This is a genomic window from Microbacterium sp. lyk4-40-TSB-66, from assembly GCF_030209475.1.
In the GTDB taxonomy this organism is placed as follows: domain Bacteria; phylum Actinomycetota; class Actinomycetes; order Actinomycetales; family Microbacteriaceae; genus Microbacterium.
The window spans coordinates 112,684-170,354 of the sequence record NZ_JARVRW010000004.1 but is presented as its reverse complement, the minus strand read 5'-3'; the positions used below and the strand labels follow the sequence as shown (position 1 = coordinate 170,354).

General features: G+C 70.1%; 51 protein-coding genes and 1 tRNA gene (2 of these 52 only partly in view). 34 read left to right on the top strand and 18 right to left on the bottom strand.

The features are described 5' to 3' along the window. On the top strand, positions 1-745 hold the 3' portion of the coding sequence (locus QRO03_RS08360) for a maltokinase N-terminal cap-like domain-containing protein (RefSeq protein ID WP_285137062.1). It extends 596 nt beyond the left edge of the window; 745 of the gene's 1,341 nt are visible here — the last part of the coding sequence; its start codon lies beyond the left edge, outside the window; it ends in the stop codon at positions 743-745. Positions 746-979: 234 nt separating this feature from the next. On the opposite strand, the gene QRO03_RS08355 is transcribed toward QRO03_RS08360, so the two are convergent. Next, positions 980-2,524, bottom strand: a complete 1,545-nt coding sequence (locus QRO03_RS08355) for a S1C family serine protease (protein WP_285137061.1) — start codon at positions 2,522-2,524, stop codon at positions 980-982. 148 nt (positions 2,525-2,672) lie between these two features. Between QRO03_RS08355 and QRO03_RS08350 the strand changes: the two genes are divergently transcribed. Both QRO03_RS08350 and QRO03_RS08345 read left to right on the top strand, forming a co-directional pair. Beyond that, on the top strand, positions 2,673-3,878 hold the full coding sequence (locus QRO03_RS08350; protein WP_285137060.1) for an aminotransferase class I/II-fold pyridoxal phosphate-dependent enzyme: 1,206 nt from the start codon (positions 2,673-2,675) through the stop codon (positions 3,876-3,878). 20 nt (positions 3,879-3,898) lie between these two features. Continuing rightward, the gene (locus QRO03_RS08345) at positions 3,899-4,273 is read left to right on the top strand and encodes a Pepco domain-containing protein (RefSeq protein WP_285137059.1); all 375 of its coding nucleotides are present in this window, start codon (positions 3,899-3,901) and stop codon (positions 4,271-4,273) included. An 86-nt stretch (positions 4,274-4,359) separates the two neighbouring features. Here QRO03_RS08345 and QRO03_RS08340 read toward each other — a convergent pair whose 3' ends face one another. Continuing rightward, on the bottom strand, positions 4,360-5,166 hold the full coding sequence (locus QRO03_RS08340) for a carbon-nitrogen hydrolase family protein (protein WP_285137058.1): 807 nt from the start codon (positions 5,164-5,166) through the stop codon (positions 4,360-4,362). Beyond that, positions 5,163-5,660, bottom strand: coding sequence for a DUF6328 family protein (locus QRO03_RS08335; RefSeq protein ID WP_285137057.1), 498 nt, complete (start codon positions 5,658-5,660; stop codon positions 5,163-5,165). Before QRO03_RS08335 ends, QRO03_RS08340 begins: the two co-directional genes overlap by 4 nt. Before the next feature lie 83 nt (positions 5,661-5,743). On the opposite strand from QRO03_RS08335, the gene QRO03_RS08330 reads away from it, so the two are divergent. Then, positions 5,744-5,817, top strand: a tRNA-Met gene (locus QRO03_RS08330). A 106-nt stretch (positions 5,818-5,923) separates the two neighbouring features. Here QRO03_RS08330 and QRO03_RS08325 read toward each other — a convergent pair. Then, positions 5,924-6,136: a hypothetical protein gene (locus QRO03_RS08325; protein ID WP_285137056.1), complete on the bottom strand. Its 213-nt coding sequence runs from the start codon at positions 6,134-6,136 to the stop codon at positions 5,924-5,926. Between the two features lie 331 nt (positions 6,137-6,467). On the opposite strand from QRO03_RS08325, the gene QRO03_RS08320 reads away from it, so the two are divergent. Continuing rightward, positions 6,468-6,602 (top strand): hypothetical protein, encoded by a 135-nt coding sequence (locus QRO03_RS08320; RefSeq protein ID WP_285137055.1) that lies wholly within the window; start codon positions 6,468-6,470, stop codon positions 6,600-6,602. A 1-nt stretch (position 6,603) separates the two neighbouring features. Here QRO03_RS08320 and QRO03_RS08315 read toward each other — a convergent pair whose 3' ends face one another. From QRO03_RS08315 to QRO03_RS08300, 4 genes are read right to left on the bottom strand one after another with little or no spacing between them, the layout of a single operon-like run. Then, positions 6,604-6,882, bottom strand: coding sequence for an antibiotic biosynthesis monooxygenase family protein (locus tag QRO03_RS08315; protein WP_285137054.1), 279 nt, complete (start codon positions 6,880-6,882; stop codon positions 6,604-6,606). Positions 6,883-6,893: 11 nt separating this feature from the next. Further along, positions 6,894-7,877 carry a GDP-L-fucose synthase family protein gene (locus QRO03_RS08310; protein WP_285137053.1) on the bottom strand — a complete coding sequence of 328 codons (984 nt, stop codon included), beginning with the start codon at positions 7,875-7,877 and terminating at the stop codon, positions 6,894-6,896. Then, positions 7,874-8,923 carry a GDP-mannose 4,6-dehydratase gene (gene gmd, locus QRO03_RS08305; RefSeq protein ID WP_285137052.1) on the bottom strand — a complete coding sequence of 350 codons (1,050 nt, stop codon included), beginning with the start codon at positions 8,921-8,923 and terminating at the stop codon, positions 7,874-7,876. Before gmd ends, QRO03_RS08310 begins: the two co-directional genes overlap by 4 nt. Before the next feature lie 31 nt (positions 8,924-8,954). Continuing rightward, on the bottom strand, positions 8,955-10,211 hold the full coding sequence (locus QRO03_RS08300) for a glycosyltransferase (protein WP_285137051.1): 1,257 nt from the start codon (positions 10,209-10,211) through the stop codon (positions 8,955-8,957). Positions 10,212-10,266: 55 nt separating this feature from the next. On the opposite strand from QRO03_RS08300, the gene QRO03_RS08295 reads away from it, so the two are divergent. From QRO03_RS08295 to QRO03_RS08260, 8 genes are all read left to right on the top strand, one after another. Continuing rightward, the gene (locus QRO03_RS08295) at positions 10,267-10,842 is read left to right on the top strand and encodes an LbetaH domain-containing protein (protein ID WP_285137050.1); all 576 of its coding nucleotides are present in this window, start codon (positions 10,267-10,269) and stop codon (positions 10,840-10,842) included. Then, positions 10,839-11,960 carry a glycosyltransferase gene (locus tag QRO03_RS08290; RefSeq protein WP_285137049.1) on the top strand — a complete coding sequence of 374 codons (1,122 nt, stop codon included), beginning with the start codon at positions 10,839-10,841 and terminating at the stop codon, positions 11,958-11,960. The genes QRO03_RS08295 and QRO03_RS08290 overlap by 4 nt, the downstream gene beginning before the upstream one ends. Positions 11,961-12,105: 145 nt before the next feature. Further along, complete coding sequence (locus QRO03_RS08285) at positions 12,106-13,155, top strand: glycosyltransferase family 4 protein (RefSeq protein ID WP_285137048.1); 1,050 nt, start codon at positions 12,106-12,108, stop codon at positions 13,153-13,155. After that, complete coding sequence (locus QRO03_RS08280) at positions 13,152-14,156, top strand: hypothetical protein (RefSeq protein WP_285137047.1); 1,005 nt, start codon at positions 13,152-13,154, stop codon at positions 14,154-14,156. Before QRO03_RS08285 ends, QRO03_RS08280 begins: the two co-directional genes overlap by 4 nt. Before the next feature lies 1 nt (position 14,157). Continuing rightward, positions 14,158-15,495 (top strand): oligosaccharide flippase family protein, encoded by a 1,338-nt coding sequence (locus QRO03_RS08275; protein ID WP_285137046.1) that lies wholly within the window; start codon positions 14,158-14,160, stop codon positions 15,493-15,495. Beyond that, positions 15,492-16,739, top strand: a complete 1,248-nt coding sequence (locus QRO03_RS08270) for an O-antigen ligase family protein (RefSeq protein WP_285137045.1) — start codon at positions 15,492-15,494, stop codon at positions 16,737-16,739. The genes QRO03_RS08275 and QRO03_RS08270 overlap by 4 nt, the downstream gene beginning before the upstream one ends. After that, complete coding sequence (locus QRO03_RS08265) at positions 16,736-17,944, top strand: polysaccharide pyruvyl transferase family protein (protein WP_285137044.1); 1,209 nt, start codon at positions 16,736-16,738, stop codon at positions 17,942-17,944. Before QRO03_RS08270 ends, QRO03_RS08265 begins: the two co-directional genes overlap by 4 nt. Further along, positions 17,941-19,041 carry a glycosyltransferase family 4 protein gene (locus QRO03_RS08260; RefSeq protein ID WP_285137043.1) on the top strand — a complete coding sequence of 367 codons (1,101 nt, stop codon included), beginning with the start codon at positions 17,941-17,943 and terminating at the stop codon, positions 19,039-19,041. Before QRO03_RS08265 ends, QRO03_RS08260 begins: the two co-directional genes overlap by 4 nt. Here the strand turns inward: QRO03_RS08260 and QRO03_RS08255 are convergent. After that, complete coding sequence (locus QRO03_RS08255) at positions 19,029-19,592, bottom strand: CPBP family intramembrane glutamic endopeptidase (RefSeq protein WP_285137042.1); 564 nt, start codon at positions 19,590-19,592, stop codon at positions 19,029-19,031. The two genes, QRO03_RS08260 and QRO03_RS08255, sit on opposite strands and share 13 nt — an antisense overlap. 281 nt (positions 19,593-19,873) lie before the next feature. Here QRO03_RS08255 and QRO03_RS08250 point away from each other — a divergent pair, with 281 nt between their 5' ends. The 7 genes from QRO03_RS08250 (at position 19,874) to QRO03_RS08220 (ending at position 27,229) form a co-directional block, all read left to right on the top strand. Further along, positions 19,874-20,602, top strand: coding sequence for an arsenate reductase/protein-tyrosine-phosphatase family protein (locus QRO03_RS08250; RefSeq protein ID WP_285137041.1), 729 nt, complete (start codon positions 19,874-19,876; stop codon positions 20,600-20,602). Between the two features lie 99 nt (positions 20,603-20,701). Next, positions 20,702-22,216: a tyrosine-protein kinase domain-containing protein gene (locus QRO03_RS08245; protein ID WP_285137040.1), complete on the top strand. Its 1,515-nt coding sequence runs from the start codon at positions 20,702-20,704 to the stop codon at positions 22,214-22,216. Positions 22,217-22,374: 158 nt separating this feature from the next. Then, positions 22,375-24,099, top strand: coding sequence for a DUF4012 domain-containing protein (locus tag QRO03_RS08240; RefSeq protein ID WP_285137039.1), 1,725 nt, complete (start codon positions 22,375-22,377; stop codon positions 24,097-24,099). Between the two features lie 219 nt (positions 24,100-24,318). Beyond that, the gene (locus tag QRO03_RS08235) at positions 24,319-24,888 is read left to right on the top strand and encodes a hypothetical protein (RefSeq protein ID WP_285137038.1); all 570 of its coding nucleotides are present in this window, start codon (positions 24,319-24,321) and stop codon (positions 24,886-24,888) included. 179 nt (positions 24,889-25,067) lie between these two features. Beyond that, positions 25,068-25,985 carry an SMP-30/gluconolactonase/LRE family protein gene (locus tag QRO03_RS08230; protein ID WP_285137037.1) on the top strand — a complete coding sequence of 306 codons (918 nt, stop codon included), beginning with the start codon at positions 25,068-25,070 and terminating at the stop codon, positions 25,983-25,985. A 204-nt stretch (positions 25,986-26,189) separates the two neighbouring features. Then, the gene (locus QRO03_RS08225; protein ID WP_285137036.1) at positions 26,190-26,441 is read left to right on the top strand and encodes a hypothetical protein; all 252 of its coding nucleotides are present in this window, start codon (positions 26,190-26,192) and stop codon (positions 26,439-26,441) included. 131 nt (positions 26,442-26,572) lie between these two features. Continuing rightward, positions 26,573-27,229 (top strand): SUMF1/EgtB/PvdO family nonheme iron enzyme, encoded by a 657-nt coding sequence (locus QRO03_RS08220; RefSeq protein ID WP_285137035.1) that lies wholly within the window; start codon positions 26,573-26,575, stop codon positions 27,227-27,229. Positions 27,230-27,439: 210 nt separating this feature from the next. Here QRO03_RS08220 and QRO03_RS08215 read toward each other — a convergent pair whose 3' ends face one another. Next, entirely contained in the window at positions 27,440-27,871 is a 432-nt protein-coding gene (locus QRO03_RS08215) for a MarR family winged helix-turn-helix transcriptional regulator (RefSeq protein WP_350224129.1), read from the bottom strand. A 111-nt stretch (positions 27,872-27,982) separates the two neighbouring features. On the opposite strand from QRO03_RS08215, the gene idi reads away from it, so the two are divergent. The 7 genes from idi to QRO03_RS08180 are packed head-to-tail and all read left to right on the top strand — an operon-like array spanning position 27,983 to position 33,564. Further along, the gene (idi, locus tag QRO03_RS08210) at positions 27,983-28,534 is read left to right on the top strand and encodes an isopentenyl-diphosphate Delta-isomerase (RefSeq protein WP_285137034.1); all 552 of its coding nucleotides are present in this window, start codon (positions 27,983-27,985) and stop codon (positions 28,532-28,534) included. Beyond that, a complete protein-coding gene (locus QRO03_RS08205) occupies positions 28,531-29,601 on the top strand; it encodes a polyprenyl synthetase family protein (protein ID WP_285137033.1) in 1,071 nt (356 codons plus the stop codon). The genes idi and QRO03_RS08205 overlap by 4 nt, the downstream gene beginning before the upstream one ends. Further along, positions 29,598-30,467 carry a phytoene/squalene synthase family protein gene (locus QRO03_RS08200; RefSeq protein WP_285137032.1) on the top strand — a complete coding sequence of 290 codons (870 nt, stop codon included), beginning with the start codon at positions 29,598-29,600 and terminating at the stop codon, positions 30,465-30,467. Before QRO03_RS08205 ends, QRO03_RS08200 begins: the two co-directional genes overlap by 4 nt. Beyond that, the gene (crtI, locus tag QRO03_RS08195; RefSeq protein ID WP_285137031.1) at positions 30,464-32,020 is read left to right on the top strand and encodes a phytoene desaturase family protein; all 1,557 of its coding nucleotides are present in this window, start codon (positions 30,464-30,466) and stop codon (positions 32,018-32,020) included. Before QRO03_RS08200 ends, crtI begins: the two co-directional genes overlap by 4 nt. Before the next feature lies 1 nt (position 32,021). Next, entirely contained in the window at positions 32,022-32,363 is a 342-nt protein-coding gene (locus tag QRO03_RS08190; RefSeq protein WP_285137030.1) for a lycopene cyclase domain-containing protein, read from the top strand. Continuing rightward, positions 32,360-32,677 (top strand): lycopene cyclase domain-containing protein, encoded by a 318-nt coding sequence (locus QRO03_RS08185; RefSeq protein ID WP_285137029.1) that lies wholly within the window; start codon positions 32,360-32,362, stop codon positions 32,675-32,677. The genes QRO03_RS08190 and QRO03_RS08185 overlap by 4 nt, the downstream gene beginning before the upstream one ends. Next, positions 32,674-33,564 carry a prenyltransferase gene (locus QRO03_RS08180; protein WP_285137028.1) on the top strand — a complete coding sequence of 297 codons (891 nt, stop codon included), beginning with the start codon at positions 32,674-32,676 and terminating at the stop codon, positions 33,562-33,564. The genes QRO03_RS08185 and QRO03_RS08180 overlap by 4 nt, the downstream gene beginning before the upstream one ends. Positions 33,565-34,213: 649 nt before the next feature. Here QRO03_RS08180 and QRO03_RS08175 read toward each other — a convergent pair. Further along, a complete protein-coding gene (locus QRO03_RS08175; protein ID WP_285137027.1) occupies positions 34,214-37,171 on the bottom strand; it encodes a UPF0182 family membrane protein in 2,958 nt (985 codons plus the stop codon). Between the two features lie 43 nt (positions 37,172-37,214). Then, positions 37,215-38,342 (bottom strand): YlbL family protein, encoded by a 1,128-nt coding sequence (locus QRO03_RS08170; protein WP_285137026.1) that lies wholly within the window; start codon positions 38,340-38,342, stop codon positions 37,215-37,217. A 127-nt stretch (positions 38,343-38,469) separates the two neighbouring features. Between QRO03_RS08170 and QRO03_RS08165 the strand changes: the two genes are divergently transcribed. Then, entirely contained in the window at positions 38,470-39,924 is a 1,455-nt protein-coding gene (locus QRO03_RS08165; protein ID WP_285137025.1) for a zinc-dependent metalloprotease, read from the top strand. Positions 39,925-40,904: 980 nt separating this feature from the next. On the opposite strand, the gene QRO03_RS08160 is transcribed toward QRO03_RS08165, so the two are convergent. Both QRO03_RS08160 and nudC read right to left on the bottom strand, forming a co-directional pair. Continuing rightward, positions 40,905-42,656 carry an ATP-dependent helicase gene (locus tag QRO03_RS08160; protein WP_285137024.1) on the bottom strand — a complete coding sequence of 584 codons (1,752 nt, stop codon included), beginning with the start codon at positions 42,654-42,656 and terminating at the stop codon, positions 40,905-40,907. Then, positions 42,653-43,612 carry an NAD(+) diphosphatase gene (gene nudC / locus QRO03_RS08155; protein ID WP_285137023.1) on the bottom strand — a complete coding sequence of 320 codons (960 nt, stop codon included), beginning with the start codon at positions 43,610-43,612 and terminating at the stop codon, positions 42,653-42,655. The genes QRO03_RS08160 and nudC overlap by 4 nt, the downstream gene beginning before the upstream one ends. A gap of 108 nt (positions 43,613-43,720) precedes the next feature. On the opposite strand from nudC, the gene QRO03_RS08150 reads away from it, so the two are divergent. Further along, a complete protein-coding gene (locus QRO03_RS08150) occupies positions 43,721-45,151 on the top strand; it encodes a phosphotransferase (protein WP_285137022.1) in 1,431 nt (476 codons plus the stop codon). A 30-nt stretch (positions 45,152-45,181) separates the two neighbouring features. Here QRO03_RS08150 and QRO03_RS08145 read toward each other — a convergent pair whose 3' ends face one another. Both QRO03_RS08145 and QRO03_RS08140 read right to left on the bottom strand, forming a co-directional pair. Then, on the bottom strand, positions 45,182-48,505 hold the full coding sequence (locus tag QRO03_RS08145; RefSeq protein ID WP_285137021.1) for an ATP-dependent helicase: 3,324 nt from the start codon (positions 48,503-48,505) through the stop codon (positions 45,182-45,184). Beyond that, positions 48,466-51,612 (bottom strand): ATP-dependent helicase, encoded by a 3,147-nt coding sequence (locus tag QRO03_RS08140; RefSeq protein WP_285137020.1) that lies wholly within the window; start codon positions 51,610-51,612, stop codon positions 48,466-48,468. Before QRO03_RS08140 ends, QRO03_RS08145 begins: the two co-directional genes overlap by 40 nt. A 213-nt stretch (positions 51,613-51,825) precedes the next feature. On the opposite strand from QRO03_RS08140, the gene QRO03_RS08135 reads away from it, so the two are divergent. Together QRO03_RS08135 and QRO03_RS08130 are read left to right on the top strand one after the other, a co-directional pair. After that, positions 51,826-52,050 (top strand): DUF3107 domain-containing protein, encoded by a 225-nt coding sequence (locus QRO03_RS08135; RefSeq protein WP_285137019.1) that lies wholly within the window; start codon positions 51,826-51,828, stop codon positions 52,048-52,050. A gap of 10 nt (positions 52,051-52,060) precedes the next feature. Next, a complete protein-coding gene (locus QRO03_RS08130) occupies positions 52,061-52,348 on the top strand; it encodes a hypothetical protein (protein WP_285137018.1) in 288 nt (95 codons plus the stop codon). Between the two features lie 62 nt (positions 52,349-52,410). Here the strand turns inward: QRO03_RS08130 and QRO03_RS08125 are convergent, their stop codons facing one another. After that, entirely contained in the window at positions 52,411-53,127 is a 717-nt protein-coding gene (locus QRO03_RS08125) for a ferritin-like fold-containing protein (protein WP_285137017.1), read from the bottom strand. Positions 53,128-53,274: 147 nt separating this feature from the next. On the opposite strand from QRO03_RS08125, the gene QRO03_RS08120 reads away from it, so the two are divergent. Beyond that, positions 53,275-54,726 carry a DEAD/DEAH box helicase gene (locus QRO03_RS08120; protein WP_285137016.1) on the top strand — a complete coding sequence of 484 codons (1,452 nt, stop codon included), beginning with the start codon at positions 53,275-53,277 and terminating at the stop codon, positions 54,724-54,726. 123 nt (positions 54,727-54,849) lie between these two features. On the opposite strand, the gene QRO03_RS08115 is transcribed toward QRO03_RS08120, so the two are convergent. Continuing rightward, the gene (locus QRO03_RS08115) at positions 54,850-55,710 is read right to left on the bottom strand and encodes a PHP domain-containing protein (RefSeq protein WP_285137015.1); all 861 of its coding nucleotides are present in this window, start codon (positions 55,708-55,710) and stop codon (positions 54,850-54,852) included. A gap of 117 nt (positions 55,711-55,827) precedes the next feature. Between QRO03_RS08115 and QRO03_RS08110 the strand changes: the two genes are divergently transcribed. Both QRO03_RS08110 and QRO03_RS08105 read left to right on the top strand, forming a co-directional pair. After that, positions 55,828-56,859, top strand: coding sequence for an endonuclease/exonuclease/phosphatase family protein (locus QRO03_RS08110; protein ID WP_285137014.1), 1,032 nt, complete (start codon positions 55,828-55,830; stop codon positions 56,857-56,859). Between the two features lie 62 nt (positions 56,860-56,921). Further along, positions 56,922-57,671: the 5' portion of an aminopeptidase P family protein gene (locus QRO03_RS08105; protein WP_285137013.1), read on the top strand. 687 nt of this gene lie beyond the right edge of the window; the window shows 750 of its 1,437 coding nt (coding positions 1-750); it begins with the start codon at positions 56,922-56,924; its stop codon lies off the right edge, out of view.

Here is a 57,671-nt window from a genome sequence, read left to right as displayed (position 1 = left end):
GCCCGAGGGGGTGCCCGTGAGCGGCTCTCTCGCCTTCGCGCAGGAATTCTTCGAGGGCGTCGAGGACGCCTGGCGGGTCGCCCTGGATGCCGCCGCCGCCGGCGACGACTTCGCCGAGCGCGCCCACGCCCTGGGTGCCAGCGTCGCGGGCATGCACGTCGCCCTCGCCGCGCAGTTCCCCACCCGCGAGCCCGACGACGCCGACCGTGCGGCGGTGGTCGGCGCGTGGGACCGACGACTGGCCATCGCCCTGGCCGAGGTGCCCGCGCTGGCCCCCTACGCCGAGCGCATTCGCGCGGTGTACGCCGCCGCCGCGCGCGCGCCGTGGCCGTCGCTGCAGCGCGTGCACGGCGACCTGCACCTCGGACAGGTGCTGCACACCCCGTCGAACGGGTGGGTGCTGCTCGATTTCGAGGGCGAGCCCCTGCGGCCGATCGAGGAGCGACTGATGCCCGACGTCGCCGTGCGCGACGTCGCCGGCATGCTGCGCTCGTTCGATTACGTCTCGGGTGCCGTCGCCGACGACGACGGCGACGCGGTGCGCGCGTGGGTCATCGCCGCGCAGCGGGCCTTCCTCGCGGGCTATGCCGACACCGCGGGTGCCGTGCGCGCCGACGACGATCCGCTGCTCGCCGCGTTCGAGCTCGACAAGGCCGTGTACGAGGCGATCTACGAGACCCGCAACCGTCCTGACTGGATCGGCATCCCGCTGGCCGCGATCGGCCGTCTCGCACCGCTCGACTGAGCGTCCGGCGCTTCGCGCGAGCCGCCGGATCAAGCGGCGGCGCCGCAGCGCCCCGCGCACCACATCAGCGATCTGCACAACCTCAGTCCCCACACGGCATCCACGACCGAGGATGTGCGCATCACGGAGGTTGCGCGCACCGCGGACGCGGCTCGCCACCTGACGGGAGCCCCGCCCGCAACAGAACGACGCCACCCCGCGAGCGTGTCGCGGGGTGGCGTCGTCGTGCAGGGGTCAGCTGGCCGGCATCGAGCCGAGGGTCACCTCGGCCGTGCGCTCCTGGCCGCCCCGGAGGTAGGTCACCTTCGCCTCGGCACCCGCGGCGAGCGCGCGCACCTGGGCGGTGAGGTCGATGGAGTTGGTCACCGGGATGCCGTTGAACTCGGTGATGACGTCACCCTGGGCCAGACCCGCGGCTTGCGCCGCTCCGCCGCTGACGGCCTCGGCCACGAGAGCGCCGGTCGTGGTCGCACCCTGCTGGGAGGCGGCATCCTGAACCGACGCGCCCAACAGACCGTGCGTGGCGGAGCCGTTCTCGATGATCTCCGTCGAGATGCGCTTGGCGATGTCCGCCGGGATCGAGAAGCCGACGCCGATGTTGCCCGACTGTCCGCCCGACGATGAGCCTCCGGCGCTGGCGATGGCGACGTTGATGCCGATCAGCTTGCCTTCGTCGTCGACGAGCGCCCCACCGGAGTTGCCCGGGTTGATGGCGGCGTCGGTCTGGATGACGGCGATCTTGATGGTCTGGCTCGCCGACTGCGACTGCTGGCCCTGGCCGAAGTCGAAGCGGAACGGGCTCTCCTGTCCGGGCTCGGTCTGCTGCTCGTCGGAGCCGTCGCTGGGCGCGGCCGAGGAGGCGACCTGGATCGACCGGTTCAGCGCGCTGACGATACCGGTGGTCACCGTGTTGGGCAGGTCGAGGGGTGCCCCGACCGCGACGGTCGCGTCGCCGACGTTGAGCTTCGACGAGTCGCCGAACTCGATGGGCGTGAGATCCGACACGTTCTGCAGCTTGATGACGGCGAGGTCGTAGGTGGGGTCGGTGCCCACGACGGTCGCGGCGTACACCTTGCCGTCCGACGTGGTGACAGAGATCTTGGCGTCGCCCGTCTGTCCGTCGAGGGTGACCACGTGGGTGTTGGTGAGCACGTATCCGTCGGCGCTGAGGACGACGCCCGATCCCGTGCCGCCGGCCTGCGAGCCGGTGGCGCTGATGGTGACGACGCTCGGGACGACCTTCGTGGCGACCGCCGCGGTGGCGTTGACGTCCTGCGGGTCGTTGACGGTGATGGCCGTGGGGCCGGAGACGCTCGAGGCGTTCTCGCCGCCCCAGAGGCTGAGTCCGGCGTACGTGCCGCCGAGGCCCGCGCCGCCGCCGACGAGGGCCGCTGCCACGAGGAGCGCGGCGATGCGGGGAGCCGAGCTCTTCTTGCGGGCGGGGGTGGATGCCGACTCGGGCAGCGCCAGCGTGGGGTGCGCGTTCGTGGCGGCGGGGCCGAACCCGTGGCCGGTGGGGCTCGGCGCCCCGGAGGGGGCCGAGGCGTAGGCGCCGTGCGCGGCTGCACCGGGCTGGGGGGTCGCGGTTCCGGCGGCGGGCGGGGGCCACGCGGCGGCGGCGGCGGCCGGCGAGCGCGTCGGCATCGGCGGCACGTCGGGACGCGACGTCGCGGCCGGCGGGGTGTGCGCTGCGGGGGCGGGCGTCGCGTGCTGAGGCGAAGGCTCGTTGGTGTGGCTGTGGTCGTTACCCTCGGGACGGTTGTCCGTGGTGTCGCTCATGGGATGCTCCTTCTTCCAGGCGCTTCTACGATGACCACGGATGCTGTGGGTCACCTATGACAGAAGTGAGCCGCCTCTATGGGTCTAGCAGCAACGTCCCGCGAAGCATTCCCCCTTGCCCTCGCCGCGCGTGCGGCATGCTGGGTCCATGCACCAGCTTCCCGGCGCCTGGCAGCGCACGGCCCGCGGCGCGGGCCTGCTCGCCCCCGACGGCTCCTCGGTCCCCACGATCTTCGCCGAGATGAGCGCGCTCGCCGCGTCCACCGGCGCCCTCAACCTCGGCCAGGGCTTCCCCGACGAGGACGGGCCCGCACCGGTTCTGGAGGCGGCACGGGATGCCATCGCCCGCGGCGTCAACCAGTACGCCCCCGGACGCGGCTTCCCCGACCTGCTGTCGGCCATCGCCGAGCACCAGCGACGCTTCTACGGTCTCGAACTCGATCCGCAGCGCGAGGTGCTCGTCACGGTGGGGGCGACCGAGGCGCTCGCGGCGACCCTGCTCGCCCTCATCGACTCCCCCGACGACGAGGTCGTCGTCTTCGAGCCCTACTACGACTCGTACGCGGCGTGCGTGGCGCTGTCGGGCGCGAAGCTGGTGCCGGTGCCGCTGCGGTGGCCCGACTTCCAGCCCGACCTCGGGCAGTTGGCGTCCGCGGTCACTGATCGCACACGGGTGATCCTCGTGAACGACCCGCACAATCCCACGGGAACTGTGTTCACCCGCGAGGTGCTCGACGAGGTCGTGCGGCTCGCGCATCGGCACGACGCGATCATCGTCACCGACGAGGTGTACGAGCATCTCGTGTTCGAGGGGCCGCACGTGCCGATCGCCACCCTCCCGGGAGCCGCCGAGCGCACCCTCTCGATCTCGTCGGCGGGGAAGACCTTCTCGCTCACCGGGTGGAAGACCGGCTGGGTCACCGGGCCGGCCGAGCTGCTGACCGCTGTCCTCGCCGTCAAGCAGTTCCTCACCTACGTCGGAGGATCGCCGTTCCAGCCCGCGATCGCGGTGGGACTGCGTCTGCCCGACGCCTTCTTCGCCTCGGTCGCCTCCGAGATGGCCGAGAAGGCCCGGTTGCTCGGCACCGGTCTGCGCGCTGCCGGGTTCGAGGTGTCCACCCCCGGGGGGTCGTACTTCACGGTGGTGGATGCCGCCCCGCTCGGCGCCACCGACGCCGATGCGTTCTGCCGCGAGCTCCCCGCCCGCGCCGGAGTGGTCGGCATCCCGCTCACCGCCTTCGTCTCACCCGCCCATCGCGACCGCTACGCCACGCTCGTGCGATTCGCGGCGTGCAAGCGGGTCGAGGTGCTCGCCGATGCGGCGGAGCGCTTGGCCGGGATGAGGGTGGCATGACGGGAGCGGAGGAGCCCCGCGTGGCCGATGACTGGTCCGTCCAGATCTACGTGCCCTCCCCGGCGGAGGGGATGCCGCGCCCCTCCCCCGAGCGAGGCATGTACCCACCGCATGCCGGCGCTCCGACGATCCGCGGCGACCGCGGCGGGCGCGTGGTCGACGCGAGCGTCGAGACCCTGCGCGCGAACTGGCGCGAGACGGTGCAGAAGCTCGTGGAGATCGGCGACGGGATCGACGACGCCGAGTCGACATGGGGCGTCGCGGAGATCGAGGTGAGCCTGACATTGAGCGCCAAGGGCCAGCTGCTGTTCATCGCCGAGGCCGGCGCCGAAGCGTCGGTGAAGATCACCCTGACGCGGCGAGGCCCCGACGGCGAGCTCGCCGCGCGGGACTGAGCGCTCCAGACGCCCGGTGGGCGCTCCTCCGCAGCCCGGGCGTCGCTCGGGCAGGTCGACGCCGTTCGACGGCCTCTGCGGCCGTCTCAGCGCGGAGTGACGCGGAAACGACGGAGCTGCAGCGCCGGATTGACCCGGCGGACCCGTGCGATGGCATCCGGATCGATGTGCGCGACGGCCAGGTCGGTCGCCGTGCCCACCTGAGCGATGGCCACACCCTGCGGGTCGACGATCATCGAGTGCCCCACCCCGAGGGGCGGCGGGTGGTCGGCCGCGGCGACGAAGAAGGTGTTCTCGATCGCACGCGCCTGCAGCAGCGTGCGCCAGTGGTGCTCCTTGAGCGGCCCCCGCACCCACTCCGCCGGCACCAGCGCCACATCGACCCCCGCGTCGGCGAGCGTGCGGGCGACCTCGGGGAAGCGCAGGTCGTAGCAGGTCATCAGCCCGAACCGCAGGCCGGCGACCTCGAAGGTCTCGGGAGGGGCGATCTCGCCCGCCTCCACCCAGTCGGACTCGCGCTGGCCGAAGGCGTCGTACAGATGCAGCTTGCGATAGACCGCGCGGATGCCGTCTGCGCCCACCGCGACGACCGCGTTACGCACCCGTCGACCGTCGTCGGCCTTCTCGAGCAGCCCCGCGACGATCACCGTGTCGAGTTCGCTCGACAGCGCCGTGAGCGCGGCGACGAACGGGCCGTCGAGATCTTCGGCGTTCGCGGCGAGGGTGTCGTCGAACGGGTCGACGAAGTAGCTGGAGTATTCGGGGAACACCACGACTCTCGCCCCCCGCGCCGCGCCCGTACGCGCGGCTGCGGCGATGTGGTCGAGGTTGGTCGCGCTCGAGGCCACCGGCGCGAACTGGGCCACGGCGACGCCGACGCTGTCTTGACTCATCGCGCACCCTCTCTCCCCCGGCGTCGGATGAACACCGGCACCACCACCCACAGTAGGAGGATCACGACGCCGAGCACGACTCCGACCGTCACCGCCGCGCCGAGGCCCACCACGACGTCGAAGACGAAGACCACCACGCCCACGAGCAGGATCGACACCAGTGCCAGCGCCCCGCGGAGGGCGTCGTGCCCGAACCGCACGAGCGCGGGCTTGACCCTCAGATGGAAGACCGCGCGGTGCAGGGCGACCGGCGCGAGCGCGACGACGGCGCTCAGCGCGGCGAGACACACGAGAACCAGATAGAAGATCCGTTGCGCCGGCGCGAGGTTGGCGAAAGCGGCCTGGAAGGCCAGCGCGAGCAAGAAGCCCGTGAGGATCTGCGTGCCGGTCTGCAGCACCCGAAGCTCCTGCAGAATGTCGTTCCAGTTGCGGTCGGCACGCTGCGCAGGGCTCTCGGGACGCCCGTCGTCGAGATCGTCGAAAGTATTGCTCACCGGGCTATTCTCTCGCGACACTCCCGGGCGGCATGCCCGGATTTGCCATGTCGTTCATCTCGGCGTAATGTTTTCTCTTGTGCCGCGGGGTGGAGCAGCTCGGTAGCTCGCTGGGCTCATAACCCAGAGGTCGCAGGTTCAAATCCTGTCCCCGCAACAAGAAGAAGGCCCCGGATCGAAAGATCCGGGGCCTTCTGCCTTTTGTCCTGGAGTGTCCGGCTCCGCGACTCGTGGTCGTGTCGCGGAGCCGGACGAAGCCGTCGTCAGTGGTAACTGCGGTAGCGGCTGGCCGCGGCTGCGGGGGCGGCCACGATGAGAGCGGCGACGAGGAGGAAGACCCCCATGTCGCCGTGCATTGTCATGACGGTCAGGCCCGCCACCGTGAATACGATGACCGCGGCCCAGAGGACGACCGTGGCGAGCGGGGTTGCCCACGCCGGTCGGTGGGCAACATGGTGCGCGTAAGGGTGCTGCATTGCTCCTCGCCTTCGAGATGCTCTGAAAACCTGTCCAGGGGGTGCGACAGGGTCGCGCCGGACTACGACGTCGACTGCGTCGATCGTATGGGTATTTCGCATTGACTACGAAACTCTTGACGGGTGTCGCGGGAAATGCGACCCAGATCCCTCTTTCCCGTACCACCGTCAATGCCTCGCGGCGAATAACACCCGAACTTGTCCCCCATTCGGGGGACACGTATGATCGGCGAGGCCGATTCTCGCCGTGCTTTTGTCAGTGCGAGTCGGCGAGGGGGACGGGGAAAAGAGTTGAGCAATGTCTGCACCACTCACAAAAGCGAGGATCTTCATGAGTAAGTTCCTGTTCGGCGCGACGGAGGTCTCGTGCGAGGCGTGCGGCGACCCCGTGCGGCCGCAGCACGCCGTGTGGCGCGGCCACCGGCCGTACTGCTCGGCGGCGCACGAGCACGCCGACCAGCCCTGACTCAGATCGCCGGCTGCTCCCAGTCGGCGACCCACCAGTCCGCGATCCGCGCCATCTGATTCGCCGCCTCGCGGTGGGCCTCGGAGGAGCGCCACTCGCCGAATACCGCAGCGTCGGCGAACGTGGCGTCCTGCGCGATGACCGTGCCCTTGCGGTCGTCGAGGGACCGCTCAACCGCCCATGAGACGACGCCCGCGTGCCTCCCGCGACCGCGCAGCATCCTCGTGGCGGCGGAGATGTCCGTCGCGTCCACACCGTCGCGGATACGGAAGAGCACCACGTGGCGGAACATCAGACGCGGAGGGCGCTGACGTTGTCGCGGTACCACGCGACCGTCCGCTCCATCCCCTCTTCCAGCGAGATGCCGGCGGTCCAGCCCGCGTTGCGGAGCGTGGACACGTCGAGCAGCTTCTGCGGCGTTCCGTCGGGCTTGGACGTATCCCAACAGGTCTCCCCCGTGAAACCCGTCACGCGGGCGATGGTCGCGGCGATCTCGCTGATGGTGACGTCCGAGCCCGTGCCGACGTTCACCTGGCCGGGCCCGTCGTAGTGCTCCATCAGGTGCAGACACGCATCGGCCATGTCATCCGCGTGGAGGAATTCGCGGCGGGGGGTACCCGTCCCCCAGTTGGTCACGGAGTCCGCCCCCAACGACGCGGCCTCGTCGTATCGACGGATCAATGCCGGCAGCACATGAGAGCCCTGCGGTGAGAAATTGTCGTTCGGACCGTAAAGATTTGTCGGCATCGCACTGATCCACGGCAATCCGTACTGTCTCCGCACCGCCTGAGTGTGCAGGATGCCGGCAATCTTCGCGATCGCGTAGGCATCGTTCGTCGGCTCGAGGTGGCCGGTCAGAAGGGATTCTTCCCGGATGGGTTGTTCCGCGAACTTGGGATAGATGCACGACGACCCGAGAAAGAGCACCCGCTCCACGTCGTTGGCCAGTGCGGCATCGAGGACGTTGACTTGAATGCGGACGTTGTCACTGAGGAAATCCACGGGATACGTCGAATTCGCCAGAATGCCCCCGACCTTCGCCGCCGCGAGGACGACGTAGCGGGGCCTCGTCTCCGCCATGTAGGCGAAGACCGCGTCGCGATCCTTCAGATCGAGTTCCGCCGACGTCTTCCCCACGACGTTCGAGAATCCGCCGGCGCGGAGCCGACGCACGATGGCCGATCCCACCAGGCCGCGGTGCCCGGCTACATAGAACGTCGCGTCGCGATCGAGCTCGCCCGGTGTGTACGTCACCCCGTCGACGGCTGTCGTCACGCGCGCGCTCCCACGAGTTCCCGGTTGCTCCAGCTGGGCAGCGAAACCGTGTCGATCCACTTGGCCCCCTGTTCGAGCGCGATGGTGTCGGCGTCGACCATGAGGCGGGCGAGCTCGTCGCCGTGGACCGCCGGCACCCAGCCGAGCTTGTCGGCGGCCTTGCTGGGGTCGCCGATGAGGGCGTCGACCTCGGTCGGGCGGAGGTAACGCTCGTCGAAGCGCACGTACTCGGCCCAGTCGAGCCCGACGTGACCGAATGCCTCCTCGAGGAAGTCCTTGATGGTGAAGCCGACGCCCGTCGCGAGGACGAAGTCCTCGGGGGTGTCTGCCTGCAGCATCCGCCACATACCCTCGACGTACTCGGCGGCGTAGCCCCAGTCGCGGATCGAATCGAGGTTGCCGAGGTAGAGGTGGTTCTCCTCCCCCGCCTTGATGCGGGCGACCGCTCGAGTGATCTTGCGCGTCACGAACGTCTCTCCGCGACGGGGCGACTCGTGGTTGAACAGGATGCCGTTCACGGCGAACATGTCGTACGCCTCGCGGTAGTTCTTCGTGATCCAGTAGCTGTACAGCTTCGCCGCCGCATACGGTGACCGCGGGTAGAACGGGGTCTCCTCGTTCTGCGGGGGCGGCGTCGCTCCGTAGAGCTCCGAGGTGGAGGCCTGGTAGAACTTCGTCTGGATTCCGGCGAGTCGCACCGCCTCCAGCAGGCGGATGGTCCCCGTGCCGGTGGTGTCGGCGGTGTGCTCCGGTTCGTCGAACGAGACGCGCACGTGCGACTGGGCGGCGAGGTTGTAGACCTCGTGGGGGTCGATCTGGCTCAGCAGCGTCACCATCCGTGCACCGTCGGACAGGTCGCCGTAGTGGAGGAACAGCTTCGCTTCCGGGTCGTGCGGGTCGACGTACAGGTGGTCGATGCGGTGGGTGTTGAAGGTGGAGGCACGGCGGATCAGCCCGTGCACCTCGTAGCCCTTCGACAGCAGGAGTTCCGCCAGGTAGGAACCGTCCTGGCCGGTGATGCCGGTGATGAATGCACGCTTCGTCAAAGTACTTGTGCCGATCTTGTTGGGGGTCAGATCAATGAACGCGCTCAGCGGCTACGGGGGCCGTCAGATTGTCGAGAAGACTACAGAACCGATCGATCGCATTTGTTTCCTCTAAAACCGTCTCTTTGTAACGTTTTCCGCTCGCGCCGAAACGACGGCATTCGTCACGGTCGGATGCGAGGAGCTTCGCGCCATCGAGAATCGCTCCCGCGCTGCCCGCGGCGACGACGAGACCCGCACCCGCCGCGGTCACTTCCTGAGCGGTGATTCCCGTCGCGTCGGTCGCCGCGAGCACAGGTCTCCCGGATGCGAAATACGACGTAAGTTTGCTGGGAACAGCCATTTCTGCGACGCCGGGCAGCTCATTGACCAGCAGAATGTCGGCCGATTGCAGCGTGTCGGCGAACGCCTTGTCATCCAGCGGGGGCAGGATCTGCGTCGTCGTCGGTTGCTCGTCGATGCGCTGCTGGAGTTCGTCGCGCTGGGCGCCGTTGCCGACCAGGACGAAACGTACCCGCTCGCCGCGCTCGTGAGCCAATCGACCTGCATCGACGACGTGATGGAGCCCCTGCTTGACCCCCATGTTGCCGGTGTGGACGACGACGACGTCGTCGTCGGACCACCCGTGCGCACGGCGGACAGCGGACACGTCGACGGGCGGCATCGGCGGGAGGTGGGTCCAGTTCCGGACGACCGCGATGCGCTCGCGGGGGATCGCGAAATCGTGGTGGACGCGATCGGCGAAGCGGTCGTGGATGACGACGACGGTCGATGCGGAGCGGAGAAGCCAGGCCTCCAGGGCGCAGAGAGCGCGCGCGGCGAGTCCTCCGCCCTGCCCGGTCTCGACGACGCCGAGCCCGTACAGGTCCTGCACCCACACCACGAACGGCGTATCGCGATGCGTCGCGAGGGCACGGAGACGCACGATGGCCGACGAGAGCAGCGCCGGAGACGCCGCGACGATCGCCGAAGGCTGCCCCCACCGGACGAACGCCTGGCGCAGTCCGAAACTGACCTCCGCGAGCGCCCGAGGCACGAGAGTGGGGCGGCGGGGCACGAAATGAAGAACGCGGTCGACGGTGACGCCGTCCATTCTTTCGCGCTTCGACCACTGCCCGTAACCCGGCGCGATCTTCCACTCCGGATAATGAGGGTGCGCGACGACGGCACGAACCTGGCGCCCGCGCCGAGCGAGGCCGGCGGCCATTGCACCGGTGTACGGGGAGATTCCCGTAGTCTCCGGAGGGTAGTTCAATCCGAAGACGAGAGTTTGCGAAGATTGGCCCACAATGGCCCATCATACGGCTAGACAAATGCAACGCACGGACCAAGAAAGGGGCGGCATGAACAGCAGCCCGGTGATCGATCTTTCGAAAGCCCCCGGGGAACGGGCAGCGTGGGACCAGCCGACCTGGAAGGTGTACCTTTGGGCCATCTGTGAGCTGCTATTCGTCACTAATTCATGGCAGATCAGCTCGGCGTTGCGCATTTCTGTCCTGCGCGCTTTCGGGGCCAGCATCGGCGAGGGCGTCATTTTCCGCCCCCGCACCCGCGTGAAATTTCCGTGGAGGCTGCACGTCGGAGACCGCTCATGGATCGGCGAGGGTGTCTGGTTCCACAACCAGGACGAGATCCACATCGGGCATGACGTCGTGATCTCGCAGGAGACCTTCGTCACCGCCGGGAGCCACGCCCACCGGCGCGACATGGCCCTCATTACGCGACCGGTGCACATCGAGGACGGCGCGTGGGTGACCTCACGGTGCGTGGTCCTCGGTGGGGCGCGGGTCGGTCGCAACTGCGTCATCACCCCCCTCAGCGTCGTCGACGCACGCCCTGTACCGGCCGGTGAGATCTGGGGCGGCAATCCCCTCGCCTACGTGGGCGACCGAGTGATCGAGAGCGGTGTCCGTCCGTGAAGATCGCGCACGTCGTCACCTACACCTCAGCCGACGGCGCGTTCGGCGGACCCACCCGCGTCGCCCTGGGGCAGGCGAAGGCCCTCGTCGAGCTCGGCCACGAGGTCACCGTGTTCGCTGGCGCACCGGCAGGTGAAGAGGCGGATATGCAGCAGGACGGTTACCGGCTGCGGACATTCCCCGTCCGAAAGCTCGCCCCGTTCGGCGGCTTCGCCACGCTCTGGCCCCGCGGTCTGCACGCGGCACTGAAGTCGCAGGCACACGAGTTCGACGTCGCGCACATCCATCTTGCCCGCGATCTGGCGACGCTCCCCGCCGCCTTGCTGTTCGGCCGCCTGGGCATCCCGTACGTCACGCAGTCCCACGGCATGATCGACAGATCCGACAAGATGCTCGCCGCGGTCCTCGATCGGCTCGCCACGCGCCGCGCCCTCGCCGGGTCGCGCAGTTGGCTCCTGCTCACGGCTGCCGAAGAGAAGGACCTCGCTGCGATCTCCGACCCGCAGCGGCTGACCTCCATCCGCAACGGCATCGAATCGCGCGATATGACGTCGCTGGACGAACGCACCGACACCGTGCTCTTCCTCGCCCGACTCCACAAGCGCAAGCGACCCGTCGCCTTCGTGCAGATGGCGCAGCTCCTCGCCGCACGACTCCCCCACACCTCCTTCGTCCTCGTCGGGCCCGACGAGGGGGAAGCCGAGACGGTGACCCGAGCGATCGCGGAGGCCGGACTGGGAGATCGCATCCGATGGATCGGTGCGCTCCCGCCGACGCAAACGTTCGCCGCCATGTCGGACGCCCGCGTCTATGTGCTGCCGGCCGTCGACGAGGTCTTCCCGATGTCGATCCTCGAGTCGTTCTCGGCCGGTACACCCGTCGTCACTACCTCGTCCCTGGGGATCGCCGCAGACTGCGAACGCCACGGCGCCGCCCTCATCACCGACGGCAGCCCCGATGAGCTCGCCGAGGCCACCTTCCGTGCGCACCAGAACCGCGAAACAGCCGATGCGCTGCGCGGTGGCGGGCTGGCGTACATCAGGACGGAGCTCGACGTGCAGGACGTCGCCCGGGAACTGGTCTCGGAGTATCGCACCGCCTCGGGACTCGTCGCGTGAGCCGCGCGGACATCGCCGGTCGGTCGTGCCGGTCGTCCCCTCTCGAGAACGAAAGCATCGCGTGACCGGGGCGACGTCTCGGTCTCGCGTTCTGCTGCTCTCGCCGTGGGGCGCGTCCGGGGGCTACAGCGGTCCCCTGACCCTCATGAACAGGATGTGGTCGGAGGTGGTTGCGCAGCGCCCCGGCACCCGGGTCCTCCTCGTCTACCGTGACAGGGGCGTCGACATCGCACCCACATGGGCGGACGAACTGGTACCCGCTCTCCGATCGCGGACGTTCGGTCGGATCGAGCAGCTCCGCTGGATGCTGAACGCCGCCCTCTGCGTCGCGCGACACCGTCGATCGGTGGACGTCGTACACCTGCAGGGCGCATATCTGACAAACCTCCTGCCCGCCCTGTTCGCGCGTCGCGGGAGCGTCGTCATGCTCCCCGTCCTGGAAAACGGGGATCTCGGCGGGATGCAGCATTCCGTGCTCAAACGATGGATCGTTCGTCGCATCGGTACTCGCGCGCGCGCGGGGTTCGCGTTGTCCGATGGGATCGCGGAGGAACTGGTGCGCACGGGACTGGACGCGGACCGCGTCTCGCGCCTTTCGAACCCCGTCGACCCACGGATGATCACCGACGACCCCGAGGTGCGGCCCCCGCACAACCCTGTGCGACTGGGATTCATCGGCAAGCTCGGACCGCTGAAGAACCCCCATCTGCTCATCGAGGCGGCTGAGGTCCTACGCACAATGGGAGCGCCCTGCGAGGTGCACTTCTTCGGCCCGTTCGCCTCGTCGACAATGGAGGTCCAGCTGCGGGACCGCACCGCCGAGCTGGGTCTGGAAGATCACGTCCACTTCCACGGCTTCCAGAGCGACATCCTCCCCACGTTCGACAGGTTCGACATCTTCGTCCTCCCCTCGGCCCAGGAGGGCCTGCCCGGCTCGCTGATGGAGGCCTTCGCGATGGGCAAGCCCGTCATCGTCACCGACGTCGGGTCCATGGCCGAGTACGTCCGACGCGCGGGCGCCGGCCGCATCGTGCGGGCGGACGCGGAGGAGATCGCTGAGGCGGTCCTCGACATCCTGGACGCGGACTCCTGGACAGCCGCAACCCGCAGCGCCCGCTCCTTCGCTTCCGAGCAACTCGACCCTCGGGTCGTCGCCGAACACTACGTACGCCAGATCGAGAGAACAGCCCGATGACCACGACACCCCCCACCCAGGACCGCACGTCCTTTCCCACACTGGACGCACTGACAGCCCGCCTGAAGCGGTGGGAGGGCGCCCGCGCCGTCGTGATGTCCACCGCCGATGCGGCCGGTCGCGCCCTCGGCAACAACGGTGACGACCTCATGCACGCCGTGTTCTACCGCATCCTCGAGCAACTCGGCATCCAGATCGTCGACACCGACCCCGAGGTCGTGATCGTTCCCCCGTCCGGCGCCCTCCTGGAGGTGTACGCCTTCCCCAGGTATCTCGCCGAGCGTCTGAAGGGGTACGAGAAGATCCCGCTCGTCATCTTCCCGTCCTCGGTCTTCTTCCCCGACCTCGACCCCGCCTTCATCTTCGCGGAGCGAGAGGCTCCGACCCTCCTGTTCCTGCGGGAGGACGATTCCCGGGCGCACCTCGAGCAGCAGTGGAGCACGTCGCTGCAGAACGCGGGCGTCGAAGTGGTCCTCGACCACGATGTCGTGGCCTCGGGTCACGCTTTCGTCCCCGCCATCCTCGGGACGACCAGGCGTCGTCCCCTGAGCCGTCTCGTCGCCGCACGGATCGACCGGGAGGCGTCGTCGATGCGCGCGTCCTCCTCCGCGGAGCAGGCGGCATCCGCGTCTTCGATCCTCCACACCCTCGCGGCCCGGGTCCCCTACGGCCCGCTGTACACGGGGATCTCCCGCTTCGCTCGACGCGCGCGCAATCACGGCGCCGCCGAACGTCTCGTGTCCCGCGCCGGAGCCACACTCGACGGCGCCGTCTGCATCGACATCAGCGCGCGGCAGTTCGCAACCTTCGAGGAGTACCGCACGATGATCCTCCGCGCGGAGTCGGTCATCACCGACCGTCTGCACGTGGCCCTGCCCGCGGCGATCATGGGGGCCGACGTCACGATGGTCGAAGCGGGCTACTTCAAACTCGGCGGCGTCTACCGGCGGTCGCTCAGCGGGGTCGCGAACGTGCGCCTCGTGAGCGCGGCGGGGAGCTGACTTGCTGAGAGGCGTCCTCCGGCTGTCCATCGGAACGGCGGTGGCCCGCGCGATGGCCGCCGTCGGACAGCTCCTGCTGGCCGTCTGGCTCAGCCCGACCGACTTCGGTTACTGGGCTGCGGCGACCTCGGTCATCTCGGTATTGACCGGTCTGGCGAACTTCGGGGAGGTCAACGGCTACCTGAGCGGTCAGGGCGGGACGTTCTCCCAGGCGCGGCGGGCCATCCTTCGCGTCAACACGGTGCTCGCGGGCAGCGGGGCGCTGATCGCGGTGCTCTATTGGATCGACGGGAACACGATGGTCGCCGCGCTCGCCGCGATCTCGGCCATCAGCATCCCTCTGATCGGTGATGCCGAGCTGATGTACTCCACCGGCGTCAAATACAAGGCCTACGCGCGCGTGGTGACCGCTCAGATCCTTGCAGCGGTGGCGAAGATCGTGGTCGGCGTCGTCATCGCCGCCGCCTTCGCCTCGCCCCTCGCCTTCGCCGTGTCGACGGTCGTGTTCTACCTCTTGATGGACGTCGTGATCCTGCGGCGGGTGCCGTCCCTCACCCGCGCGGAGGTCGAGACCGATCGAACCGTCTCTCCGCGCACCCGCTTCACATGGGGGGTGAACTCCCTCTTCGTCACCCTGCCGATCCAGGTGGGCTTCATCGTCGCCCAGTTCGGCGCGAGTGCCGAGGTGCTCGGCCTCTACTTCCTCGCCTACCAGGTGAGCCTCGGACTCAGTGGCCTCGTGTCCGTTCCCCTCGCGCGCGTCGCCCTGAGCTCACTCTCGAACGAGACCCTCGATCGCCGTGTTCCGCTGAGCATGGAACTGTGCCGGTTGTTCGTCTTCGCCGTCTCCGGTCTCGCCGCACTCGTCTCCCTCTTCGCGCCCCTGATCGGTTCGGTCCTCGGCGCGGAATGGACCGCCGCTGCGCCGGCGGTCGTCATCCTGCTCGCGAGCCTGGCGGTCAGGATGATGAGCCCGATCCTCGACGGTCTGCAGCAGGCGAACAACAGGTGGTGGCAGGGCACGGCGTTCAACGCGGTCGACACAGCGGGTACAGCTGCCGCCGCCTTGGTCTCGTTCACGGGCGACCTGATGCTCCTCGTGAGTGCCGTTGCAATATGGAAAGTGCTCTTCGGCCTCGTGAGGGCCGCATGGTTGCTGAGATCAGCTCGCCCGGTCCCCGTGATGGCGACTTTGCTTCCCGCGCTCGTGATGAGCCTGCTCATCGGAGGATCCGCTTTCTTCGCCCCACCGACTTCGACAGTCGTCCTGGTGTGCGCGCTGATCATCTCAGTCGTGGGCACGCTCCTCACAGCCCGCGCACGAAGGAGTCATCCATGACGGACAAAGGCCCCCTCGTCCGTGGCGTCGTGTTCGCGGCCGGATACGTCGTCGTCGTGCAGAACGCCGGCATCCCGGTCGCAGTGAAGCTGTCATTCCTGGCCCTCACCCTCGTTCTCGCCGCAATCAGCGGCGTGCGCCTGATCCGCAGCGGCGGACGCGTCCCCCGGGGCATGGGACTCGGCGTCGTGCTGTGCGTGGCCGTGCTCGCCGTCAGTTTCGTCTCGCTCGTATGGACCCCGTCGACCGATCCGCAGGACTGGCTGCGCGACGCGTTGACCTACATCTTCTTCCCCGCGGCCGTGCTCATCGGTCTCGAGTTCGGTCTCACGGCCTCCCGCCGTCAGGTGTTCGCACTGCTGTGGTCCGTCGGGGCGTTCGGCGCGCTGGCCTTCACCGTGACGTGGCTGCAGCGGCGGGGCGCCGAGGGCGTCGACATCGAATCGTTCGGACTCGCGTCCAGTTTCGTGCCCATCCCGGCCATCGCGCTCGGGCTCGGGGTGTTCTGCGCGTCCACGAGAATCCGCATGCTGCCTCTGGTCGGGGCCATCGTGCTCTCGGGGGTCCTTATCCTCTCCGGGGGGCGGACGATCTGGGTGTACCTCGCCGTCGGGTTCTTGGTGGCCGCCTGCGCGGCGCTCCTCGCCCCAGGACGTGCGCTGCGTGTCGGCATCCTCCTCTCCACAGCCGTCGCTGCGGCGTCTGCCGCGCTCGCCCTTTCGGCCGCCCTCGCCGGCGGGATCGCCGCCGACCGGGTGCAGTGGTTCTCACGAGTCGCCGAGAACGGCTGGGCCGCATTCTCGAACGACGGTTCCGCCGTCGAGCGCGTACGGGCCCAGGAATGGGCGCACCAGCTCTGGCTCGCAGACCCGGTGTGGGGGCGCGGGTGGGGCCAGCCGTTCCAATCCGTCACGACCGGTGTCGTGACCGGGTCGATCTTCACCCTGGACTCCCCGCTGATCGTGCTGGTCAAGGTCGGGCTCGTGGGGACCCTCCTCCTGGCCATCGCGCTGGTCAGTGTCTTCGGATCGGCCCTGCGCCTCACGCGAACGGACCGCGAGGTGCGCGCCCACCTCGTCGTCGCGCTGGCGATGACCGCCGTCCTGACCCTCAACGGGTTCCCCCTCGAGAACCGCGGGTTCTCGATCTTCGCCTTCTGTCTCATCGCACAGGCGGCCGTGGCATCACGGACGCCTGCGCCACGTCCCACCGAACCGCAACTCTTGGGAGTCTCGCGAGCATGACCACGACCCGGGGGCATTGCCTCATCATCAATTCGTACTCATTCCGCAACGCCGGTGACGCGGCGATCATGCTCGCGACGAAGCAACTGCTGGAGAGCGAGGGGGCGGCATCCGTCACCCTGTCGTCGAGGTACGACGACAGTGCGGAATACTCCCGCTTCGGCCTGCGAGTGGTGCCGGAGATCGTCCCGTTCCCCGCGCAAGGGGCACGGCTCGGTCGCGCGATGCGCGTGCTGTACGGCCTCGCCGCCAGCCTCCTCGTGATCGCCGGTTCCACACTCTCGCGAGCCGCCGCACGGACGATCGCTCGCGCGCTCCTTCCAGGCACATCTCGCATCCTCGCGGGCACGGACACCGTGGTCGTCGCCGGCGGCGGCTACATGTACTCGTCGAAGCGTCGACTCAACCTGAGCCTCTACCAGAGCCTGGTGTCGATCCGTCTCGGGCACGCGCTGACGGGATCGACGCTGATGATGCCGCAGAGCATCGGCCCGGTCACCCGTCGACTCGATCGGGGGCTCATCCGGTGGAGCCTCCGCCACACGACGGTGGTGGTGCGCGAACGGCTGTCTCTCGCGGCGAGCACCGTCCCGATGCAGATGACCGCGCGGGAGATCGACGATGTCGCGTTCTTCTACTCCGCGCCGGTGAAGACGGGTGTCGTGGGCGACGTGTGTCGCATCGTCGCGATGGACTGGCGTTGGTCGACGTCGGTCAACCAGGTGGCGTTCGAGGAATACGTGCGCCGCGTCGCGGAGATCGCGACGCGGGTGAACGAGCTCGGCCTGCGCGTGGTCATCGGAGGGCACTCGTCCCTCCCCGAGCACGAGCAGGACGACATCGTGGTGGCCAGGATGATCAGTGCGCGCCTGTCGTTCCCGCACGACGTCGACGAGGTGACCGACGTGGCGCACCTCTACGAGGAATACGCTCGGTCGCGGGTGGTCGTGGGTACGCGTCTGCACGCCTGCATCATGGCGATCAGCGTCGGAACGCCCGCGATCAGCCTCCAGTACCAGGAGAAGTCGCGCGGGGTCCTCCGCCGGTTGGGGCTCGACCAGTACGTGCACCGGGTCGATCAGCTCGACGTGGACCAGGTCGTGTCGCAAGTCGGCGAGATCGCCGCCGCGGAGGAGCGGTGGACGGAGATCGCCGATCGGACGCGCTCATCCATCGCGCGCACGTACGAGGAGATCAGGGCGTGAACGACGTCGTCTTCTTCCTCCCTGCCATCAACCCGTATTGGCGCGACCGATTCAACGCCCTCGCCGCGGCGGGGACCGTGCGCTTCCATTGCGTGTTCAGCTCTTACCTCGACCCGGCGCGTAGTTGGACCGTCACCCGGGAGAGCATGAACTTCCCCCACACCTTCCTGGAAACGGGACCGCGATCGCCCCGGCGTCTCGTCGAACTCGTCTCGCTCTGGCGGGCCCTCCGACCCACCCGGGTGTTCACCTTCCACCACATGCCGGCGCTCTGGCCGGCGTGGCTTCACCGCCTCGCTGGCGGTCACCTCGCCCTGTACGCGTTGATGACCTGGGATTCATGGGTGGAGCGCAATTGGCGCAAGGAACTGCTGAAGAAGCTCTTCTTCGGATGCGCCTCCTCGACGCTCACCCCCGGACCGGACTCAGACTCCTACGTCAAGCGTTACGGCGCGCACCGCTCGCACCGGCTGCATCACGCCGTGGAATGGCGGGCGTTCGGGCTCGCCGCTCAGAACCGCGTCGCCGGTGACGACCTCCGACTGCTGTACGTCGGACGGCTCATCCCCGAGAAGGGCATCCCCTTCCTCCTCGAGGTGCTCGACAGGGTCCTCCGGACTCGCAACGATGTGCGGGTCGAGATCGTCGGTGACGGTCGCCTCTACACCGAGGTGGAGAGCTGGGCGCAAGATCACCCCGGTCGTGTCTCGGTGTCGCCGTTCGTGCAGGCCTCGGACATCGCCGAGGTGTACGCGCGCACCGACGTCATGCTCTTTCCGACGCTCGGCGATCCCTACGGCCTCGTCGTCGATGAGGCGCTCGCAAGCGGAGTTCCCGTCATCAGCACGGACCGCGCTGGTGACATCCGGTGGCGTCTGGGCGAGTCACGGGGTCGGGTGCTGCCCCCGGATGACCACGACCGGTGGGTCGAAGCGATCGTCGCCTACGCCGACGACCGGGAACTCCTCGCCCGCGAGTCCGCCGCGTCGTTCGATTTCAGCAAGGGACACGGAACCGAACGGTGGGTGCGCGAGCTCCAGCAATGGGTCGTCCGCACGGCCCCGAAACCCTCGCGCGGGCGACGTCAGCCTGCGTAGCTTCCGATCACGGCCAGGCCGATGAAGGTCACGTTGTACACGATGTGAACGAGCACGGCACCCCAGATACGCCCGGTCAGGAGCACGAGGGCTCCGCACACCACCCCGACGAAGAACAGTTGTACCGCCGCCGCGACGGAAAGGAGCGCGAACGCCTCATGGAGCAGCACGAAGGTCCCCGCCGAGCAGAGGAGCGCGGCCGCTCCCGCGGCCACAGCGCCGGTCTGGCGCCGCAGCAGACGGTAGACAGTCACGAGGATGACCGCGCGGAAGAAGAACTCCTCCGCCACGGGTGCGACCACGCCCGACGCGAGGACCTGCTCGAGCCACCATCCGCTCGAGAAGGGCCCGCCGATGCTCTGCACGGTCGGGAAGGGCTGCAGATCGGCGCGCTCCAGCACGCCCTGCACGAGTCTCAGACCCAAGCCGAGCCCGAGACCCCACACGAGATCCGTCGCGCGGAACCGCAGCAGCCCCTTCGGACGGGAGCGCACGAGGAACAGCGCGGCCGGCGCGGCCATCCCGAGCCACAGGGGCAGAAGGGATGCCACGGTCGCCCAGGACGAACCCGTGGAGGGCAGAACCTTCGTCAGGAGCGTTCCGGTGATGAGGGCGATGAGCGCGAGAGCGAGGAGCTGAGCGTCACCCGTTCGTCCGCTTCGGGGCCGCGACCTCCAGTCGCTTCTTCCACGCGCCGTGCCCGACCCTTCCGAGGGCGGCAAAGCGCCCGTCTCGGCGCTCCACGAGGAACGCTGAATCGACCGAGTCGAACGACGACGCTGATCTGTCACCCCCTCACGGTATCGACCGTTCACCGATCCGAGGAGGAACCGTGCTGAATGTCCTCACCGTGTGCACCGGCAACATCTGCCGGTCACCGCTCGCCGCTCTGACCCTCGAAGCCCGGACGGGCGACCTGGAGGTGCGATTCGCCAGTGCCGGCACTCGCGCGCGCGATGGTGGGCTGATGACGGAGGAGGCCATCGACCTCGCCGTCGAAAGGGGCGTCCCGTCCGTGGCCGCGCACGCTCATCGCGCCCGTTTGCTGATGCCGGATCATCTGCAGCACGTCGACCTCGTCGTGGCGATGACCCGTGAGCACCGTCGTGCCGTGGTCGAGATGGACCCGTCGCGCTTGCGGATGACGTTCACGGCACGAGAACTCGTCCGGGCGATCGACGGCATCGACGATCACGCGCTCGCCTCGACCGCCGCCGCCGGCGACGCCCATGAGACCGACCCGCAGCGGGCCAGGTTCGCCGCCCTGCTGGCGGGACTCCGGGCGCGACGGGGTCTCATCCCCTCCCCGGCCGATCCGGCGGACGACGACGTCATCGACCCCTACCGTCGCTCGGTAGCGACGTATCGCGCGTCGGCCGTTCAGCTCGACCCCGGGCTGGACGCCGTGGAGCGGCTCGTGCGCCTCGCCGTGGGAGCTGCTCCGGGCTCTGCCGACCGAGATCGCGTGGAGGACCGATCGGCCCCGGGGGTCGACGCGGGCACCGTCGGTCCGGACGCGGTGGCGACGCCCCGGACGAGGCGGGATCTCCGCCGGAGATGAAGCGACGCGGAATGCGTCTATCCGTAACATTGGATATGTCACACTTATGTCTATTGCGCAGGTGATTTCCTGGGCCGAAACGGGTTGTCGAAAGGCATGATGGAGCTCAGCGATTACATCCGGATCCTTCGCAAGAATTGGATCGCCATCGTCGCATTGACGCTCATCGGGCTGAGCGCGACGACGGTGTACACCCTCACCCGGACGCCGATCTACGAGTCGTCCAGCACGATCTTCGTGTCCACCCAGGCCGGCGGCACTGCGGCCGAGCTGCAACAGGGTTCGAGCTTCACCCAGGCACGCATCAACACCTACGTCGGACTCGTCCGCACCCCCATCGTGCTCGACCCCGTGATCGCGCAGCTGGACGTCTCGACGACGCCGGCGGCACTGGCCGGACGCGTCAGCGCCACCGCGGCACTCAACTCGACCCTCATCACCATCACCGTGTCCGATGCCGACGCGACGCGTGCGGCGTCGCTCGCGAACGCCATCGCGTCGAGCCTCTCGTCGGTCGTGCCCCAGCTGGAACCCGAATCCAACGACGGCTCCAGCCCGGTCCGGCTGAGTCGGGTGAGCGAGGCGCAGCCGGCCCTGTCACCGTCGAGCCCGAACACCCCTCTCAACCTGGCGATCGGTCTGATCGCGGGCCTCGTCCTCGGCCTCGGTGTGGCAGCCCTTCGCACGAGTCTCGACAACAAGGTGCGGACTCTGCGCGAAGCGGAGACCATCACCAAGGCACCCGCGATCGGCGCCATCGCCTACGACGTGAAGGCTCGGGAGCGCCCGCTCATCGTGCACGCCGATCCGCTGAGCCCTCGCGCCGAATCGTTCCGAGCGCTGCGCACGAACCTGCAGTTCCTCGACATGGGCGGTCGCTCCAGCTTCGTCGTCACGAGTTCGATTGCGAGCGAGGGCAAGTCCACGACCACGATCAACCTCGCCATCGCCCTCGCGGATGCCGGAAAGCGGGTCGCGCTCATCGACGCCGACCTCCGCAAACCGTCGGTGGCGAGCTACCTGGGGATCGAGGGCGGCGTGGGTCTCACCGACGTGCTCATCGGTCGCGCAGCGGTCGACGACGTCATGCTCCCCTGGGGTGGCCGCAGCCTGTTCGTCCTCCCCTCCGGCAAGATCCCGCCCAACCCGAGCGAGCTGCTCGGTTCGCACAAGATGGGGTCGTTCCTCTCGGCGCTCGAGGAGGACTTCGATGTCGTCCTCTGCGACGCGCCCCCTCTGCTACCGGTGACCGATGCCGCCATCCTGGCTCGGCTGACCAGTGGCGCCATCATGGTCGTCTCGGCGGGTCGGGCCACGAAGCATCAACTCGCCGGCTCCACCGAGGCCCTCAACACCGTCGGCGCGAAGCTGGCCGGCTTCGTCATGTCGATGGTTCCGACGCGTGGTCCCGACTCGTACTACTCCGCCTACGGGTACGGCTACGGCGGGTACGGGAACGGGTACCGCAAGGACACGACGGCGCAGAAGAAGTGGCCCCGCCGAGCTACCGCGGCCCCGGGCGTCCCGGCACGCCGCGACGACGACGAACGCGCCTTCCAAGAACCGGCCGAGTTCTCGCGGCGGGCGACACGCGAAGCGCAGCGGATCGAGTGACATCACCCGCCTGGATGCGCCGCCCAGCCGCACGCGCGCGGGAAAGTGACGCTGACCGCCCCAGCGGCCGGCCGCGGCGATCCCCGAAGTCCTCCGGGCGGCGCGCGGGGCGCATCGCGGTCTGGACGCTCGGGGGGCTGCTCATCCTGATCGTCGCGATGACGGCATGGGTGGGTGTGCGCGGCGCTCTGGCGTATCAGCATCTCTCGGCCATGCGCTCCCTCGCGCCGACGGTCGCCGCATCCGTCTCCTCCGACCCCGCTCAAGCGACCCCCGCGCTCGAACGATTGGCCGCAGAGGCGGGCGCCGCCCGCGCCCTGACGTCGGACCCCGTCTGGGCGGTCGCCGAGCACATTCCGTGGATCGGCCCGCAGCTCGCCGCCTTCGGAGCGATCGCCTCCGCGTCGGACCGTCTGTTCGGCGACAGCCTCCTGCCGCTCGCGACCGCCGCACGAGACGTCTCGATCGACGACCTCCGACCGCACGACGGCCGTCTCGACACCACGGCGCTGACCACCCTGACCGTTCCCGCACGGTCCGCGGCCGACGCGGCGACCGGCGCAGCAGCGGATGTGAACGCCATCGATCCGACCCCCCTCATCGGCGCGGTCGCGTCCGCCGTCGACGACGCGCGCACCACCTTCGATTCCGCGGCCGGCGCTGTCGACGCCCTGCGGCGGGCGACGGAGCTGCTCCCCTCGATGTTGGGGCAGGACGGACCTCGCTCGTACCTGCTCCTCGTGCAGAACAATGCCGAGTGGCGCTCCCTCGGCGGCGTCTCCGGCACCGCCATCGAGCTCAGTGCTGATCGGGGCGCCCTTTCCCTGGTCGACACGCACTCGGCGACATCCCTGTCGCGGGGCATCTCCGGGCCCGTGGTCGAGCTTCCCCCCGACGTCCAGAAGATCTACGAGACACGACCCGCGCGGTACTTCCACAACCTCACCCAGATCCCCAGTTTCCCGCTTGACGGGCCACTGGCACGGGAGATGTACCGCCACGAGACGGGCCGAGAGGTCGACGGGGTGATGGCTGTGGACCCGGTGGTGCTGTCGTATCTGCTGGGCGCGACCGGTCCTGTCGCACTGCCCGACGGCGAGGCGCTCACGGGCGACAACGCCGTGCCGCTCCTGTTGGACGACGCGTATCGGCGCTACTCCGACCCCGCCGCGCAGGACGCCTTCTTCGCGGGCGTCACGGGGGCCGTCTTCGATGCCCTGCGTGGAGGGCGGGGCTCCACGCCGGGCTTGATCGCCGCCCTCGCTCGCGGAGTCGAGGAGCGTCGAGTGCTGGTGTGGGCGGCGGAACCGACGGAGCAGGCCGTGATCGAGGGAACCTCGCTCGCGGGACAATTGCCGGCGAGCGACGGGCGCACCGCGCGATTCGGCGTCTACCTCAACGACGGCACCGGCTCGAAGATGAGCTACTACATCGCCCCCCGGACGGAACTGCGCTGGGGGTCGTGCCGGACCTCCCCCGACGCCACGATGCGCGACGTCACTCTGACCCTCACGCTCTCGAACACGGCTCCTGCAGACGCGGCGACCTCGCTCCCGCGCTACGTGACGGGCAACGGCGTGTACGGAACCGCGCCCGGTGTCGCCACGGTGGTCACCGACGTCTACCTCCCCGAGGGGTGGACCGCCCTCGCGACGTCCACGTCGTCCGGTACGGCGTTCACGCGATCGACCATGGAAGGGCGCGAGGTTCTCACCGTCGGCGCGACGGTGGCCCCTCAGGCGACGGCCCAGGTGGAGATCACGGCGACGGCCGTGTCCACGGCGACAGAGGCCGAAGCCCTGGTCACCCCCACGGCGGACTCGACCCTCAGTCCCACCGTCCGCGTCGCCTGCACCGGCGCCGCCGGCGCGGTCCTCCAGTGACACCGTCGCCCCGCCACAGACGGTCCGCGGAGACGATTCCGAGAATTAATGTCGCGGAAATGCTTTCAGCTTGCGTCCATGAAGCGCCTAAGCAATACTCAGGATGGTCTTTCAATCAGTACATTCCCGCATCATTGTTGTCCTGCCCTTGCGTCGTCACGGGATAGCACGAACGCGGACCACCTATCCCTGGTTGCCCGAATTCGAAAGCAGACATTCATGAAACTCACCCTCGCAAAAGCCGGTGCAACGCTCGCCCTTGCCGGAGCGCTGCTCGTCGCAGCCCCCGCGGTCGCTCAGGCCTACGTGCCCGACGTCCCCGGTGCGCAGACCATTCAGGTCACCGAAGACGGTTCCTACGGCTTCGCCGGATACGCCGCCGGCTCGGAGGTCACCTTCACCCTCGTCGGCGTCGGCGTGACCGGCGCCAACATCGCCACGGCGGGCCAGGCCGTCACCGCCGCCTCCGTCACCAAGGTGGCCGACGCGTCCGGGTCCGCCGCCGCAGACGTCACCCTTCCCGACCCGCAGATCGGTAGCTACACCCTGACCGCCTCCGGCTCGCTGGCATCCGGCGACGGTTCGGGCGCCGCCGGCGGCGGCTCGTCCAGCACGGGCGGAACCGGCACCAGCACCAGCGCCGGCGGTAGCAGCGGGCTCGCCGTCACGGGTCTGGATGCCGGGTCGATGCTCGGATTCTGGGTCGGCGGTGGCGCTCTCGTCCTCGCCGGCGCGACGATCGCCGTGGCCACCACGGTTCGCCGCAGCCGTCACAAGAGCAGCGTCTGACACGACGCGACCACGAAAGGGGTGCCGTCGACTCCGGTCGGCGGCGCCCCTTTCCGTGTGCCCCGGCCAGCCCGGGCCCTGACGCTGAAACCGCATCACGCGCCCCGCCGACATCACCCGCTCGCGAGAAGCACGTCAACCCGCTCTCGACGGTCACGTCGACCGGATTGACTGGGCTCATGCCCCTCCCCCTCGACGGCCAGATCCTGCAGCACCCCCGATCCCCCGAACAGGTCGAGGTGGCACCGCCGCGCGTCTGGGACGACCGTCTCGCCGCCGTCCTCCCCCCGAGCTCCCGCCTGCTGTCGCTCTACGCCGACGCCACCTGGGCCGAGGGTCCCGTCTGGTGGCCCGAGGAGCGCTCCCTCATCTTCAGCGACGTGATCGGTCGCCGCACGCTCGCCTGGCGCGAGGACGGCAGCATCGTCACCGTGCGTGATCGGTCGCACTTCGCGAACGGCAACACCATGGATGCCGAGGGCCGCCTCGTCCAAGCCGAGCACGGTCGCCGCGGGGTCAGTCGAACCGACGCGAGCGGAACGGAGCTGCTCGTCGACGCCTTCGAGGGTGAGCCGCTGAACTCGCCGAACGACCTCGTGGTGGCATCCGATGGGGCGATCTGGTTCACCGACCCCACGTACGGCATCTCCGACCCGCGCGAGGGATATCCGGCCGATCCGGCTCTCCCCCACCAGAGCGTCTATCGCTGGAGGGAGGACGAGGGACTGCAGCGCATGATCGACCTCGACCAGCCCAACGGTCTGGCCTTCAGCCGAGACGAGCGCACGCTCTACGTCGCCGAATCCAACGCCGAGGGTCTCCCCCGTGTCGTCGCCTGCAACTGGGACGGCAGCACGCTCGGCACCCCGCGCACCTTCGCGACGGTGGACGCAGGCATCCCCGACGGTTTCGTCGTCGACAGCCGCGACTGGCTGTGGATCTCCAGCGAGGCGGGCGTGGTCGTCGTCGATGACACGGGTCGACGCCTGGGCGTCATCCCGACCCCGCACGTCGTGAGCAACTGCACCTTCGACGCCGACGAGACACGCCTGTTCATCACGGGTGACAGCGATCTCTGGATGGTGCAGCTCGCCTAGCGTGCGGGGCCGTGCCTCGACCCTCTTTCGGGGGAGGAATTGCCATCGACGCAGCGTTCTCTCAAGGACCGCGACGTAACCGCAAGATCCCCCCAGGAATTGCTCAAGCCGCTCCTCCCCCGTGTAACCGGCCCGTAACGTCGACGACGGGGCCCGCTCCGTCATGGACGACGCGGGCGTAGGGCGAGCTAAGAGGAGTGCCACATGAACAACGTGCTGACGCGCGTGCGAGACGGTGTGAACACGATCGTGTTCGGGAGCACCGTCGTCTGCTGCGAGACCTGCGGAACGAGCTTGCGACCCAGCCGCGCGGTGTGGCGCGGGCAGAGGTCGTACTGCTCTGCCGCCCATGAGGCGGCCGATCTTGACACCGGCGACTTCCCCGCGGCCGTCTCCGCGGAGCGGTACGCCGAAGACGCCGGCGTGCGGGCGATGGCGGAGCTCGTCCGCTCCTGACCACTGCACGAAAAGCCGGGGATGTCACCCCGGCCTCAGGCGCCGGAGATGTGCGTCACCCTTTAGTCATCGAGTCTTCGCGCGGCCCCACGTCGCTGTCGAGGCTTCCTGACCGGTGAGTGGTGAGCACGTTGACTGACGTCGAAATGGCGACGATCCCCGCCGGCAGCGTGCTGCGGGGAGACCTACGAGGACCCGAGCGCCGGGAGATCGTCGTCGAATCGTTCGAGATCGGCGTCTACCCCGTCACCGAGGAACAGCTCGCCGAACTGCTCGGCATCCCTTCCCGCCACCCGAGACGCCCGGCCGTCAACATGAGCTGGCTGCGCGCCATCCGTCTCTGCAACGCGCTGAGCGAATGGGAGGGGCTCGACCCGGTGTATTCGTTCGACGGCGAGGTCGTCGACGGGGATGCCGAGGCCGACGGCTTCCGCCTCCCCACCGACGACGAGTGGGAGTACGCGTGCCGCGCCGGGTCGGTCTCCGCCGTGTACGGACCCGTGCGCGACGTGGCATGGACGGCGGCCGATGGAGTGGGTCACCCGTCGGATGTCGGTGCGCGCCTGCCGAACCTCCACGGTCTGTTCGACACCCTCGGCAACGTCTGGGAGTGGTGCATGGACCCCTACGACCCCGAGGGCGCCGGAGATGCCCGCGCGTCCCGGGGCGGGGGCTGGTCGGACGCCCCCGCGCTCATGCGGGCGACGGCGCGCCGGGGAGGGCGGCCCCGCGAGGGGTTCGACGACGTCGGCGTGCGTGTTGCCCGAGGGGCGGCGCCACGGCGGTAGGGGTCGGGGGTCCCGGACCCTACGACAGGCTCAAGGCCCTCCGCGTGAGCGCGCGGACGAAAGGCCCTTCGACAGGCTCGGGGCGCTATCCGTGAGCGGGCGGACGGACGGCCTTCCGACAGGCTCAGGGCGCTCTGCGTGAGCGCGCGGGCGAAGGGCCCCTTCGACAGGCTCAGGCTCCGGTCCGTGTGGGCTCGCGCCGGGCGGCGCTCAGTCGTCGGTGGTGATGGCCTCGGTGAGTTCGTCCATGAAGCGCGTGACGGTCGCCAACTGCGTGTCGTCGAAGCGGTCGGCGATCTCGCGCATGGCGCCGAGGTGCACGCCGAAGTGCTGGAAGAACTCCCGTCGCGACTTGTCGGTGAGCACGACGACGCGCGCACGACCGTCGGAGGGGTGCGGGCGGCGCTCGAGATGGCCCGACGCCACCAGTCGATCGATGAGCTTGGTGGTGGAGGCCGTCGAGATGCGCAGATGGGTGGCGACGTCGTGCGGACTGACCATCTGTCCACGGTGCTCGCGGATGGTCAGCATGCGCAGCGTCGCGAGGTCGCTGGCATTCATGTCCATGTCGCCCTTCATGCCGCTGTGCATGCGATCGAGGGCGTCGCTCAGCGTCTGGATGGCGCGCAGCGACTGGGTCACGCGGGGTCGGATATCAGAGGTCGACACGGGGCTGGTCACGGTGGACACCCCCTTTCCGCCTGGGTATAGTCAGGCTCACATCGCTAGCTAAACTAGCAAACAGGAGGCACGATGAGCGAGACCGAGTATGTCGTCCTTCTGGACGACTTCGGAGGCGAGATCGGCACGGCGCCCAAGGCGAGTGTGCACGATACCGACACCCCGTTGCATCTCGCGTTCTCGTGCCACGTCGTCAACGGTGACGGGCAGGTGCTGGTCACCCGGCGTGCCCTTCACAAGAAGACCTGGCCGGGCGTGTGGACGAACTCGTTCTGCGGCCACCCCGCTCCCGGCGAACCGATGATCGCAGCGGTCCATCGTCGTGCCGGCTTCGAGGTCGGGCTCCCCGTGCGCGATCTCGAACTCGCCCTGCCGCATTTCCGCTACCGCGCCGTCGACGCCAGCGGCATCGTCGAGCACGAGATCTGCCCCGTCTACGTGGCCCGCACCGACGAAGAGCCCGAGCCCCACCCCGACGAGGTCGCCGAGTACCGCTGGGTGGACCCCCTCGATCTCGCAGCGTCCATCGCCGCCACCCCGTGGGCCTTCAGCCCGTGGCTCGTGATGCAGGCCCAGCAGCTCCACCTGTTCGCGTCCCTGCCCGCCGTGAGGAGAGCATCGTGATCGTCGCCGTCCCCTCGGCCCCCACCGCACGGCAAGAGATCGAAGACGCGATCGAGACGGCCCTCGAGCGCCTGGAGTACCGCGTCGTGCCGTTGGGTGAGGGCGCGCGTGCCCTGGCATCCGCCATCCGCCGCGCCGCCACCGGGGGCAAGCGCTTCCGTCCTCTCCTCGTCGCCGCCGCCTACGACACCCTCGACGGTGACGCCGTGGCTCTTTCGGCGCTCTGGCAGGTCGCCGCGGCCTTCGAACTGCTGCACACGGCCTTCGTCGTGCACGACGATGTCATCGACCACGATCTCGAGCGCCGTGGCATCCCGAACATCGGGGGCGAGTTCCGCCAGCGCGGCCTCGAGAAAGGCGCCGACGACGCCGGTGCCGCCCTGCTGGGCAACGCCGCAGGAATCCTCGCCGGCGACATGCTCCTGCACGAGGCCGGACGCCTCGTCGCCCTGGCCGACGTGCCGACCGCGATGCGCGCCGAACTCCTGCGTCTCGTGGAGGATGCCGTCATCGTCTCCGCCGCGGGCGAGCTCGCCGACGTCGAGAACGCCGTCTCCGCGGGTGACGTCGACGCGATGACCGTCCTCGCGGCCACGCGCGACAAGACCGCCGTCTACTCCTTCTCGGCGCCCCTGCAGGCCGGTGCCGTGATGGCCGGTGCGAGCGACGCGGCGCTGCACGCCCTCGAACGCTTCGGCGAACGCCTCGGACTCGCCTACCAGCTCATCGACGACCTCATCGGCGCCTTCGGCACCCCCGCCGTCTCCGGCAAGGACGAGGGATGCGACCTGCGCGAGGCGAAGAAGACGCACCTCATCTCCCTCGCCCGCGAGACCGAGGACTGGCCCGAGGTGAGCCTCGCGCTCGCGCAGGCGCACACCGGTCCCGTCGCCATCCGCGCCGCGCAGGCCGCTCTGTCGGCATCCGGGGCGCGCAAAGCCCTCGAGCGCATGGTCTACGAGACGCTCGAAGAAGCCACGATGATCGTCGAGGGAGCCATGCTGCCCGCGGCCTGCAAGGCCATGCTGCAGGGTCTCGTCGACACCGTGGCGGAGCGCGTTCCGTGACCACCGCCCACACGGGACTCGAGCTCTATTCGCAGACGGCCGACGACGCCGCGGCCGCGGTGATCAACCGGTACTCCACGTCTTTCGGCATCGCCACCCGACTGCTGGGCGCTCGGCCCCGCCCGCACGTGCGCAACGTCTACGCCCTGGTGCGCGTCGCCGACGAGATCGTCGACGGTCCCGCCCACGACGCCGGTCTGAGCCCCGAGCGCGAGCGCGCCGTCCTCGACGGTCTCGAGAACGAGGTGATGGATGCCATCGCCACTGGCTTCAGCGCCAACCTCGTCGTGCACGCCTTCGCCCGCACCGCTCGTGAGTGCGGCATCGGCGCCGACCTCATCGCCCCCTTCTTCGCCTCGATGCGCACCGACATCGACACCGCCGCCCACGACGACCTGTCGCACGACGCGTACGTCTACGGGTCGGCGGAGGTCGTGGGGCTCATGTGCCTGCAGGTGTTCCTCAACGCCGGCATGTCGGCTCCCGCCCGCCCGGCGGCCGACCTCGTCGACGGCGCCCGGCGTCTGGGTGCCGCCTTCCAAGACGTGAACTTCCTGCGCGACCTCGCCGATGACGCCGACCGCCTCGGCCGCGACTACCTCGACGGCGCGGCCGACGACGAGCGACGCACCGCGGTGCTCGACCGGATCGACGCCGACCTCGCCGCCGCGGCATCCGTCATCCCGCACCTCCCGCCCGACTGCCGGGCCGCCGTGACCACCGCGCACGACCTCTTCGCGGAGCTGTCGCGCCGCCTCCGCACAGCCCCCGCCGGCGCCCCCCGCGTCCGCGTCCCCGACGGTGTCAAAGCCACCCTCGCCGCTCGCGCCCTCCTGGGGCGTCCTCCGAAAGGTTCCCGCTCATGAGCGCCCAGCGCATCGTCGTCGTCGGAGGCGGAATCGCCGGACTCGGTACGGCCGCCCTGCTCGCGGACCGCGGGCACGACGTCCAACTGTTCGAGGCCCGCGACGACCTGGGTGGCCGAGCCGGGTCATGGGCCAGCGACGGGTTCCGCTTCGACACGGGCCCCAGCTGGTACCTCATGCCCGAGGTGTTCGACCACTTCTTCCAGTTGCTCGGCACGAGCGCCGCGGAACAGCTCGACCTCGTGCGCCTCGACCCGGCCTACCGCGTCTACGGCCCTCCCGGGAAGGGTGAGCCGATCGATATCGTCTCGGGACGAGAGGCCGTGCGCGCGCTGTTCGAGGAGCACGAGCCCGGCTCGGGCGACAACATCGACGCCTACCTGGACTCCGCGAAAGACGCGTACGAGCTCTCGACGTCCAAGTTCCTGTACGACCCGTACTCGTCGACGAAGGGCCTGCGCGACCCGGCTCTGGTGAAGCGCCTGCCGACGCTGATCCCGCTGCTCACCCGCACACTGTGGAGCCGCGTCACCACCGACTTCCAGAACACCCGCCTGCAGCAGATCCTCGCCTACCCGGCGGTGTTCCTCGGCGGCTCCCCGTTCGAGGTCCCGAGCCTTTACCACCTCATGAGTCACCTCGACCTCGGCGACGGCGTGCTGTACCCCAAGGGCGGCATGACCGAGATCATCGCGGCGATCGAGAAGCTCGCGCGCGAGCGCGGCGTGCGTATCGAGACCTCCACCCCGGTGGATGCCATCATCACCGAGTCGGGTGTCGCCCGGGGCGTACGGCTGGCCGACGGACGCGTCATCTCGGCGGATGCCGTGGTCTCGGGCGCCGACCTCCACCACACCGAGAACGACCTGCTCGAGGCGAAGGACCGCCAGTACCCGGAGAAGTGGTGGAAGGACAAGGTCCCCAGCCCCGGCGCCCTGCTGCTCCTGCTCGGCGTGAAGGGCGAGCTGCCGCAGCTCACGCACCACACGCTGCTGTTCACGGACGACTGGCACACCAACTTCGACGCGATCTTCGGGGACGACAAGAAGATCCCCGACCCCGCGTCGATCTACATCTGCCGCCCGAGTACGACCGACGACTCGGTCGCTCCCGCAGGACACGAGAACCTCTTCGTGCTGGTTCCCGTGCCGGCCGATCCCGAGAGCGGGCGCGGCGGCGTCTCGGGCGCGGGCGACGAGCGGATCGAGAAGGCCGCGGACCGGGTGATCGCCCAGATCGCCGAGTGGACCGGCATCCCGGATCTCGCCGAGCGCATCGTCGTGCGCCGCACCATCGCCCCCGAGGACTTCGCGAACGACCTGCACGCCTGGCACGGCAACTCGCTCGGGCTCGCGCACACGCTGACCCAGAGCGCGATCTTCCGGCCGAAGAACCGCTCGCGCAAGGTGAAGAACCTGTTCTACGCCGGAACGTCGGTGCTCCCCGGCATCGGCCTGCCGATGTGCCTCATCTCGGCCGAACTCGTCGTCAAGCGCATGACGGGCGACACCTCCCCCGGCCCCCTGGCAGAGCCCGCACGCGCGGCGGTCTGAGGTGCCCGGGATCTACCTGGGCGCGATCCTGTTCTCGCTGGCGGGCATGATCGCGATCGACATGAAGTTCGTGCTGGCGTTGCGGGTCGCCCCGCTGCGCACGATCCTCACGGTGCTGATCGCGACGGCGTTCTTCCTCGTGTGGGATGCCGTGGGGATCGTGACGGGGGTCTTCGTGAAGGGCGAGAGTCCGCTCTTCGTGGGGGTCGAGCTCGCCCCCCACCTGCCGCTCGAAGAGGTGTTCTTCCTCCTGTTCCTGAGTTACCTGTCGCTCGTGATGTTCGCGGTCTTCGAGCGCCGGGCGCGCGCCCGCTCTCGCGGAACCGTCCGGGGGAGCGCGTGACGTACCCGCTCATCGTCCTTCCCTTCGTGATCGTCACGGTGCTCGTGACCCTCGCGACACGAGGGCGCCCGCGGTTCCGCGAGCGCATGGCATCCTCGGGTCTTCTCGCCCTGGTGCTGATCGGACTCACCCTGGTGTTCGACAACCTCATGATCGCGGTCGACCTCTTCAGCTACCCCGCCGAGCACCTCAGCGGGCTGCGCCTCGGGCTCGCCCCGATCGAGGACTTCGCGTACCCGCTGTGCGCCGCGTTCCTCGTACCGGCGGTGTACGCACTTCTCTCCCCCCACACGTCGTCGAAGGATGCCGCATGACTCTGCCCGCCCTGACACCGGCTCGCGTCGTGCGCGAGCTGTTCGTGTCGTCTCGTCCGGTGAGCTGGATCAACACGGCCTTCCCGTTCGCCGCCGCGTACCTGCTGACGACGCGCCAGATCGACGCGCCGCTGATCGTCGGCATCGTCTTCTTCCTCGTGCCGTACAACCTCGCGATGTACGGCGTGAACGATGTGTTCGACTACGAATCCGACCTGCGCAACCCTCGCAAGGGCGGCACGCACGGCGCGGTGCTCGCCAAGCGCATGCACCCGATCACGCTCTGGGCCTCTGCCCTGTCGTGCCTTCCGTTCGTGGTGTACCTCGTCGTCATCGGGTCGCCGTCGTCGTGGCTCGTGCTGGCGCTCAGCCTCTTCTTCGTCGTGTTCTACTCCGCTCCCCCGCTGCGTCTGAAGGAACGGCCGTTCCTCGACTCGATGACCAGCAGCATCCACTTCTTCTCCCCCGCCGTGTACGGTTTCGTGCTCGCGGGCGCCGTCTGGACGCCGCAGCTCGTGTTCGTCTTCGTCGCGTTCGCGCTATGGGGCGTCGCGTCGCACGCCTTCGGAGCCGTGCAGGACGTCGAGGCCGACCGCGCCGCCGACATCTCGTCGATCGCGACCGCCCGCGGAGCGCGGTGGACCGTGCGCTTCGCCCTCGCCGCGTACGCACTGGCCGGGGTGGCCATGCTGTTCACCGCCTGGCCGGGGCCGCTCGCGGCTGTGCTGGTGATCCCTTATCTGGTGGTCTGCTGGCCGTATCGGAACGTGACGGATGCCGAGAGCGACCGCGCCACCGCCGGATGGAACCGCTTCCTCTGGCTCAACCAGATCGCCGGCTTCGGCACGACGATGCTGCTGATCTGGTGGTGGTTCCTCAGCGCGTAGCGCGTGGCGGGTCGAGGGTCGCTGGCCCCGGCGAGGGGCGGTGTCGACGGTCGCGGCAAGGGGTCGGTGTCGTGGGTCCCGGCGAGGGGTCGGTGCCGAGGGTCACGGCGCGAGGGTCGGTGTCGCGGGTCCCGGCGAGGGGTCGGTGCCGAGGGTCACGGCGCGAGGGTCGGTGTCGTGGGTCCCGGCGAGGGGTCGGTGCCAAGGGTCACGGCGCGAGGGTCAGTGTCGCGGAGCGCGGCGCGTGCGAGCGGCGCGCCCATGTTGAATGTCCAGAACACCCGGACGCTTTCGAGATTCGTCCGGGTGTTGTGGACACTCGCTGCGTGAGTAGAGGCGCCGCGCCGATGCGGCCACCACCTCTGCGAGGGTGCGGTGGGCGGGTGCGAGCGCCACGATCTCAGTGGAGTGTCCAGAGCACCCGGACGTTTTGGCATCGGTCCGGGTGTCGTGGACACTCAGGGCGGGGGCACGCCCGCCGCCGTCGAGTGTCCAAGACTCGCCGCTGACGAGCACGGAGACCGGCGTGTTCGGGACACTCAACGCGTCCCCGACACTCGACGGGTCCCCGGCCGAGGTTCGACAACCGCCGGATACGACGACGCCGGCGCCCCGCGGATGCGGAGCGCCGGCGTCTTGGTGAGGGTGATCAGCCCGCGGGCGTGGCCTCGGGCGTCGGAGTCGGAGTGCTCGAGCCACCCTGCCCGTCCGCCTCGAGGGCGAGCAGCCGCTGGACCGCCGCCGTGAGGCGGGCGTCCTGTGCGGCGAACGCGGTCAGGTCGCCGCTCGTCAGCGCGGCCTGTCGCGCGGTGAGTGCGTCGCCCGCTTCCTGCAGCGCGGCGGCGTAGTCGCCGGCCGGGACGGTGGTGCCGCCGCCGGTGCCTCCGGTGCCGCCGGTGTCTCCGCCCTGGCCCTGGTCGACCGGGGTGACGGTCTCGTCGCCCGTGTTGGCGCCGGAATCACCGCCGAACAGGGTGTCGAGCGCCTCGCTCAGCGTGTTCTCGAACGCGATCTCGTTGCCGAACGCCACCAGCACGCGCCGCAGCTGCGGCAACTGCGTGTCGCCGGACGACTGCACGAACACCGGCTGCACGTACAGCAGACCGCCGCCGACCGGGAGGGTCAGCAAGTTGCCGTTCAGTACCTCTGACTGGCCCTGCTGCAGGATGTTGATCTGCGACGACACGGCCGTATCGGAGTCGAAGGTGTTCTGCACCTGACCGGGTCCGGGCACCGTGGTTGCCGCGTCGATCACGAGCATTCTGAGGCGTCCGTAGTCGTCCCGTTTGGTCCCCGCTTGATCCCCGGCGTTGGAATCCACCGCGAGGTAACCGGTCAGCACGTTTCGCGCCTGTCCACCCTGGGATGCCGGGATGAAGCTCGTGAACATGGAGTACGACGGGTCGTCCTGGCTCGGCATCTTCATCGTCAGGTAGTACGGCGGCTGGAAGGTCGCCGGGTCCTGCGGGTCGTTCGGGGTGGTCCAGCGGTTGTCCTGACGGTAGAACGACACCGCGTCGTCGACGTGGTAGACGCCGAGCATCGAGCGCTGCACCTTCATCAGGTCGGTCGGGTAGCGCACGTGGCTCATCAGGTCCGCCGACATGGCGCTCCAGGGCTGGAGCGAGGTCGGGTAGATGTTCTGCCACGCCTTCAGCAGCGGATCCTCGTCGTCCCACGCGTAGAGGTCGACGGAGCCGTCGTACGCGTCCACCGTGGCCTTGACCGAGTTGCGGATGTAGTTGATGTCATCCAGCGCGTAGGTCGGGGCCGGGTTGTTCGAGTCGGCGATCGCGCGAGAGAGCGAGACACCGGTCGAGTACGGGTAGTTCGCGCTCGTCGTGTAGCCGTCGATGACCCACTTGATGCGGCCGTCGACGACCGTCGGGTACGGGTCGCTGTCGAGCGTCAGGTAGGGCGCCGCCTTCTGAACGCGCGTCTTGGGGTCGCGGTCGTAGAGGATCTGCGACGACTCGTTGACGCTGTCGGAGAAGAGGATCTGCTCCGACTGGAACTTCAGCGCGTAGATGAGGCGGTTGAAGACGTTGCCCACGCTCGGTCCGCCGTCGCCGTCGAACGTGGTGCGGGTCTCGGTGCCGCCGTCCGCGCCCAGCGGGTAGTCGAGCTCGATCGGGTCCGTGCCCTCGGGCGCGCCCACGATCGAGTACGTCGGGGACTGCTCGCCGAAGTAGACGCGCGGCTGGTACTGCAGGTCGGTGAGGAAGCCGGTCCCGGGGATGGCCTGCTCGAGGAACACCGGGTCGCCGTCCGCGGTGCGTTCGTTACCGGCGGCCGCCACCATGCCGTAGCCGTGGGTGTAGACGAGGGTGGTGTTCTGCCACGAAGCGGCGTCACCGAGCTGACCGATGTTGAGCTCGCGCAGCGACACCACGGTGTCCTGGGTCTGGCCGTTGATCGTGTAGCGGTCGACGTCGAGCGGGTTCGTGAACTGGTAGTACGCGCGGTACTGCTCGAGCTGGCGCACGGTGGGCCCGATGATGGCGGGGTCCATGATGCGCAGCTGGGCGGTGGATTCCGCGTCGTTGCGCAACTGCCCGGCCTCGGCCTCGGTCGTGGCCTGGAAGTTCTCTTTCTCGACGTTGTCGATGCCGTAGGCGGCCTTCGTTCCGTCGAGGTTGCGCTGGTAGTACTGGCTCTCGAGGGTGAGCTCGTTCGGACGCACCTGGAAGGTGGTGACCGCCCACGGGATGGCCGCGCCCACGACGACGGCGGAGACGACGAGCAGCGCGGTACCGATGAGGGGGTAGCGCCAACGGCCGAGGAAGGCCGTGACGAAGAACGCCAGGGCGACGATGACGGCGGCGATCGCGAGGATCGTCTGGCCCGGGATGACGGCGTTCGCCCCCACGTAACCGGGACCCGTGATGCGCTCCGACGGCTCGACGAGCGTGCGGAAGCGGTCCAGCCACAGGCTCGCTCCCTGCAGCAGCAGGTAGAGGCCGGCGAGGATGGCGAGCTGGATCCGGGCGGCCTTGGAGATGCGCAGCTCTCGCTGGCCGACGCGCACGGAACCGTAGAGGTACGACACGACGCCGGTGAGCAGCAGGCACACCAGCACCACGGCCGAGGCGAAGCCGAGGGCGGCGCCGTAGAACGGCATCGCGAAGAGATAGAAACCTGTGTCGAGCCCGAACTGCGGGTCGGTGACGGAGGTCGCCACGCCGTTGACCCACAACCAGGTGGTCTCCCACTGCGCGGATGAGGCGAAGCCGGCGAAGAAGCCGAAGAAGATCGGGATGCCCCACATGGCGAGGCGGCGGAGCGGCTCCACGACCTCCTGGTAGCGGTCGAGCTGCGAGTTGAGGCGCGCGTACACCGGGCGCAAGCGGTAAGCGAGTTGGATGACGCCCCACACCGGCACCGCCATGGCCAGGAAGCCGACGACGAACATCACGCTGCGTCCGATCCACTGCGTGGTCAGCACGCCGGTGAAGCCCAGCTGTGCGAACCACAGCCAGTCGGAATACAGGTTGGCGAAGACGAAGAACGCCACGACGAGCGCTGCGATCACCGCCAGCGTGATGGAGACGATCCGTCGGGAGCGGTTCGGGGGCGTGGCCTGGTTCGGCGCTGAGGTCGTGGTCACCCCTTCATCCTAGGCGTGGCCTTCTCGGGGTAAGCCGTGAATGCTACGATCCCGAGCCACACGTCGGGAGGGCGTCGAGGTCGCCCCCGTCGCGCACTGTCTCCAGCACCGTCAAGGACTGCTCGAGCGTCGATGTGGAGAAGACCCGCAGGCCGTCGGGCACGTGGCCGACGACTTCGTTGCAGTTCGCCTCGGGGGCCAGGAACATCGTCGCTCCGGCATCCACCGCCCCGTAGAGCTTCTGACGGATGCCACCGATCGGTCCGACGTTGCCGTCGGCGTCGATCGTGCCCGTGCCGGCGTAATGGACCCCACCGGTGAGGTCGCCCGGCGACATCTTGTCGATGATGCCGAGCGCGAACATCATCCCCGCGCTCGGGCCGCCCACGTCGTTCAGCTGGATGGTGACGTCGACGGGGAGATCGAACGTGATGCCGAGCACGACGCCCAGCAGGTATTGCGTCTGCCCGTCCGTCGTCGTCTCCCGGGGGGTCACCTGCGCGGAACCCGGAACGTCGCCGCGCTCGAAGCCGACGGTGACCGGGCCGCCCGCGGCATCCTGCACCTTCGAACGGATCGCATCGACGCTCGTGACGGCCGTGCCGTCGACCGAAGTGATCACGTCGCCCTGCTGCAGCTGCCCCGCCGAGGCGCCGTCGGCGTCGACGCTCGCCACGGCGATCTCCGCCGGGACGTCGTACCCGAGCTCGCGGAGGGCGGCCGCGCTGGCCTCGTTCTGCGAGTCGGTCATGAGGGCGGCGTTCTCGGAGTTGCGCTGCTCGGTGCTCTGGCCCGCGGGGAAGATGCGGTCGATGGGCACGACGGCGCGGGAGCGGTCGAACCACGCCCCGGCGAGCTCGAGCCACGAGGGGGTGCGCTCGCGATTGCCGCTGACCTGCACCGTCAGCAGATCGAGCTGCCCGGTCGAGGCGGTGTCGTCCTCGTCCGGCACCGAGATGAGCGGGACGTCCTGCCCGTCGGCGTTCTTCGAGGTGCCCAAGGTGTCGAAGACCGGACCGGGCTGCTGGATGACGTAGGCCGAGGGCAGGAACGTGAGGGTGAGCAGGACGAGCGAGGCGATGGTGATTGCCCACACGCCGGTGACGGTGCGACGACTCCACCGCTCCCGGGGCGCCGGCACGACGGCGACGTTCTCATCGAACAGGGTCACGGTGGGGGGTCCTTTGCCGGGTCGTTCGCGTGCGGCGTAAGCGGCGCGAGGCCGGGCCGGCAGAAGCGGGGAAGCGTGCGACTAGCGTAGGACTCGTTCCCCCAGACCTGGCTGAAAGGCGGCCGAAATGGCAGACGAGAACCGCGGGCCCGACGACCGCAGCCCCGAGGAGGAGTTCCAGGAGCTGATGCGCCGCCTGATGTCGGGCGACACCAGCGGGATCGACCCCGAGCAGCTCGCGCGCCTGTCGGGCATGCAGATCGATCCCACCATGCTGCAGCAGGTCATGAACCAGCTGCAGGGCGCATTCGCGGGCACGCAGGAGGGCGTCGACTGGAGCCTGGCGGAGCGCCAGGCCCTGCACATCGCCAACCAGGACGGATTGGGCGTGACCACGGGTCAGCGCACCGACCTCGACCAGGCCTTCACCCTCGCGGGCCTCTGGCTGGGCGAGGCGACCACGATCGCCGACCTGCCGCGACCCCCGCGCGCCGTCACCCGCGGCGCCTGGGTCACCGCGACGCTCCCGGTGTGGCAGGAGCTCGCCGAGCCCGTCGCCACGAGCATCGCCGACGCCCTGACCGCAGCCCTCGGCCAACAGGCACCCGACGACATGCAGGAGATGATCGCCGGCGCGGGGCGTCTCATGCGCACCGTGGGCGGGTCGCTCTTCGCCACGCAGCTGGGTCACGTCGTCGGTCGACTCTCGACCGAGGTCGTCGGCGGCGGCGATGTCGGCATCCCGGTCATGCCCGACGGCGAGGCAGCCATCCTGCCGCAGAACTTCGCCGACTTCGGCCGTGATCTCGAGATCCCCGACGATCAGCTGGCGCTCTATCTCGCGACCCGCGAGCTGGCGCACGCGCGCCTGTTCCGTCACGCGCGCTGGTTGCGGCTGCACGTCATCTCGCAGGTACGCGACTTCGCGCACGGCATCCGCGTCGACACCGACGCCCTCGAAGAACTCGCCTCGCGCTTCGACCCGTCGCAGCCCGAAGAACTGCGCGGGGCGCTGGAGAGCGGAGCGTTGCTGCCCGAGCGCTCCGAGGAGCAGACCGCGGCCCTCACCCGCCTCGAGAACCTGCTCGCCACGATCGAGGGCTGGGTCGACGTCGTCACCGAAGACGCGACCTCGCGTCTTCCCTCCGCGGTGCGGATCGCCGAAGCCGTCCGCCGTCGCCGCGCGGTCGGCGGCCCCGCCGAGCAGGCGCTCGGCTCTCTCGTCGGCCTCGAACTGCGTCCGCGCCGCATGCGCGAAGCAGCGGCGATGTGGCGTCAGGTGACCGACGCGGTCGGCGTCGAGGGGCGCGACGGGCTCTGGGACTACCCCGACCTCATGCCCACCGCCGACGACATCGACGACCCCGCAGCCCTCATCGCCCGGCTCACGGCCGCGTCCCGAGGCGAGGCGGCTCCCTCGGATGCCATGGATGACGCGCTCGCTCAGCTCCTGGCCGAAGAGGCCGAGGGCGGCCGCGCCGACGACGCCGCCGAGAATGCCGGAGACACCGGCACCGCTCCGACGTCGAACGACGAGCGGCCCGACGACGACTCCGCGCCGGGCGACCAGCGGCCGGTGTAGGACTTTCGCGTTCGGACGCGCCCGGGGAGGAGACATCGGTCTCGCCCCGGGCGCGTTCGCGTGTGCGGGGGCGGGTGCCCGGCGCTCGCCCAGGGCGCGTTCGGCGGTGGGGACGGCTACCCGGGGCGCGTACGGGCGTTCGGGCGAGTGCCCGGCTCACGCCCTGCGGCGGCGGCTGCTGCCCGTCACCGCGGGCGCGGGCGGCCGCCACTGCCCGTCACCTCGGGCGCGGGCGATCGCACGGCTCCTCCCCACGCCGCGGAGTTCGTCCAGGGATGGGGATAGCGGCATCCGGGATCGGTCGGCGGTTCAGGATCGACCCATGATGCGACTCGATCCCTCCGCTCTCCCCCTGTGGCGCGATGACGGCCGCGTGCAGTTCGGCTCGCCCGCGCTCGCCCACACCCCGTTCGCGGGTGCGTGGGTCGACATCGTGGTCGCGGCTCTCGCGGCCGGCACGACGCGGGCGGAGGTGCGGGGTCTCGCGCGAGTGCACGGAGCGGCCGACGGGGAGGCCGACGCCCTTCTCGACGCGGTGGCGCCCGCGATCGCGTCGCGCCGGCGGTGGGCACCGATCGCCGTGCAGGTCGCCGACGATCTCCCGTCGCGTGTCGTGCGGGCCGTCCTCGCCGCCCTGCCGGCGCGTACGAGCGTGATCCCCTGGGCCGGATCGGCCGGACACCGCGTACCCACCGGCGCGCACGTGGTGCTGCTGGCCGCCCACCGGGTAGACCCGCGGCGGGCGGCCACGCTGCTCAGCGAGGATGTGACGCACCTCCCCGTCACGCTCGACGCGGGCAGTGCCACCATCGGTCCCGTCGTGGTCCCCGGCCGCACCGCGTGCCTCGCCTGCCTCGACGCAGCCCGCCGCCGTGATGACGCGCAGTGGCCCACGATCGCCGCGCAGCTCCTGGGCCGCGCGCACCCCGACGTCGACGTGGCCCTCGCCGCCGAGGCCGGGCGCGCCGCCCGGTTCCTGCTCAGCGGGCCGATCGCGTCGACGACGAGGTCGTTGCGCCTGCGCGCCGATTCGTCCCGGCGGGCCTGGGAGATGCATCGGCCGAGCGAAGAGTGCCACTGCCGATCTCCTGGAGGAAGCGCGAAGCAGACCGCTCCATACGGCCTCGGCCCCGTGCCCAGCTCACCGAGAGCGTCCGCGCCGCTCGCGTGACGCCGACGTACGCGAGGCGTCGCTCTTCGTCGACCGCCTCGAACGTCTTCGCGTACGAGATGGGCAGCAGCCCCTCACTCACCCCCACGAGGTACACGTGATCCCACTCCAGACCTTTCGCCGCGTGCAGCGTGGCCAGCGTCACCGTGCGCGTCGTCGGCTCGTGCTGGTCGCGCGCGCGTGCCTGCAGGTCGTCGGTGAACGCGCGCAGGTCGGTTCCCGTCGGCGCGTCCTCCGCGAGACGCAGCAGTGCCGCCCGGGCCTCCCACGCCTCCCGCAGCGCACCGCCGGCCGCCGGCGGGTCGTCGGTGAGTCCGACGCTGCGCAGCACATCCCGCACCGTGGCGAGGAAACCCGTCTCCATCGGGGCGACCGACGCCGCGCGAAGCGCCATGAGCGCCTGGCGCACCTCCGGCAGGTCGAAGAACTTGCGTCCACCGAGCACCGACGCCGCCACACCGACCCCCGCCAACGCCGTGAGCAGAGCCGCCGACTGCGCGTGCGCCCGATAAAGCACTGCGATGTCGTGCGGGTCGACCCCGCGGGTCAGCGAGTCGGCGATCGACCGCGCCACCGCAGTCGCTTCGTCCTCATCGTCGTCGAAGGCGCGCACGGTGGGGGTCGGCGTGTCCAGTGCGCTCGCCGCGACGAGTTCGAGGGCGCCCGCGCGACCGCGCATGAGCTCGTTGGCGACGGCGAGCACGGGGGCCGTGGAGCGGTAGTTGCGCTCGAGCCGTACGACACGGGCGTCCTCGTGGGTCCGCTCGAAGTCGAGCAGGTATCGCGCGTCGGCGCCCGTGAACGAGTACACCGTCTGACTCGCGTCGCCCACGACGCACAGGTCGCGGCGATCCCCCAACCACAGCTCGAGCACGCGGTTCTGCAGGGGCGAGACGTCCTGGTACTCGTCCACGGTGAAGTGCCGGTACTGCTCGCGCACCGCGGCGGCGACGTGCGGTTCGGCCTCGATCATGCCGGCGCACGTCAGCAGCACGTCTTCGAAGTCCATCTGCCGCCGCTCGTCCTTGAGCTTCTCGTACGCGCGTTGCAGGGCGACGACCTGATCGACGCCCAAGCGGCCGACGCCCTCTGGGCGGTCCGCGGCGTACTGGTCGATGGAGCGCAACGTGACCTTGCGCCACTCGATCGCGGACGCGACGTCGCGCAGCGTCGCGGTATCGGGCGAGAGCCCCACGCCGTCGGCCGCGTGCGCGAGCATGCGCACCTTGTTGTCGATGATCGAGGGCGCCTGGTCTCCGGCGAGTGTGGGCCAGAAGAAGTTCACCTGCGCGAGGGCTGCCGCGTGGAAGGTCCGGGCCGAAACGCCCGACACTCCGAGCGCGCGCAGACGTCCCCGCATCTCACCCGCCGCCTTCGCGGTGAAGGTCACCGCCATCACCCGCTGGGGCGAGTACGCACCCGTGTCGACGCCATGAGCGATGCGCCGCGTGATGACGCGCGTCTTGCCGGTCCCGGCGCCGGCGAGCACGCAGACCGGTCCCCGCAAAGCGCGCGCGGCCTCGAGCTGGTGCTCGTCGAGACCGTCGAGCGGACCGGTCACGCGATCCCCCGGTACCAGTCGTCGATGAGGCGCCGGGCGATGGATGCCGCGCCCGGCAGGGTCACGTCGGACTCGTCGCTCAGTGCCGCACCGATCTCGTCACGGGTGAACCAGCGCACCTCGACGATCTCCTCACCGTCGGGGCGGGCGTCGGCGTCGTCGACGACCCGCGCGCGGAACCCGAGCATGAGCGAGCGCGGGTACGGCCATGCCTGCGAATACCGGTACGCGATGTCGCGCAGCCGGACACCGGCTTCCTCCTCCACCTCGCGGGCGACGGCGTCTTCGAGCGACTCCCCCGCCTCGGCGAACCCGGCGAAGCACGAATACCTCCGGCCACCCCACGCGGCGTTCGCCCCGAGCAGGATCCGATCGTCGGATCCCGCCGACGTGAGAAGCACGATCACGGCCGGATCGGTGCGCGGGAAGTGCTCCCGACCGCACGCGGGGCAGTGCCGCGACCAGCCGGCATGGCGCACCTCGGTGAGCGTGCCGCACGCGGGGCAGAAGGGCGCATCTCGCAACCAGCCCGCGAGGGCGACAGCGGTGGTCAGGAGCTCCGCCTCGCCGGCGGGCAGGTCGCCGCCGGCGGCACGCAAGGGCGCCCAGGAGGCGTTGGCGACGAGGTCGTCGGGGGCATCCTCGGCGAGGACGGCGAGCACGATCGCTCCGCCGTCACCGTCACGGCCAAGGAAAGCCCATTCGCGAACGCCCGGCACGGTGATCTCCGCGGTCCCAGTGGCGGCCCCCCGCAGTCGGCCGTGCTCGACCAGGGCCAGACGGCCCCCGACGAGGGGCGCGGCGTCGCGGCGCACGGCGAGCACCCGGGTGCGCGGGTCGTGCAGGAGCCGGGGCAACAGATCCCGGTCGTCTCGCTCGGCGGCCGACCTGTCGATGCGGACCTCTGCACCCGCGGCGGAATCTGCGGCGGACGGCGTGAACGCGGAACGCGACATGAAGCACCTCTTTCACGAGCGGACGGGGCGGGCGGTTCCGGGGCGACCTCCCCCGCTCAAGGGCGTGGCGTGGACGGCGGAACGAGAGGCCCACCTACCCTGGGAGGCATGGCACGCTCGCCCCTCATTTTAGCTGCGTCGGCGACGACGGCTCTGCCCGGCACCGTGTTCACCAGCGCTCGGGTGCTCACCGAGAACGCCGGTGGACGGTTCGACTCGGCTCTCGCGCGCACCGACGACGGCCGGGAGGTCGTCGTGCGCATGCCGGCCGGCGAAGAGGGTGCCCACGATCTGGCCGCGGAGTCGCGAGCCCTGCACGCGCTGACTGCCGGTGTGCGGGCACTCCTGCCTTTCGCCGTGCCCGAAGTGCTCGGCGAGAGCGGCTCCGGTACGCAGCGCGTGCTCGTGGTCGACCGCATCGACGGCTACCGCATCGACCCCGCCCAGCTGCCGAAGGGACCCGGCTACGCACCCGCGATCGGCGGAGCTCTCGCGGCGGTCCATGCCCTCCCGGCATCCATCGTGCGCACCGACGGTCTGCCGGTCCGCACATCCGAGCAGGTCCGCGACGACATCCGACGCCTGCTCGACCGCGCCGACGCCACGGGGCGCGTCAGCGACGACCTCATGCTGCGCTGGCGGCGTGCCCTCGACGTCGACGACCTCTGGCGGTTCGAGTCCGCGGTCGTCCTGGGCGGTGCGACCAGCGCCTCGATCGTCCTCGCCGACGACTCCGACGGCATCCCGCACGTGGTGGGGGTCCTCGACTGGGCCGGCCTCAGTGTCGGCGACCCGGCCGTCGACCTGCGGTGGCTGGCATCCGCCCCCACGGCCGCCGACGACGTGCACGAGGGATACGCCGCGGCCGGCGACCGGTCGCCCGACCCCCTGCTGCGCGAGCGCGCCCGCCTGTACGCCGAACTGGAATTCGCCCGGTGGCTCGTCCACGGACACGATGCCGGTCACGCCGACGTCGTCGACGACGCGGTCGCGCTGCTCGACGCCCTGGCCGACGGCGTCCGCGGGGACCACATCGTGCCCGACACGCGCAGCGACATCGACGACGCCATGGCGCTCGTCGAGAGCGTGCCGCCCGTGTCGACGCCCGGCGGGGTGGACACGTCGATGCAGACCGACGCCTACGACCCCGAGGCGCTGTCGCTGTACCTCGCAGTCGAGCGCGATCGCGCGGCCGCCGCCGATGCGCTCGCCGCCGCGATGGACGACCGTGCGAACCCGGATGCCGACACCGGCGCCATCCACGTCGACCGACTGCCCCAACCCGACGGCGTCGACCACGACGCCACCGCCCCGGTCGACCTGGACGGCTGGGGTGACGACGCACCGCGCGGTGGAGCGGCGAACGCCGCGGGAGCATCTGACCAGCGCGACCCGGCGACCGGGACAGCCGGGACCACCGACCGGGGGACGTCGCACGCCGACGCCGCGCCCGAGACGGTCGTCGACGACGAAGAAGACGCCCTCCGCGCCAGCCGGGCCGCGCTGCGCCGTTGGGGTGTCTCGGGCGATACCGCCTGAGCCGAGCGGTCCGCCCCGGGCGGGCGCCTCTCAGCCGCGCAGCACCAGTTCGTCGCCGACGTAGAACAGCGTCACGTCGATCAGGTCGATGTCGATGCCGTGCTTCGCGTGATACGCCTCGCGGTAGAGCTCGAGCTGCAGCATGCGCGCGCGCCGATCCGCGTCGGTGGTGGGCGGCCGACCCGTCTTCCAGTCGACGATCTCGTACCGGTCGCCGCGGCGGTACACGGCATCCAGTTTGCAGATGACGACGTGCTCGCGACCGTCGAGTCGCGTGGTGACGAAGTCGATCTCCGTCTCGACCTCGATCGGGCGCAGACCCGCCCATTCCGACCGCTCGAAACACTCGCGCAGCCGCTGCAGGTCCGCCGCGTCGGCAGCGGAGGCGCCGACCTCGTCGTCGTCCCACAGCCCGTCGTCGTCCAGCCCGATCCCCGCGCCGACGTGGCCCGAACGCTGCTCCACCCACGCGTGGAAGAGCGTGCCGAGGCGCGTCTGACGGTACGGGCGTTCAGGCATGGGTCGCCGCAGGTCATCGACGGCGCGGCCGTAATCCGCGACGAAGTCCTTGAACTTCGACGCCGGAATGCGGGTGGGCGCAGGAGCGTGCGACGGTCGCAGGCGGTCGGCGCGCTCCGCAAGGAGCAGTTCGAGGTCGTCGTCGGGTCGCGCGGAAGCGTTCGCGCGCGCGGCGCTAGCGGTCGCCACGGCCGCCGTCATGGCGGTGCGGCGTGCGCCGAGGGGATCGAGCGGCCAGTGGAGCAGCCGGCGCTCACCGTCGTACGGGTCATCGCCCACCTCGCCGACCGCGAGATCGACGCCCAGGGCCTCGGCGGCTTCCTCGAGGAAGACGCTCGGTCGACGTGGGCGCTTCGTGCCCGACCAACTCGACCCCGACAGCAGCAGGTGATCGCGAGCGCGGGTGAACGCGACATACGCCAGCCGGCGGTCCTCATCGAGCTGTCGAGCGCGATTGTCGGACACGAACGCCTCTATCGCCACCTTCAGATCTTGCTGCGTCTCGGCGCCGCGCCAGCCGAAGACGGGCAGCCAGGCGGAGTCGCCGCGGAATTCGGAGGGCAGGATGCCGAACCCCAGCCAGCCCTTGGTATCGCGCGCCAGCGACGGCAGCTCGTCGGTCACCAGTCGCACGACCGCCACGGCATCCCACTCGAGTCCCTTCGAGCCGTGGATGGTCAGCAGTTGAACGACGTCGGCCTCCGGCGGCTCGGTGCGCGGGGCGAACTCGTCGGCCTGCTCGGCGTGGTCGAGCCAGGCCAGGAGGCTCGAGACGGACCCGGACTCGTCGGCCGCGAGGAAGCCGCGGATCTCGTCGACGAACGCGCGCAGCTGGGCCGACGCGATGCGCGCGGATCCACGCGACTCGTTCGCGGCGAGCTCGATGTCGAGTCGCAGTTCGGTCTCGACCAGCCTGATCAGCTCGGGGATCGGGGCACCGGCACTGCGGCGGAGCCCGGCGAACACGGCCCCGGCCTCGCGCAGACGCGCGCGCCCCTCCGGCGTGATATCGGCCAACCAGCCGTGACCGTCGCTCTGGCGCGTGACGAAATCGAGGGCGTCGACGAGGGAGGCCCGGTCGGCGCCCGGCGTCGATCGCAGGCGGTTCACCACGTCTGCCGCCAGCGGTTGGAGCGATACGTCGTGCGTGGCGAGGCGGCGCGCCACCTGGGCGAGCGCGCGGAGGTCGGCGAGGCCGACCGCCCATCGAGGTCCCGACAGCAGACGGATCAGGGCGGATCCCGCCTCGGGATCGCTGATGACGCGGAGCGCCGACACGACGTCGACCACCTCGGGAGTCGTGAGCAGACCCCCCAACCCGAGGATGCGATGGGGGATGCCACGGCGGCCCAGCGCGTCGCCGAAGCGCACCATGTGCTTCTTGCTGCGGAACAGCAGCGCCCCCGTCGTGGCTCGTCCGTCCGCGGCGCGCGCGGCGCGGACTCCCACGAACCACGACGCGACCCGGTCGGCCTCGGCATCCAGGTCGTTCTCGAACACGGTGTCGACGACACCCGCCGGTGCGCCCGGACGCGCGCGCAGCGCTTCGACCGGGACCGGCGCCCGTGAGGCGAGCGGAGCCAGAACGGCGTTCGCGGCGTCGAGTACTCGCGCGCTGTTGCGCCAGCTCGTCAGCAGGGAGAAGTGCTGGCATCCGCCCGAGGGTGCGAAGACGACGGGAAAACCGCCCAGGTTGCCCGCGCTCGCGCCGCGCCAGGCGTAGATGGCCTGATGAGGGTCGCCCACGGCCATGACCCCCGTCTCCCCGAACAGCGTCGCGAGCAGGTCGGTCTGAACGACGGAGGTGTCCTGGTACTCGTCGAGCAGGACGACACGGTATCGCGCGCGGAGCTCCTCGACGACGGCCGGATGCTCCCGGGCGATCCGGAGCGCACCTGCCACCTGATCGGCGAAGTCCATGACGCCGAGGCGCGCCTTCTCGCGGTCGTAGGCCGCGGCGAGGGCGGCGAGCAGCGAGAGCGCCGACACCTTGGTCGCCGCGTCCGCGACCTCTTTGTAGACGTCGACGCGGTTGGAGGTCGAGGGGCGTTCGACGATGCGCCCGAACTCGTCGGGGAAGGCCGCGAGCCGATCGAGATCGACCAGGTTGTCGACGCCGTCGCGGGCGATCCGCAACGCCGCGTCGATGAGGGACCGCGGCGACTCCTGCCGCTCCTCCAGGCGGGGGTCGTCGGAGGCGAACACGACGCGCCGCATGAGCAGCCAGGCCGCGGATTCCGACAGCACCGCCGACTCGGCATCCCGCCCGATCCGCAGCCCGTGCTCGCGGACGATCGAGTCGGCGAAGCTGTTGTAGGTCGACACCGTCGGGCGGTGCAGGAGCTGATCGGCGTCGGACGCCGACGCGACCCCCGCACCGACCTCGGATGCGAGGGCGTCGAGCGCCTCGCGCCGCGCGGCGTCACCGCGGGCGCCCTCAACCTGCGCGAGGTCGCCGAAGACGGCGAGCCTGCCCGCCGCGTGCAGGGCGGGAAGGGCGGGCAGCAGGCCGCGCGACTCGAACTCCGACAGACGCTGCAGGCGCTTCTGGATACGCTCGGCCAGTTCGCCCGCGGCCTTGCGCGTGAACGTCAGACCGAGCACCTCGTCTCGACGCACGTGCGCATTGGCGACGAGCCACACGACGCGGCCGGCCATCGTCTCGGTCTTGCCGCTGCCGGCACCGGCCACCACCAGCGCCGGGGACAGGGGCGCCTCGATGACGGCGGTCTGCTCGGCGGTGGGCGGGAACTGCCCCAGCGCGGCCGCGATCGTCGCGGCTGAAAGATCACCGGTCACGACGCGCTCACCGCCGAGACCGTGTGGATACGACACAGTCCGTACGAGAACTCGTCGCGGCAGTGCACCTCGTACGGGGCAGCGAAGCTCGTTCCCCGCATGACACCGACGGCGCGCTGGACACGAGTGACGAACTCTTCGCGCTGCGCATCGTCGAACGGCTGCTGCGTCGGCTCGGCGTACTCCTTCTTCGTCGCGCTCGGCCGCAGCACGAGGAGCTTCGCCCCACCCGACGGCAACCCCGCCACCTGCTCGATCGCCCCGGACGAGAAGGCGAGCTGGTAGGCGGCGAGCTGCGGATTGTCGGCGACCTTCTGGTCTGTCTGCGGTTCGTTCTTCCCGGTCTTGAGATCGACGATCACCACGTCGCCCGCCGGGGTGATCTCGACGCGGTCGATGTCGCCGCTGAGCACGGCGCCGTGCTCGCCGGCGTCGGCGATCGGGATCGGCACCTCGAAATGTCGCTCCGCACCGACCAGTCGTCCACCGGCGTCGTCGAAGCGCCGCAAGTAGGTGGCGAGCCGTCGCACGAGGTCGCGCGCGCGGGTCCTCTCCGCCCGTTCCCTCCACACGGCGTCGAACGCCAGTTCTCCCCAGCGCTCTTCGACGACCGCCCACAGATCGTCTTCGGACGAGGACGACGCCGTTTCGAGCGCGGCGTGGATGATCGTGCCGATCCCCGCGGTCGTCCCCCCTCGATCGCCACCGAGGTCGGCGATCACCCAGTCGAGTTCGCACTCCTCGAGGGCGTGCAGGCGCGATGGCGAGACGCGCACGTCTTCGCGGTCGAGGTCGCGCAGCGGCGCGGTGGAGGTCGGCGGTGCGACGCCGTACCACTCGTCGATCGCCGCCCCGGCGACGTCGGCCGCGGCCAAGAGCGCGAGTTGCCCGGCCGCGTGGGTGCGATCCGCCGCCGGAACGCGGGGGGCGGTCAGCGAACGCCGGTGCCGCGCGACGAGACCGCGAAGCGACAACGGGTGTTCGGGAATGGATGCCGCGGGCTCGGGCGCGGGGAGCATCTCGAAGAGCACGCTGGGGCCGGTGTCGTCGTCGTCGACAGCCGTGACGATGAGCATGCGCTCGGCGCGGCTGAGGGCGCGCACGAACAGGCGCAACTCGTCGTGCATGGCCGCCCGTCGTCGATCGAGCATGCCCGCAGCCGGGATGTCGGGGTTCTGCACCGCATCGGTGAGGCGCCAGGTCTCGAGCAGTCCCCCGCGCAGGCGCGTGTTGGGCCAGACGCCTTCTTGCACGCCGGCGATGATGACCGTGTCGAACGCCGTGCCCGCCGCGGCGGCCGGCGTCAGAATGCGCACGGTGTCGACGACGGCAGGCTGTTCGATGCGGTCTTCGGCCACGTCGCTGTCGAGCACCGCGCGAAGGAAGGTCGAGGCCTCGCCGTCGGGTTCGCGCTCGGTGTAGCGCTTCGCCGCCTGGAACAGCGCGACGACGGCATCGAGGTCGCGGTCGGCCTGCTCGGCGATGGGCCCGTGCCCCCGTGACGCCTCTCGCCACGTGCGCGCCAGGGAGCTGCGTTCCCACGCCGTCCACAGCATCTCGTGCGCGGTCGCGCGCGATCGCGCCTGGGCCCCGAGGGCCGCGAGGGTTTCACCGAGACGGACCGCCCGCCGCGCCTCACGGGTGTCGACAGCGGCGAGTTCGAGCGGGTACCGCACGCCGGAGACGAGCAGGTCGGTCGCCGAGCGCACGCCGCCTTCTGCCACCTCGGCGTGCCGCAGGGCGGTGCGGAGCCGCCGCAGTTCGATCGGATCGAGGCCACCGAACGTGCCGAGCAGCGCGTCGACGACGAGCTCGGGCGACCACTCGTCGGGGTCGGTCATGCCCAGCTCGACGAGGCGGACGAGGTCGCGCACGGGTCGCTGCACCCCGAGCGCGAGGCCGGGCCCGCTGGCTCGCGCCGGAACTTCGCGCGCGGCCAGCTCGGACTCGAGGGTGGCCACCTGACGCGAGTCGTGCGCGATCACCGCGCACGAGCCCCACGGCACGCCGCCGAGGACGTGCCGCTCGCGCAGCAGCCGCGAGATCGCGTCGGCCTCCTCGGCGGGCGAACGGAGGAGGTACGTGCGCACCGACCCCTGTACCGGCGCGCCCTGCGGCGCCCGACGGTGCGCGACGACACCGGCGGCGCCGATGCGCGAAGACACCTGCCGGACGAGGTCCACCTGTTCCGGCGTCCCGCGGTGCGCGGTGCCCAGGGCGACCGTCGCTCCGAGTTCGCGGGCCAACCGGGCGAAGTTCTCGGGGGTCGCGCCCCGGAAGGCACCGGATGCCACGTCGGGGTCGCCGAAGGCGACAACGCCGATACCGAGCGCACGGCACGCGCCGAGCACGTCGATACCGCCGGGCGTGAGCTCCTGCGCGTCATCGACGAGGATGCACCGCAGGGCCGCGAAGCGCCCCAGCAGCTCGCGATCGACGCGGGCGTCATCGAGCACGGCGACGGCTTCGCGGGCGAGGTCGGCCGCGTCGCGGTGGGCGCCGCGCATCGACGCGCGGACGGCGCGGTACTCGTCGGAGAACGAGGCCAGCGACGCCCACACGGGCAGGTCGAGGTGGGTGGCGAGGTCGGCGAGATCGGCCGACGACACCCCGAGGTCCGTGCACTCCGCGAGGAACGCGCGCACATCGCCGCGGAAGCCCCGGGTCGCCCTGATCGCGGGGCCCAGCCAGTCGGGCCACCGCGAGAGGCCGTCGATCTCGTCGAGAGCGTCGCCGTCGAGCAGATCGCGGATGATCTGGTCTTCGTCGCCACCCGTGAGCAGCTGGGGTGGCTCGGCGCCGCGGCGCACCTCGGCGCCGCGCACGAGCTGGAACGCGAACGATGCGACGGAACGCGCGAGCGCACCCGATGTCGCGCGCCCCACCGCAAGCGCGAGGGGGTCGCGCAACGCCGTCGCGGCCGGCCGCGTGGGCGTGAGCACGAGCAGGTGATCGGGATCGATCCCGGATGCCACCAGCTCGCGCACCCGGGTGAGGAGCGTCGTCGTCTTACCCGAGCCCGGGGCGCCGACGACGACGCCGCTGGCCTCGGCCGCCCACGACGCCACCGCCTGCTGGTCGGCGTCGAGGCCGCCCCCGAGCAGGGGGGATGCCTCGGGTGCGTCGGCATCCGGAATCTGCATGCGTCCACGCTAGACCGCACCTCCGACATCGCTCCGGTGGACCCCCGGGGTGCCGCGTCATCGCGGGGTGAGCGGCACCGCCGGGCGCCGTCGCGGCTGCGCGCGTTCGCCGTCCGCGAAGCGGTGCCCCCGCCGGGTCGTCGCCCCGCACGGCTGCCCTAGAGTCGAAGGACGCGCAGGGCCGACCGCGGCCCCGCGAGGAAAGGACGCATCGTGGAGATCCGCATCGGCATCACCAACACCGGCCGCGAACTCAACTTCGAGACCAACGAGAGCTCCGACGCCGTCAAGACCGCCGTCGCAACGGCCCTCGACTCCTCGGCCAGCCACGTCTCCTTCACGGACGTGAAGGGCAACTCCTACCTCGTCCCCACCGCCAACCTCGCCTTCGTCGAGCTCGGCACCGAAGAGTCGCGCCGCGTCGGCTTCGTCGCCTGAGCCCACGACCGTGCAGATCCTGCTCGGCCTGATCCTCGGAGCCGTGATCGGGCTCGCCGCCCACTTCTCGCTCCCGCACCGTGGACTGCGGGGGGCGTTCCTCGCGCCGCTCGCCGGGGCTGCGGCGGCCGGGGTCGTCTGGACGGCCGCGACGTGGATGGGATTCGGCGTCGACTCGCCGATCCTGTGGCTCGTCGCCGCCGTCGCTCCGGCCGTCACCGCCTTCGCCGTGGTCCCCCTCGTGACCCGGGCGCGGCTCGCGCGCGACGACGCCGACCGAGCGCGACTCAGCGTCTGATCGACGCCGACCGAGCGCGACTCAGCGTCTGATCGACGCCGGACGAGGCGCGATGATCCGCGTCAGGCCGCCAGCCCCATGGCATCCATGCGCCGCGCGTGCGCGCCCATCAGTTCGCTGAAGACGGGCTCGACCTTCTCTTCCTCGGCGCGGTCGAGGTGCCCGTGGCGAAGGGCCGCGCGGGCGACGAGCAGCGTGTCGCCGACGAGGCGCCGACCCCAGAGGGCGAGGAGCCAGCGCCACTCCTCGTCGCTGTCGATGGTCGCCGCGATGATGTCGACGATCGCCTGACGGTCGTCGTCGGCTTGAAGGATGCGGGCGACGCGTCGCCCCGTGTCTCCATAGCTCGACGACAGCGCGAGGTAGAAGTCGTCGAGGAGGCCCGCCGTGATGTGCACGGTGAGCATGGTCTCCTGCGGGCGGACGCCGTGGGTGTTCCGACGGAAGGCGTCGAGCGACTCGCGGAACGGCAGCATGAGGTGCGTCGGGTCGGCCCCGCGGTCGCGGATCAGCGCGACGAGCTCCTGGTGCTTGATCAGCGCTGCACCGGCCGCGCGAGAGAGCGATTCCTTCTCGGCGAGCTCCGGCGTCAGCGCGATCAGTTCACTCAGCGTCTCGAAGAACCCCAGCTGCAGGTACGCGGCCTGTCCGAGGAAGGTCTCGACGTCAGGGGCGAGTTCGGCGAAGTCGACGCGCATCGCCTCGCCGAGGTCTCCGCGCGAGCGCAGTTGGAGCGTGCGGCCCACGGGGCGCTGACGACGACGGAACCACGCGAACACGTAGACAGCCTAGGCGTCGGGGGCTCCGGAGACACGCCGGGTAGAGTAGGTGGGTCCCGGCGAAGGATCGGGACCCCGCGCCTGTGGACGAGTGAGGGCGTGGATTCGACTCCCAGGCGGTCTCTCGCCGCCGGAACAGGCACGCTCATGACGACATTCGCCGAGCTCGGCGTCGACCAGGACATCGTCGATGCCCTCGCGACCAAGGGCATCATCGATGCCTTCCCCATCCAGGAGCAGACGATCCCCCTCGGTCTCCCCGGCCAGGACATCATCGGTCAGGCCAAGACGGGTACCGGAAAGACCTTCGGCTTCGGCATCCCCGTGGTGCAGCGGCTCGGACCGAACCCCGAGCCGGGTGTGAAGGTCCTCATCGTCGTTCCCACGCGCGAGCTCGCCGTGCAGGTCTACGAAGACATGGACATGCTCACGAGCAACCGTCCCACCAGCGTCGTCGCCATCTACGGCGGCAAGGCCTACGAGGGCCAGATCGACCAGTTGAAGGCCGGCGCGCAGATCGTCGTCGGCACCCCCGGTCGCCTCATCGACCTCGCCAACCAGCGCCTGCTCGACCTCTCGAACGCGACCGAGGTCGTGCTCGACGAGGCCGACAAGATGCTCGACCTCGGCTTCCTCGCCGACATCGAGAAGATCTTCTCGAAGGTCCCGCCCGTGCGGCACACGCAGCTGTTCTCGGCGACCATGCCCGGTCCGATCGTGGCCCTCGCGCGCCGATTCATGTCGAACCCGATCCACATGCGCGCCAACGACCCCGACGAGGGCCTGACCCAGGCGAACATCAAGCACCTCGTCTACCGCGCGCACTCTCTCGACAAGGACGAGGTCATCGCCCGCATCCTGCAGTCCGAGGGTCGCGAGAAGGCCGTCATCTTCACCCGCACCAAGCGCGCCGCGCAGAAGCTCGTCGACGAGCTCGGCGACCGCGGCTTCAACACCGCCGCCGTGCACGGCGACATGACCCAGGAAGCGCGCGAGCGCTCGATGGCCGCGTTCAAGGCCGGCAAGAAAGACGTCCTCATCGCGACCGACGTCGCCGCCCGCGGTATCGACGTCAACGACGTCACCCACGTCATCAACCACACCATCCCCGACGACGAGAAGACCTACCTGCATCGCGCCGGCCGTACCGGTCGCGCCGGCAAGACCGGTATCGCGGTCACGTTCGTCGACTGGGACGACCTGCACAAGTGGGCGCTCATCAACCGCGCCCTCGAGTTCGGCCAGCCCGAGCCCACCGAGACCTACTCGTCGAGCCCGCACCTCTACACCGACCTCGACATCCCCGAGGGCACGAAGGGTCGCCTCGTGACCGCGCCGAAGGCGGTCGCCCCGAGGACCGAGAAGAAGACCGACGCACCCGCGGATGCCGAGGGCGAGGGCGGTCCGCGTCGTCGCCGTCGTCGCGGCGCAGCGGACACCGCCGCCCCCGGCGAGACGACCCCTCGTGGAGAGGACGGCGCCGGCACGCACGACGGCGCCGGCAAGGAGCACCACGACGGCAACGCGGCCCCGCGCCGCCGACGTCGCCGCCGCAGCGGCGGTGGCAGCTCCGGCACCCCGACGGCCCCCGTCGCCTGACCCACGCGAAGTCCACGCGGCGCCGATCCCCTCGGGGTCGGTGCCGCGTTCGTCGGCGCCCGAGCCCGAACGGCGGCACCGGACGGATTCCGCACGGCGGCCACCCTCCCGGGGCGGGTCCGTCTACGCGTAGACCGGCGCCGTGCCGCCACCGAGGGCGAAGATGCGCGCGACCATCTCGTCGGCGGTGGTGTTCTCGCCGGGCAGGTTCGGTTTGCCGAGGCCGTGGTAGTCGCTCGACCCGGTCACGATGAGGTCGCGGTCCGCGGCGAGGCGCGCCAGCAGCGCGGTCGGCTCGGGCAGGTTCTCGCGGTGCGCGAGCTCGAAACCGGCGAGACCCGCATCGAGCATCGCCCGCAGCACGCTGTCGGGCAGCAGGGCCCGCCCCGCCGGGTGGGCGATGATCGGCACACCCCCGGCGCCGACGACGAGCTCCACCGCCGACACGGGATCGGGGGCGTAGAGCGCCACGTAGTAGTCGCCCGCGGGATGCAGGATCCCGGCGAAGGCCTCTGTGCGATCGACCACGATCCCGCGAGCGACGAGGGCGTCGGCGATGTGCGGACGACCGACCGTGGCCCCGTCGGTGGTCTGCGCGACGATGTCGTCCCACGCGATGTCGTAGTCGTGCGAGATGCGCTCGGCCATGATCTGTGCGCGGTCCAGTCGCGACGAACGGATGCGATCGGTCATCGCCCGGAGGTCCGGGTCATCGGGATCGACGAGATAGGCCAGCAGGTGAACGCTGCGCCACCGGTGCCGTGCCGACAACTCCATGCCCGGCACGAACGTCATCCCGAGAGACGTCGCCGCCTCCGCCGCCTCCGCCCATCCCGACGTCGTGTCGTGGTCGGTGAGGGCGGCGGTGCGCAGGCCGTGCCGGTGTGCTGCGGCCATGACCTCGGCCGGGGGTTCCGTGCCGTCGGAATGCGACGAGTGCAGATGCAGGTCGCTCGGTCCGGAGAATCGGGGAGCAGACGGCACCCATCGAGCGTAGCGCTCCCCTCCCCCGCCCGGACGGTGCCGCACCCGTCCTCACCCGCAGGCGGCATCCGGTCGACGTCGGTCGATCTCCCAGACGCCTGACCTAAGGTCGGGTGCGTGCGTCGACTGCTGGGTTCCCTGGTCGCGCTCGTCGTGGCGGCGGGCGCCGCCGTGCTGACGTGGCCCTCCGCATTCGGGGTGGAACGCGTCTTCCCGATCGCACAGCTGATCTCGTTCCGCGCTCCACTGGCCGCCGTCATGATCGCCGCGACGCTGCTCATGCTGCTGTTCGCCTTCATCCGCCCGGTGCGGGCGCTCGCTCTCGTTCTCGCGCTCATCTTCGGCGTCTCGGGCGGCATCAACGCCGCCGTCCTCTTCCAGCGCGGCCTCGGCTCCGAAGACCTCCCCGCCAAGACGGCCACGAGCCTGCGCGTCATGACGTGGAACACCGCCGGGTCGGCGACGTCGGCCGAATCGATCGCCCAGTTCGCGGTCGGGATGCAGGCCGATGTCGTCACGCTCCCCGAGACGACGATCGACACCGGCGCCCAGGTGGCCGAGATGATGCGCGACATGGGTCAGCCCATGTGGGCGCACCACGCGGAGTACGGCGAATACGGCATCACCGGATGGGATGCCACCTCGACGACCGTCCTGATCCGCCCCGAGCTGGGTGATTACTCCGTCATCGAGTCGTCGCTCGACGGTTCCAGCAACACCTCGACCGTGCCCAGCGCGGTCGCCATGCCGACCTCCGGTGACGGTCCCATCATCGTCGCCGCGCACGCGGTCGCTCCGCGGCGGGACTACATGACGCAGTGGCGCAGCGACCTGCAGTGGCTCGCCGATCAGTGCGCCGGCGACAACGTCATCCTCGCGGGCGACTTCAACGCCACCCTCGACCACATGACGGGGATGGGCGTCGACGGGGGCACGCTCGGGCGCTGCCACGACACGGCGTCCGAGAGCGGGAACGGTGGCGTGGGCACCTGGCCGACGGACGCCCCCGCGATGCTGGGCGCCCCCATCGATCACGTCATGGCCACTCCCGACTGGACGGTGTCGGGTTCCGTCGTCATGCGCTCGCTCGACGGCTCGGGCAGCGACCACCGCCCCATCGTCGTCCAGCTGGAGCGCACGGCCGGCTGAGCAGGTTTGCGAGCCGCGTCAGCCCGCGTGCGCCGGCCGTCAAGCGGTGCGAGACTGGAACGATGGATGCCCCCTCCACCAGCGACACGACCGCGCCGACCGCCGAGCCCCAGGCCGACGAGGCGAAGCCCCTCGACGCCCCGAGCAACCGTAAGGCGCCGTTCCCCCGCGGCTTCCTCGACACCATCTCGACGGGCTGGGCGGAACGTCCCGATGTGCTCCCCGACCCGCGGGAACAGGCCGCGTGGGCCGCGCGTCGGCGCGCGCGTGTGTCGGAGACCTTTCCCGGCCAGCGGGTCGTCGTACCCGCCGGGGGTCTCAAGCAGCGCAGCAACGACACCGACTACCCGTTCCGGGCGCACTCCGCCTTCGCACACCTGACCGGTTGGGGCCGCGACGCCGAGCCCGACGCCGTGCTCGTCTTCGAGCCGCGCGACGAGGGACACGAGGCCGTGCTCTACTTCCGCGAGCGTGCCGACCGCACCACCGCGGAGTTCTACTCCGACGCCGCTGTCGGCGAGTTCTGGATCGGCCCCCGCCCTGCCCTCGACGGCGTCGCCGCCGACCTCGCGATCGCCACGGCGCACCTCTCCGACTTCCAGCCCGGCGATGACGACCGCACCGTCGGCGACGACGACGAGGTCACCCGCTTCGTGTCGGAGCTGCGTCTGGTCAAAGACGAGTTCGAATTGGCCGAGATGGCCCTGGCCGTCGAGGTGACCGGGCGCGGCTTCGACGACATCGTCGCCGAGCTCCCCCGCATCATCGAGCACCCGCGCGGTGAGCGCGTCGTCGAGGGCGTGTTCCACCAG

What these genes read in the sequence shown, in the direction of transcription:
- nudC (WP_285137023.1), bottom strand. Translation starts at nt 43,612, where the DNA reads ATGTCGCGTTCCGCGTTCACGCCGTCCGCCGCAGATTCCGCCGCGGGT.
- QRO03_RS08230 (WP_285137037.1), top strand. Translation starts at nt 25,068, where the DNA reads ATGCCCCTCCCCCTCGACGGCCAGATCCTGCAGCACCCCCGATCCCCC.
- QRO03_RS08320 (WP_285137055.1), top strand. Translation starts at nt 6,468, where the DNA reads ATGAGTAAGTTCCTGTTCGGCGCGACGGAGGTCTCGTGCGAGGCGTGC.
- QRO03_RS08225 (WP_285137036.1), top strand. Translation starts at nt 26,190, where the DNA reads ATGAACAACGTGCTGACGCGCGTGCGAGACGGTGTGAACACGATCGTG.
- QRO03_RS08270 (WP_285137045.1), top strand. Translation starts at nt 15,492, where the DNA reads ATGACGGACAAAGGCCCCCTCGTCCGTGGCGTCGTGTTCGCGGCCGGA.
- QRO03_RS08150 (WP_285137022.1), top strand. Translation starts at nt 43,721, where the DNA reads ATGGCACGCTCGCCCCTCATTTTAGCTGCGTCGGCGACGACGGCTCTG.
- QRO03_RS08350 (WP_285137060.1), top strand. Translation starts at nt 2,673, where the DNA reads ATGCACCAGCTTCCCGGCGCCTGGCAGCGCACGGCCCGCGGCGCGGGC.
- QRO03_RS08285 (WP_285137048.1), top strand. Translation starts at nt 12,106, where the DNA reads ATGAACAGGATGTGGTCGGAGGTGGTTGCGCAGCGCCCCGGCACCCGG.
- QRO03_RS08325 (WP_285137056.1), bottom strand. Translation starts at nt 6,136, where the DNA reads ATGCAGCACCCTTACGCGCACCATGTTGCCCACCGACCGGCGTGGGCA.
- QRO03_RS08120 (WP_285137016.1), top strand. Translation starts at nt 53,275, where the DNA reads ATGACGACATTCGCCGAGCTCGGCGTCGACCAGGACATCGTCGATGCC.
- QRO03_RS08235 (WP_285137038.1), top strand. Translation starts at nt 24,319, where the DNA reads ATGAAACTCACCCTCGCAAAAGCCGGTGCAACGCTCGCCCTTGCCGGA.
- QRO03_RS08280 (WP_285137047.1), top strand. Translation starts at nt 13,152, where the DNA reads ATGACCACGACACCCCCCACCCAGGACCGCACGTCCTTTCCCACACTG.
- QRO03_RS08140 (WP_285137020.1), bottom strand. Translation starts at nt 51,612, where the DNA reads ATGCAGATTCCGGATGCCGACGCACCCGAGGCATCCCCCCTGCTCGGG.
- idi (WP_285137034.1), top strand. Translation starts at nt 27,983, where the DNA reads ATGAGCGAGACCGAGTATGTCGTCCTTCTGGACGACTTCGGAGGCGAG.
- QRO03_RS08180 (WP_285137028.1), top strand. Translation starts at nt 32,674, where the DNA reads ATGACTCTGCCCGCCCTGACACCGGCTCGCGTCGTGCGCGAGCTGTTC.
- QRO03_RS08340 (WP_285137058.1), bottom strand. Translation starts at nt 5,166, where the DNA reads ATGAGTCAAGACAGCGTCGGCGTCGCCGTGGCCCAGTTCGCGCCGGTG.
- QRO03_RS08240 (WP_285137039.1), top strand. Translation starts at nt 22,375, where the DNA reads ATGACGGCATGGGTGGGTGTGCGCGGCGCTCTGGCGTATCAGCATCTC.
- QRO03_RS08165 (WP_285137025.1), top strand. Translation starts at nt 38,470, where the DNA reads ATGGCAGACGAGAACCGCGGGCCCGACGACCGCAGCCCCGAGGAGGAG.
- QRO03_RS08355 (WP_285137061.1), bottom strand. Translation starts at nt 2,524, where the DNA reads ATGAGCGACACCACGGACAACCGTCCCGAGGGTAACGACCACAGCCAC.
- QRO03_RS08245 (WP_285137040.1), top strand. Translation starts at nt 20,702, where the DNA reads ATGGAGCTCAGCGATTACATCCGGATCCTTCGCAAGAATTGGATCGCC.
- crtI (WP_285137031.1), top strand. Translation starts at nt 30,464, where the DNA reads ATGAGCGCCCAGCGCATCGTCGTCGTCGGAGGCGGAATCGCCGGACTC.
- QRO03_RS08265 (WP_285137044.1), top strand. Translation starts at nt 16,736, where the DNA reads ATGACCACGACCCGGGGGCATTGCCTCATCATCAATTCGTACTCATTC.
- QRO03_RS08295 (WP_285137050.1), top strand. Translation starts at nt 10,267, where the DNA reads ATGAACAGCAGCCCGGTGATCGATCTTTCGAAAGCCCCCGGGGAACGG.